The sequence below is a fragment of the Engelhardtia mirabilis genome (genome assembly GCF_007748095.1).
GTDB lineage: Bacteria > Planctomycetota > UBA1135 > UBA1135.
Map to the genome: position 1 here is coordinate 5,708,137 of NZ_CP036287.1, position 57,671 is coordinate 5,765,807.

General features: G+C 71.4%; 45 protein-coding genes and 2 tRNA genes (2 of these 47 only partly in view). 21 read left to right on the plus strand and 26 right to left on the minus strand.

The window, feature by feature from the left end; translation table 11 throughout:
* On the minus strand, positions 1-159 hold the beginning of the coding sequence (locus Pla133_RS21000; protein ID WP_145068914.1) for a hypothetical protein. 651 nt of this gene lie to the left of the window's left edge; only the first 159 of its 810 coding nucleotides appear in the window; the start codon lies at positions 157-159; its stop codon lies beyond the left edge, outside the window.
* Between the two features lie 129 nt (positions 160-288).
* Between Pla133_RS21000 and queG the strand changes: the two genes are divergently transcribed.
* From queG to Pla133_RS21015, 3 genes are all read left to right on the plus strand, one after another.
* On the plus strand, positions 289-1,419 hold the full coding sequence (gene queG, locus Pla133_RS21005) for a tRNA epoxyqueuosine(34) reductase QueG (protein WP_145068916.1): 1,131 nt from the start codon (positions 289-291) through the stop codon (positions 1,417-1,419).
* Between the two features lie 433 nt (positions 1,420-1,852).
* Positions 1,853-2,071, plus strand: coding sequence for a hypothetical protein (locus tag Pla133_RS21010; protein WP_145068918.1), 219 nt, complete (start codon positions 1,853-1,855; stop codon positions 2,069-2,071).
* Positions 2,072-2,465: 394 nt separating this feature from the next.
* Positions 2,466-3,431 carry a class I SAM-dependent methyltransferase gene (locus Pla133_RS21015; RefSeq protein ID WP_145068920.1) on the plus strand — a complete coding sequence of 322 codons (966 nt, stop codon included), beginning with the start codon at positions 2,466-2,468 and terminating at the stop codon, positions 3,429-3,431.
* Between the two features lie 144 nt (positions 3,432-3,575).
* On the opposite strand, the gene Pla133_RS21020 is transcribed toward Pla133_RS21015, so the two are convergent.
* The 3 genes from Pla133_RS21020 to Pla133_RS21030 all read right to left on the minus strand — a co-directional run bounded on the left by Pla133_RS21020 (position 3,576) and on the right by Pla133_RS21030 (position 8,660).
* A complete protein-coding gene (locus Pla133_RS21020; RefSeq protein WP_145068922.1) occupies positions 3,576-4,790 on the minus strand; it encodes a tetratricopeptide repeat protein in 1,215 nt (404 codons plus the stop codon).
* On the minus strand, positions 4,787-6,511 hold the full coding sequence (locus tag Pla133_RS21025) for a CRTAC1 family protein (protein ID WP_145068924.1): 1,725 nt from the start codon (positions 6,509-6,511) through the stop codon (positions 4,787-4,789). Before Pla133_RS21025 ends, Pla133_RS21020 begins: the two co-directional genes overlap by 4 nt.
* A 193-nt stretch (positions 6,512-6,704) precedes the next feature.
* The gene (locus tag Pla133_RS21030) at positions 6,705-8,660 is read right to left on the minus strand and encodes an FG-GAP repeat domain-containing protein (RefSeq protein WP_419191803.1); all 1,956 of its coding nucleotides are present in this window, start codon (positions 8,658-8,660) and stop codon (positions 6,705-6,707) included.
* Positions 8,661-9,034: 374 nt separating this feature from the next.
* Between Pla133_RS21030 and Pla133_RS21035 the strand changes: the two genes are divergently transcribed.
* Complete coding sequence (locus Pla133_RS21035) at positions 9,035-9,661, plus strand: thiamine phosphate synthase (RefSeq protein ID WP_419191804.1); 627 nt, start codon at positions 9,035-9,037, stop codon at positions 9,659-9,661.
* A gap of 13 nt (positions 9,662-9,674) precedes the next feature.
* On the opposite strand, the gene queA is transcribed toward Pla133_RS21035, so the two are convergent.
* From queA to Pla133_RS21050, 3 genes are all read right to left on the minus strand, one after another.
* A complete protein-coding gene (queA, locus tag Pla133_RS21040; RefSeq protein ID WP_145068930.1) occupies positions 9,675-10,733 on the minus strand; it encodes a tRNA preQ1(34) S-adenosylmethionine ribosyltransferase-isomerase QueA in 1,059 nt (352 codons plus the stop codon).
* The gene (locus Pla133_RS21045) at positions 10,730-12,031 is read right to left on the minus strand and encodes an MptA/MptB family glycosyltransferase (protein WP_145068932.1); all 1,302 of its coding nucleotides are present in this window, start codon (positions 12,029-12,031) and stop codon (positions 10,730-10,732) included. The genes queA and Pla133_RS21045 overlap by 4 nt, the downstream gene beginning before the upstream one ends.
* Before the next feature lie 448 nt (positions 12,032-12,479).
* Positions 12,480-15,095: a hypothetical protein gene (locus tag Pla133_RS21050; RefSeq protein WP_145068934.1), complete on the minus strand. Its 2,616-nt coding sequence runs from the start codon at positions 15,093-15,095 to the stop codon at positions 12,480-12,482.
* A gap of 209 nt (positions 15,096-15,304) precedes the next feature.
* Between Pla133_RS21050 and Pla133_RS21055 the strand changes: the two genes are divergently transcribed.
* Complete coding sequence (locus tag Pla133_RS21055) at positions 15,305-16,078, plus strand: enoyl-ACP reductase FabI (protein WP_145068935.1); 774 nt, start codon at positions 15,305-15,307, stop codon at positions 16,076-16,078.
* Between the two features lie 69 nt (positions 16,079-16,147).
* Here Pla133_RS21055 and Pla133_RS21060 read toward each other — a convergent pair whose 3' ends face one another.
* The 4 genes from Pla133_RS21060 to Pla133_RS21075 form a co-directional block, all read right to left on the minus strand.
* Positions 16,148-18,142 (minus strand): SO_0444 family Cu/Zn efflux transporter, encoded by a 1,995-nt coding sequence (locus Pla133_RS21060; RefSeq protein ID WP_145068937.1) that lies wholly within the window; start codon positions 18,140-18,142, stop codon positions 16,148-16,150.
* A 172-nt stretch (positions 18,143-18,314) separates the two neighbouring features.
* Positions 18,315-19,124: a DUF481 domain-containing protein gene (locus tag Pla133_RS21065; RefSeq protein WP_145068939.1), complete on the minus strand. Its 810-nt coding sequence runs from the start codon at positions 19,122-19,124 to the stop codon at positions 18,315-18,317.
* Positions 19,125-19,352: 228 nt separating this feature from the next.
* On the minus strand, positions 19,353-19,946 hold the full coding sequence (locus Pla133_RS21070; protein WP_145068941.1) for a DNA-3-methyladenine glycosylase: 594 nt from the start codon (positions 19,944-19,946) through the stop codon (positions 19,353-19,355).
* Between the two features lie 62 nt (positions 19,947-20,008).
* Entirely contained in the window at positions 20,009-20,404 is a 396-nt protein-coding gene (locus Pla133_RS21075) for a hypothetical protein (protein ID WP_145068943.1), read from the minus strand.
* A gap of 77 nt (positions 20,405-20,481) precedes the next feature.
* On the opposite strand from Pla133_RS21075, the gene Pla133_RS21080 reads away from it, so the two are divergent.
* Positions 20,482-21,570: a hypothetical protein gene (locus Pla133_RS21080; protein WP_145068945.1), complete on the plus strand. Its 1,089-nt coding sequence runs from the start codon at positions 20,482-20,484 to the stop codon at positions 21,568-21,570.
* Positions 21,571-21,610: 40 nt separating this feature from the next.
* Here the strand turns inward: Pla133_RS21080 and Pla133_RS21085 are convergent, their stop codons facing one another.
* Both Pla133_RS21085 and Pla133_RS21090 read right to left on the minus strand, forming a co-directional pair.
* Positions 21,611-22,303, minus strand: coding sequence for a TRM11 family SAM-dependent methyltransferase (locus tag Pla133_RS21085; RefSeq protein ID WP_145068947.1), 693 nt, complete (start codon positions 22,301-22,303; stop codon positions 21,611-21,613).
* Between the two features lie 93 nt (positions 22,304-22,396).
* Complete coding sequence (locus Pla133_RS21090; protein WP_145068949.1) at positions 22,397-23,473, minus strand: hypothetical protein; 1,077 nt, start codon at positions 23,471-23,473, stop codon at positions 22,397-22,399.
* Here Pla133_RS21090 and Pla133_RS21095 point away from each other — a divergent pair.
* The gene (locus Pla133_RS21095; protein WP_145068952.1) at positions 23,468-23,713 is read left to right on the plus strand and encodes a hypothetical protein; all 246 of its coding nucleotides are present in this window, start codon (positions 23,468-23,470) and stop codon (positions 23,711-23,713) included. The two genes, Pla133_RS21090 and Pla133_RS21095, sit on opposite strands and share 6 nt — an antisense overlap.
* A gap of 127 nt (positions 23,714-23,840) precedes the next feature.
* Here Pla133_RS21095 and Pla133_RS21100 read toward each other — a convergent pair whose 3' ends face one another.
* The 8 genes from Pla133_RS21100 to Pla133_RS21130 form a co-directional block, all read right to left on the minus strand.
* Positions 23,841-25,760 carry a M3 family metallopeptidase gene (locus tag Pla133_RS21100; RefSeq protein ID WP_145068954.1) on the minus strand — a complete coding sequence of 640 codons (1,920 nt, stop codon included), beginning with the start codon at positions 25,758-25,760 and terminating at the stop codon, positions 23,841-23,843.
* A gap of 37 nt (positions 25,761-25,797) precedes the next feature.
* The gene (locus Pla133_RS21105; RefSeq protein ID WP_145068956.1) at positions 25,798-27,048 is read right to left on the minus strand and encodes an inositol-3-phosphate synthase; all 1,251 of its coding nucleotides are present in this window, start codon (positions 27,046-27,048) and stop codon (positions 25,798-25,800) included.
* Positions 27,049-27,131: 83 nt separating this feature from the next.
* Positions 27,132-28,202, minus strand: coding sequence for a hypothetical protein (locus Pla133_RS21110; protein WP_145068958.1), 1,071 nt, complete (start codon positions 28,200-28,202; stop codon positions 27,132-27,134).
* A 33-nt stretch (positions 28,203-28,235) separates the two neighbouring features.
* On the minus strand, positions 28,236-29,171 hold the full coding sequence (locus Pla133_RS21115; protein ID WP_145068960.1) for a YdjY domain-containing protein: 936 nt from the start codon (positions 29,169-29,171) through the stop codon (positions 28,236-28,238).
* A gap of 80 nt (positions 29,172-29,251) precedes the next feature.
* Entirely contained in the window at positions 29,252-30,049 is a 798-nt protein-coding gene (thyX, locus tag Pla133_RS21120; RefSeq protein WP_419191805.1) for an FAD-dependent thymidylate synthase, read from the minus strand.
* A 55-nt stretch (positions 30,050-30,104) separates the two neighbouring features.
* Positions 30,105-32,912 carry a hypothetical protein gene (locus Pla133_RS26630; protein WP_419191806.1) on the minus strand — a complete coding sequence of 936 codons (2,808 nt, stop codon included), beginning with the start codon at positions 32,910-32,912 and terminating at the stop codon, positions 30,105-30,107.
* Positions 32,909-33,823, minus strand: a complete 915-nt coding sequence (locus tag Pla133_RS21125; RefSeq protein WP_145068964.1) for an NAD(P)H-hydrate dehydratase — start codon at positions 33,821-33,823, stop codon at positions 32,909-32,911. Before Pla133_RS21125 ends, Pla133_RS26630 begins: the two co-directional genes overlap by 4 nt.
* Positions 33,824-33,843: 20 nt before the next feature.
* Positions 33,844-34,890: an asparaginase gene (locus Pla133_RS21130; RefSeq protein ID WP_145068966.1), complete on the minus strand. Its 1,047-nt coding sequence runs from the start codon at positions 34,888-34,890 to the stop codon at positions 33,844-33,846.
* Positions 34,891-34,953: 63 nt separating this feature from the next.
* On the opposite strand from Pla133_RS21130, the gene Pla133_RS21135 reads away from it, so the two are divergent.
* The 3 genes from Pla133_RS21135 to Pla133_RS21145 all read left to right on the plus strand — a co-directional run bounded on the left by Pla133_RS21135 (position 34,954) and on the right by Pla133_RS21145 (position 39,169).
* Positions 34,954-35,394 (plus strand): bifunctional nuclease family protein, encoded by a 441-nt coding sequence (locus Pla133_RS21135; protein ID WP_145068968.1) that lies wholly within the window; start codon positions 34,954-34,956, stop codon positions 35,392-35,394.
* A 614-nt stretch (positions 35,395-36,008) separates the two neighbouring features.
* The gene (locus Pla133_RS21140; RefSeq protein WP_145068970.1) at positions 36,009-38,732 is read left to right on the plus strand and encodes a hypothetical protein; all 2,724 of its coding nucleotides are present in this window, start codon (positions 36,009-36,011) and stop codon (positions 38,730-38,732) included.
* Between the two features lie 349 nt (positions 38,733-39,081).
* Positions 39,082-39,169: transfer RNA gene (locus Pla133_RS21145), tRNA-Ser, on the plus strand.
* A gap of 105 nt (positions 39,170-39,274) precedes the next feature.
* Here the strand turns inward: Pla133_RS21145 and Pla133_RS21150 are convergent.
* From Pla133_RS21150 to Pla133_RS21165, 4 genes are all read right to left on the minus strand, one after another.
* Positions 39,275-39,946 (minus strand): hypothetical protein, encoded by a 672-nt coding sequence (locus tag Pla133_RS21150; RefSeq protein WP_145068972.1) that lies wholly within the window; start codon positions 39,944-39,946, stop codon positions 39,275-39,277.
* Positions 39,947-39,949: 3 nt separating this feature from the next.
* Positions 39,950-40,609 (minus strand): potassium channel family protein, encoded by a 660-nt coding sequence (locus Pla133_RS21155; RefSeq protein WP_145068974.1) that lies wholly within the window; start codon positions 40,607-40,609, stop codon positions 39,950-39,952.
* A 15-nt stretch (positions 40,610-40,624) separates the two neighbouring features.
* Positions 40,625-42,667 (minus strand): TrkH family potassium uptake protein, encoded by a 2,043-nt coding sequence (locus tag Pla133_RS21160; RefSeq protein ID WP_145068976.1) that lies wholly within the window; start codon positions 42,665-42,667, stop codon positions 40,625-40,627.
* A gap of 151 nt (positions 42,668-42,818) precedes the next feature.
* Entirely contained in the window at positions 42,819-43,022 is a 204-nt protein-coding gene (locus Pla133_RS21165) for a hypothetical protein (protein ID WP_145068978.1), read from the minus strand.
* A 526-nt stretch (positions 43,023-43,548) separates the two neighbouring features.
* Between Pla133_RS21165 and Pla133_RS21170 the strand changes: the two genes are divergently transcribed.
* The 9 genes from Pla133_RS21170 (at position 43,549) to Pla133_RS21210 (ending at position 53,756) form a co-directional block, all read left to right on the plus strand.
* A complete protein-coding gene (locus Pla133_RS21170) occupies positions 43,549-44,319 on the plus strand; it encodes a DUF3050 domain-containing protein (protein ID WP_419191807.1) in 771 nt (256 codons plus the stop codon).
* 190 nt (positions 44,320-44,509) lie between these two features.
* Positions 44,510-44,603: transfer RNA gene (locus Pla133_RS21175), tRNA-Ser, on the plus strand.
* Positions 44,604-44,810: 207 nt separating this feature from the next.
* Complete coding sequence (locus Pla133_RS21180) at positions 44,811-45,314, plus strand: PEGA domain-containing protein (RefSeq protein ID WP_419191808.1); 504 nt, start codon at positions 44,811-44,813, stop codon at positions 45,312-45,314.
* Positions 45,311-46,684, plus strand: coding sequence for a UDP-N-acetylmuramoyl-L-alanine--D-glutamate ligase (gene murD, locus Pla133_RS21185; protein WP_419191809.1), 1,374 nt, complete (start codon positions 45,311-45,313; stop codon positions 46,682-46,684). The genes Pla133_RS21180 and murD overlap by 4 nt, the downstream gene beginning before the upstream one ends.
* 83 nt (positions 46,685-46,767) lie before the next feature.
* Positions 46,768-47,586, plus strand: a complete 819-nt coding sequence (locus Pla133_RS21190; RefSeq protein ID WP_145068982.1) for a UvrB/UvrC motif-containing protein — start codon at positions 46,768-46,770, stop codon at positions 47,584-47,586.
* 301 nt (positions 47,587-47,887) lie between these two features.
* A complete protein-coding gene (locus Pla133_RS21195) occupies positions 47,888-50,425 on the plus strand; it encodes an ATP-dependent Clp protease ATP-binding subunit (RefSeq protein ID WP_145068984.1) in 2,538 nt (845 codons plus the stop codon).
* A gap of 393 nt (positions 50,426-50,818) precedes the next feature.
* Positions 50,819-51,517 (plus strand): hypothetical protein, encoded by a 699-nt coding sequence (locus Pla133_RS21200; RefSeq protein ID WP_145068986.1) that lies wholly within the window; start codon positions 50,819-50,821, stop codon positions 51,515-51,517.
* 829 nt (positions 51,518-52,346) lie between these two features.
* A complete protein-coding gene (locus Pla133_RS21205) occupies positions 52,347-53,279 on the plus strand; it encodes a hypothetical protein (RefSeq protein ID WP_145068989.1) in 933 nt (310 codons plus the stop codon).
* A 75-nt stretch (positions 53,280-53,354) separates the two neighbouring features.
* On the plus strand, positions 53,355-53,756 hold the full coding sequence (locus Pla133_RS21210; RefSeq protein WP_145068991.1) for a hypothetical protein: 402 nt from the start codon (positions 53,355-53,357) through the stop codon (positions 53,754-53,756).
* A gap of 150 nt (positions 53,757-53,906) precedes the next feature.
* Here Pla133_RS21210 and Pla133_RS21215 read toward each other — a convergent pair whose 3' ends face one another.
* A complete protein-coding gene (locus Pla133_RS21215; protein WP_145068993.1) occupies positions 53,907-55,556 on the minus strand; it encodes an FG-GAP repeat protein in 1,650 nt (549 codons plus the stop codon).
* A 403-nt stretch (positions 55,557-55,959) separates the two neighbouring features.
* Here Pla133_RS21215 and Pla133_RS21225 point away from each other — a divergent pair, with 403 nt between their 5' ends.
* Positions 55,960-56,712 (plus strand): HEAT repeat domain-containing protein, encoded by a 753-nt coding sequence (locus Pla133_RS21225; RefSeq protein ID WP_145068998.1) that lies wholly within the window; start codon positions 55,960-55,962, stop codon positions 56,710-56,712.
* Between the two features lie 352 nt (positions 56,713-57,064).
* Positions 57,065-57,671: the 5' portion of a sulfatase gene (locus Pla133_RS21230; RefSeq protein ID WP_419191810.1), read on the plus strand. 704 nt of this gene lie beyond the right edge of the window; the window shows 607 of its 1,311 coding nt (coding positions 1-607); the start codon lies at positions 57,065-57,067; its stop codon lies beyond the right edge, outside the window.

Sequence of the window (57,671 nt, forward strand, 5' to 3'; positions counted from 1 at the left end):
GACCCGCTCCTGACCTCCGTGGGCCTGCAGGAGCAGGGTCACCAGGGGCGAGCGCTGGAGGGCCGCGGACGCGGCCGGCGCCGTCGTCGTCGGAGTCTCCCCCTGGAGCGAGACCGGGTCGGCGGCGAGCAGGGACGCGATGAGCAGGGGAAGCAGCATGTCTCGGGGCGGTTCGGGGGATCTGGGGGCGGATCGCGCGAGCAGCTTAGCGCGACCACGCCCGCGTAGACCCTACGGCCGCCGACGCCCGGTGTTGTCAGCAGCCCACGCGAGACGGATGATCCGCGGGTGAATCGCGCCGCGGAGGCCCTCGAACTGTGCTTCGAGCTGGGTTTCGACCTGGCCGGCGTGGCCCCCCTGCGCCCGCCCAGGGCAGCCGGTCACTTCGCCGCCTGGCTCGAGGCCGGCCACAACGCGGACATGGACTGGCTCGAGCGCAACGCCGAGCGCATCGCGGACCCGCGCCGGGTCCTGCCCGCCGGGCGCAGCATCCTGGCCGTCGGCTTGGGTCACGGGCGGGGCGCCGTGGGCCTGGAAGGTGGGGGCCGGGTGGCGCGCTACGCCGCTGGCCGCGACTACCACAACCTCGTCGGCAAGCGCCTCCGCAAGCTGGCCCGGACCCTGAAGGAGCGGGGCCTCGTCGGCCACGCCCGCTCGATCGTCGACGCCGGACCGCTCTTGGAGCGCTCCCACGCCGCCGAGGCCGGCCTGGGCTTCGAATCCAAGGCCGCCAACCTCCTGCACCGCGACCTCGGGCCCTGGTTCTTCCTGGGGGAGCTGCTCCTGGAAGAGGAGCTCGAGCCGACGACCGCGCCCGCCCTGGGCTCCTGCGGCACCTGCACTGCCTGCATCGATGCCTGCCCCACCGCGGCGATCCTCGAGCCGGGGGTGGTCGACGCCCGCCGCTGCATCAGCTACCAGACGATCGAGAACCGCGGCGCGGTGCCGGCCGAGCTGCGCCCGCAGATGGGGTCGTGGGTCTTCGGCTGCGACGTGTGCTCGGAGATCTGCCCCTGGGGTCACCGGGCGCCGGACCGCTCGGCCCTGTTCGGCACCCACCGGGAAGTCGAGGGCGGCTCGGTGATCGAGTGGCTGCGGATCCCCGAGGGGGCTTTCGCCGAACGCTTCGAGGGCTCGCCCCTGCGGCGACCGGGGCGAGAGGGCCTGGCCCGCAACGCCGCCACCGTCCTGGGCAATGCTCCGAGCGACGCCGGGCGCGAGGCCCTCACCGCGGCCCTGGAGCACGACTCTTCTCTAGTGCGTGAGGCAGCGGGCTGGAGCCTGGCCCGGGCCCACGGCGACGAGGCCGGGGTGGCCGCCCGCCTGGAGGCTGCGGCGCGGCGAGAGACCGATCCGGACGCCGCCAGGGGCCTCGGGCGCTGGGCCGGGGGCGAGGCCGGCCGGCCCGACGAGCGCTAAGTTCCTTCCCAGGAACAAGTTGCCGAGCTGCGCCCGGGCTTCACAGGCCATTGTCCATTCCCTTGGACGGGATTGTCGGCTGTCCATCTGAATCGACAACGCTCTCAGCTCGTCCGATCCTTTGGACAACGACCGATGCAAGTCTTTCGGCGACAGACACTTCGGGTTCCTGTGGGCCCGGACCGCTCGAGGCGCGGGAGTCGCTCCCACGCGCCCCGGACCGCTCCACCCCCCTTGGAACGCACCCCCAACGTCCAATCCGCCGAACATCGCCGCCCTGCCCAACGACGGTCGAACCTGCCCCTACTGAGTGCAACAAGTCCATTCCTGTCAATGACTTCGGGCCAAGCCAAGCAGCCGGGGGCGCGCTTGGCCACGGCCTTGCAACTCCGTCTCCCGTCAACGCGGGTAAGCAACGGAGGAGATGAGCGCCATGGATCAAACGGACTTCTACAACGACCTCAAGTGGTGTGACGACTGCGGCCAGTACATGCGCTACCTGATGAGCATGGAACACAGCTACTGCGTCACCTGCGGCAGCAAGGTGCGCCTCTTCAACGAGCAGGACTGGGAGGTCTTCAACGAGACCATCAAGGCCGGACGCCCCAAGGGTGGCCGCCCCCGCAAGGACCGCTCGGCCGAGTCCGCTTGATCGACGCCACGGCTACCCGCTAGCCTTCTGAGCACAGCTTCCGCGGCACCTCTGGCCCGCGAAAGTCCCTCTGGATTGGAGGCCCTTCGGGGCCAACCCGGACCTGCCCCTGCGACCGACCGGCACATCGGTCGCAGCCGCCGGCAGCCCGGGCGACCTCGGGGTCGTCGCGCGAGCGGCGACCCCGAGTCGCATTCGGGGGCACCGGTCGGCCGCGGGGAGTGGTCGCGCCGCCCGAGGCAGGTCGGGCGCGAGCCCCTGTCGGCTACCGCAGTCCGCGGGCGGCACGCCCGAGCCGCGTTCGCGCGCCGACGAGTTGGGCGCACTGGCCACGAATCCTCGCGACCGAACCGGGCTAGGATCTGCCCCGCCGGTCCGCCCCGCGCGCTCGACGATGCCCCCCCCCCGACACTCCAGTCCCGCGGAACTGTGGGAGTCTGCGCTCGGGAAGCTGCGCCGGTTCGTTTCGCCGCAAGCGGCGCAGCTGCTGGCGATCCGCGACGGGCGCGCGCCCCGGGCGCCCCTGGCCCGCGCCGCCGACCAACGCGACGGCGAGAGCTGGCTGCAGCTACCCGAGGGCTTGCCCCTCGAGCGCCTGGACGAGTTCGTCGACCGCGACCCGTGGCCGCTCCCGCACCCCGACGACCGCGAGGGCTACCACGGCGAACGGCACTTCGACTACTGGCTGAGCGGCCTGACCGACTGGTGGTCGATCGGTCGGACCCTCGCCCGCCACGGCGCGGACCTCGCACCGGGGGCCGCGGTGCTCGACCTGGGCTGCGCGTCGGGGCGCGTGCTGCGCCACTTCCTGGCCCAGGGCGACCGACTCGACCTCTTCGGCGCCGACATCAACCATCGCCACGTGGAGTGGGTCCGCCGGCACCTCGCCTCGGCTTCCTGCAAGCCCCTTCCGACGACGATCCTGCCGACCCTGCCGCTGCCCGACCACGCCCTCGACCTGGTCTACGCCTTCTCGGTGCTGACCCACATCGACGAGTTCGAGTTGGGCTGGCTGGCGGAGCTGCGCCGCGTGCTCGCGCCCGGTGGCATTGCCTACCTCACGATTCACAGCGAGCACACCTGGTCGGCCCTGAACCCCGATTGGGCCCTGTGGCACGGGCTGATCGGCCACTGCCGCGACGAAGACGATCGGCCGGTGACCGCCCGGACGTTCGAGGAGCCGATGGGCCGCGAGCGTGCGGTGTTCCGCTGGAAGCGTTCGGGCAACTACATCTGCAACGTCTTCCACCGCTCCGACTACATCCAGGGCACCTGGGGCCGCTTCTTCGACGTGTTGGAGATCGTCGAGGAGGGTGCCGACTACCAGGACGTCGTCGTGTTGCGCCGACCTCGCCGCTGAACTGGCGTCAGAGCCTTCAGCGGTCAGAGCCTTCAGCAGTCAGAGCCTTCAGCGGTCAGAGCATTCAGCGGTCAGAGCCTTCAGCAGTCAGAGCCTTCAGCAGTCAGAGCCTTCAGCAGTCAGAGCCTTCAGCAGTCAGAGCCTTCAGCGGTCGGCGCCGCCCATGCGGCGGTACAGCTCGCCCGCCTCGATCTGGCGCTTGCGATCGCGCCGCATGGCGTAGTAGGTCTCGAGGCGGCGCCAGGTGTCGACCTCGTCGGCGCAGTCGGTGGCCAGGGCCTCGGCGGCCACGTCCGCGGCCGCGTGGTCGCCGATCTCCTGCAGGCAGTCCAGGGCGAAGATGTAGACGTCCACCTGCCGGATGTCGTTCGGTCGGTTGTGGACCATGCGGTCCAAGCCCTCGCGTACGCCGGCGCGGTCGCCGGACTGGCGGCACAGCTCCACCAGCTCCACCGCCAAGGCGTAGCTGTCCGGCTGGAACATCAACATCGATCGCACGCGGCGAGTGCCCTGGGCCAGGGAGTCGAGCTCGCGCCAGCGTTCTTCCGTGGCCTCGGCCTGCTCGTCGAGCCCCAGGTCGTAGAGCACGTTGGTCAGGATGTACCAGGGCCGCGGCTCGTGGGGCGCGAGGGCGCGGGCGGCCTCGGCGGCGGTGCGCGCCAGATCCACCTCACCGCGGTCGAAGCGCACCTGGGCGATCCAAGCCTGGGCCTCCCAGTTGCTCGGATCCAGCTCCAGGACCCGATCGAACAGCTCGAGGGCGCGGTCCTCCTCGCCCAGACGCAGGTTTGCCAGGGCCAGGCCGCGCACCGCTTCGGAGCTGGGCTCGGGCTGGGCGGCGAGCACCGCGTCGTAGTGGTCCCGAGCGCGCTCGTACTCGCCCAAGCTGTAGTAGGCGTGGCCCAGGGCCTGGGTGCGCCAGACTTGGCTCGGTGAGACCTCGAGCAGGCGCTCGTAGGCCACGACCGCGTCGCCGTAGCGCCGCAGGCGGAAGTAGGTCGTGCCCAGGATCACCAGTGCCGGCGGCAGGTCCGGCTGGGCTTCGAGCAGCACGTAGAGGCCCTCGAGGGTCGCCGGAAAGTCGGAGGCGCGGTAGGCCAGCTCGATCTCGCCCAGGGCGCGCACCGTCTCCTCTCCCAGGTGCTCGGCGATGGCCTGGTCCGAACCCAGCTCGAACAGACCGGCCCAGGGCTCGCCGCTCGCGCGCGGCAACTCGTCGGGCGTGCGCTTGAGGATCTCGGGGTGCTGCTCGAAGCCGATCCCGACGCCGTCGTCACTGTCCTCCTGGGCCTCGCCGCTCGGCGCGGCGGCCGCGACCACCGCGGCCACGGCCAGACTCCTGATCCACGCGACACTCATCGGGAGCCCTCCGCCTCGGCTTCCTCGGCCGGCTCCTCGATCACCAACACGCGATCGAGGGCCACGTCCTCGAGCACGGTGACTTCGCCCGACGGCCAGGTCACGCGCAGCTCGCCGCAAACCTCCGTTGCGCCGAAGCCGAAGTGCGCCTCGGCCGGCACCGCGGCCTGAAAGCCCCCGGCGGTGCGGATCTCGGCCCGTTGCTTCGTCTCGCCCGCGGTCGCCTCGACCGTCGCGCCCAGGGCCTGGGTGTTACCGCCCTGCCCGCGGAGCTGAACGCGCAGCCAGTGCCCGGCCGCGCCGCGGTTCTCGAACAGGCGCACCGGCCCGTCCATCTCGATCCCGACGATATCCAGATCGCCGTCGCCGTCGAAGTCCGCCGCCGCGCCCGAGCGCATCACCGTCGGACCGCCGTCGTGGAGGACCTCCAGACTGAACGAATCGCCACCCTCGTTGACGTAGAGGTGGTCCTCCTGGGCGTAGGCGCTGTCGGTGCCGGCTTGGTCCGCCTGGGGGTAGACGTGGCCGTTGAGCACGAACAGGTCCAGATCCGCGTCGTTGTCGGCGTCGAAGAAGGCCGTGCCCCAACCCAGCCAACGGCGGCTCGGCCCACCGAGCTTCATCGGCGCCGAACGCTCCACGTAGCGCAGCTGCCCCCCCGCCCGCTTGGACGGGCTCGACAGATACAGGGAGTTGCTCTCGCCCGAGAAGTTGGTCACGAACAGGTCCGCGAAGCCGTCGGCGTTGACGTCGCCCACGGCGATGCCCATGCCCGCCTGCTCCTTGCCGCCGCTGTCGAAGGCCACCTGGCGCCGGGCGCCGACCTCGGAGAAGGTCCCGTCACCGGCGTTCTCCCACAGGTGGTTGGGCGTGGAGTCGTTGGTCACGTAGAGGTCCGTGTCCCCGTCGGCGTCGTAGTCGAGGGTCGTCACGCCCAAGCCGAAGCCCGCGTTCAGGGGCCGGAAGCCGGAGGCCACGGACACGTCGGCGAAGGTCCCGTCGCCGGCTCCGCGGTAGAGCTTGTCGTGCATCGGATTCAGCCCCTCGGGCCCGCACATGACCGGATAGCCCTTCCAGCGACAGGCGCCGCTCTCGCGGCTCGCAATCTCGCCCGAGGTGATGTCATCGAGGGTCGAGCGCAGGTAGTTGATCACCACCAGGTCCAGGGCGCCGTCGCGATCGACGTCGGTGAAGGCCGCGCTGGTGCCCCAGGCACGCCCGCGCAGACCGGACTTCTCCGTCGTCTCCGTAAACCCGGCCCCGCCGTCGTTCAGGAACAGGCGGTCGGGCCCCCACTCCGTGATCATCAGGTCCAGGTCCCCATCGCCGTCCACGTCGCCGGCGGCGCCGCCCATGCCCCAGATCGCGCCAGCCATGGCCCAGTCGCCGCCGGGCTCGCTGAAGCCACCGGCGCCGTCGCCGAGGAACAGCCGCGGGGGCAGCCCCGGCTCGCCCTTCTTCGCCCGCTCGATGGTCGAGCCGTCCACCACCACCAGGTCGTGCCGCCCGTCCGCGTCGAAGTCGCCGAGCACGAGGCCTCCGCCGTTGACCTCGAGGATGTAGTTCTTCTCCACGGCGCCGCTGGTCGTCCCGATCGTCCGCGCGCCCTCGGCGGAGGCGATCGTGAGTGGCTTGGAGACGAAGCGCGGCGCGGGCGCGGCTTCGGATTCGCCGTCCTGGGGACAGGCGGCGAGGAGAGCGATCAGAAGGATGGAGTGCATCGGTGGGTCTCGTACGGGCCAGGAACTGTACCGATGGCGGAGAGTCGAGGCGTGTCCGGGCAGTGAACGAGTTGCGGCGGTCGGCGCAGGCGTCCCGAACGAGAACGGCCGGCCTGGAGGATCCGGGCCGGCCGTCCATGGAGTCAGCGAGAGGCGCGACCGCGAGCGGCCAGCGCGCCCCGCGCGGCTCGGATCACGGGCAGATCGTCATCTTCACGCCGTTGCTCATGGCGATACCCGCCGACTGAGCTGCGTCCACTTCGAAGGACTGGAAGTGCAGCGCGACGCCGCCCAGGACCGGGTCGTTCGGCAGGGGCGTCGAGAAGCTCGCCGTGCTGCCGACGGCGCCGACGAAGAAGGTGGTGACCTGCGTACCCGGGTCGACCAGCACCGTGCCGCCGAGGATCGGCAGCGAGGCGTCGAAGATCGCCAGGCTCAGGAAGGCCGTGCCGCTGACCATGCCGGTGGTGTCCAGGCTGGCGGAACCACCCACTGCGGGGGTGCCGACGCCGGCCAGGCCGAGGACGTTGGCGCCGCCGGCGCCGACGCCGTAGTTCGTGTAACCACAGACCGGACCGGGCAGGGCCACGCAGACCTGGCTGGTGGTGGTCTGGTTGCCCGCGTAGTCGGTGAAGGTCAGCGAGTAGCACAGTTGCGTGCCCGCTCCGCCCGAGGTGTCGCTCATGGCGAAGCGGAACATGCCACCGCTCATGTCGAGAGCTGCGACCGAGCCGCCGATCGAACCCGAGGCGGTGTCGACCGAGTAGTTGGCCACGGCCGAGACGTAAGTCTCGCCGTCTTCCATGACCTGGTCACGGATCTGCGCGCGCACGACCCAGGGGCCGCTCTGCGTGGGGGCCACCAGGGCCTCCTCGCGGGCGACGATCGGCGCGAGCGAGTCGACCGGACCGCCGTTGTAGTAGACCTTGTTCTCCCAGGTGCCCGAGCTCGATTCGCCCTGGCCGGTGATCACGTCGTAGGCGCCGTCGTTGTCGAGGTCCGCCACTTCGGCGTCGAGGGTCGAGTCGCTGATGTTCTCGAACACGCCGTTGACCAGCGCGAAGTTGCCGCTGTTGTTGCGGACCATCTTCTCGCTCGACTGACCCAGGGCCGCGACGATCGCGTCGAGGTCGCCGTCCATGTCGTAGTCGAGCAGCGAGATCTCGTTGTCGTCGCCGGTGCCGAGGGTGCCGCCGGCGGTGAAGCTCAGCGTGCCGCCGTTCTCGACGAAGTTGTTGCGGACCGCGCCCTCGGAAAAGCTACCGAGGCTGACGAAGAACATGTCCATGTCCGTGTCGCCGTCGAGATCACCGACCTCGGCCTCGTACACGTTGCTGGAGGTGTTCGGCAGCAGGCTCGAGGCGTTGGTGAAGTTGCCCGCCCCGTCGTTCAGCATCAGGTAGTGGTTGCCACCCGAGTTGCTCGCGCGGTTCGGACCGAAGAAGTCCAGGTCCCAGTCGTTGTCGATGTCGACGAACTGGACGTCCATGTGCGCGGCCTTGATCGGCGCGTTCAGCGCGGCGGCGTTCTCGGTGAAGTTGCCCGCGCCGTCGTTGAAGAACAGGTGCGGACGGTCGCCGGCGCCACCCAGGAAGCTGTTGCCCGAGTCGCAGATGATCAGGTCCAGGTCGCCGTCGTTGTCCAGGTCACCGAAGTTGGCGCTGGCGGACGAGTAGGCGGTGGTCAGGCCGCGCGTGCTGCCTTCCTCGTCGTAGAAGCCCGGCTGGGCCGCGCCGCGGTTGATGTAGAGGAAGGGCAGGTCGGTGTTGAACGCGTTGGCGAACAGGCAGTCGACCCAGCCGTCCGCATCGACGTCGGCCGCGACCGCCATCTTGGCGTTGCTGGTCCCGCCCAGACGCATGTTCGACTGGTCGTTGAACTGGCCGGCGGCGATCTCGAGCTGGTTGATCACCAGGCGGTTGAGGCGCTGGGTGCTGGCGCTGGAGAAGCCGTCGCCGTCGGCGAAGAAGAGGTCGAGGTCGCCGTCGTTGTCGACGTCGGCCGCCTCGACGCCCTCCGTCCAGCGGGGGGTGCCGGGGATCGTCCCCGCGGTCCACTGGAACTGCTGGGCCAGGCCCGGCGAGGCGAAGGCCGCGAGGGCCGAAACGGTGGTGAGAGCGCGCAGGGCGCTGTAGTTCGATCGACGCATGGGTCGGGGCGTTCTGTGGGAGTGGACGGGACGTGAATGGACGCGGACGGGGGGGCGCGGTGGCCGGACGGCCCTGGGGACGTCGACGGCGGGCAGGGCCCGGACCGCTGCGAGCCTCGGGGGGTCGTGTCTCGGCCTGACACGGCCACCCCGGCCCATGCGCGTCCGGTGGGGTCGGATTCCCAGACCCGGGCCTGAGAGCGACCCCCAAGCGTAGTCCGGGCTGGGCGAACCGGCAATTCGACCTGGCCCGAGGTGCGCCGGTTCCATCCAATCCGCCGATGCGATCGCGACCCCGACCCGACCCCGGCGGCCAGCCATGCCCGGGGGCACCCGAGGGGCCCCGAACGGCCCTCCTGGGGTCGCGCACGCTGTTGATCTTCACCCCGGAGGCCCTGGCGGCACCCGATCCGGAGGCCGCCCTGGCCCGGGCCCTGCCCTGGGTGGACCTGGTCCAGGTGCGGGTCAAACTCCCAGGAAATCGCATCGGTCCCTCGCCCGCCCGGCCCCTGGTGGATTGGACCCGGCGGGTCCTGGCCCTGGCGGCCGAGTTGCCCGAGGGGTCGCGCCCCCTGGTCACCGTGGACGACCGGGTCGACGTGGCGGCCGCCTTGGCCGCCGAGGGCGTGGCCGGGGTGCACCTGGGCCAGGCGGACTGTCCGCCCGATGTGGCCCGCGGGTTGCTCGGCCCGACGGCACTGATCGGCTGGTCCACCGGTTCCCTGGCCGAGGTCGACAGCGCCGCTTCGATGACCGTCGACTACCTGGGATTCGGCCCGGTGGCTCCCACGGTCACGAAGGGACTCGATCGGGGCTTGGGGCCGCAGCTCGCGCGCGAAGCGGCCGCTCGCAGCCGCTGGCCGCTGTTCGCCATCGGCGGCATCGACGCGGAGCTCGCGCGCGCACTGGCCCCGGGCGCGCGGGTCGCGGTGGGCGCCGCGATCCTCGACGCCCCCGACCCGGCCGCCGCGGCCCGCGAGCTGCGCGCGGCCCTGGGTTGACGGCTCGCGTCCGTCAGCGCGTCAGGAACATCGCGTCGCCGTAGCTGTAGAAGCGATAGCGCTCGTCCACGGCCTCGCGGTACAGGCGCAGCACCCGCTCGGTACCGGCGAAGGCCGCGACCAGCATCAAGAGCGTGCTGCGCGGTAGGTGGAAGTTGGTCAGGATCGCGTCCACCGCGCGCAGCTCGCGCCCGGGCCGCAGGAACAGGTCGGTGGAGCCCGAGCCGGGCTCCACGCCGCCGGCGGACGTGGCACGCGACTCGAGCACGCGTACCGTCGTCGTGCCGACCGCGACCACGCGCCCGCCGCGCGCGCGGGCCTCGTCGATCGCGCGGGCGGTGGCGACTGGCAGCTCGAAGCGCTCCGCGTGCATCGGATGGCGCTCGACGTCCTCCACCTCGACCGGGCGGAAGGTCCCCGGGCCCACGTGCAGGGTCACCGTCGCTCGCCGCACGCCGGACGCTTCCATGCTCGCGAGCAGCGCCTCGGTCAGGTGCAGGCCCGCCGTCGGCGCGGCCACCGCACCCAGGCTGCGCGCGTAGACGGTCTGGTAGCGCCGCTCGTCCTGCTCGTCGGCCGCGCGCTCGACGTAGGGCGGCAGGGGCATGGATCCGGCGCGTTCGATGGCCGCCTCCTCGTCCTCGCCGTCGGCCACGAGCTCCAGGAGCCACTCGGGGGCCAACTCACCCCCGTGGTCGCGGGCGCGCTCCACCGCGACCAAACGCAGGCCGTGGCCCTCGACGGTCAGCTCCATCCCCGGTCGCAGCCGCGCCGCCGGTCGTACAAGCGCGCGCCAGATCGCTCGCGCGCCCGCCTCGCGCTCGATCAGCAGCACCTCGGCCCGCCCGCCCCCCGGCCGCCGCGCGGCCAGGCGCGCTCGCCGCACGCGGGTGTCGTTGACCACCAGCAGATCGCCGGACTCGAGCAACTGCGGCAGGTCCGCCACGGTGCGGTGCGAGGTCGCGTCGCGCCCGACGTCGTGCACCAAGAGGCGCGCAGCCTCCCGCTCGGCCGTCGGCCGCTGGGCGATCAGCTCGGCGGGCAGGTCGTAGTCGAAGTCGGAGGCCTTCACCGGATCGGTCGCAGCCAGGATGGGAGCCTGGGCTCGACGAGGGCGAAGAGCATGCACGGCAGGAGCACCGCGGGCCACAGCCAGCCGGGTTCGCTCCACTCCCCCGCCCGATGCCAGCCCTCGAGGGGCCAGTACAAGAGCGGCGCCACGGCGACCAACAACGCCGCCGCCGTGCGCGGCGCGAGCCCGAGGGTCACGGCGATCCAGGTCAGGTACCAGGGATGCAGGGTCGGTGTGAGCAGGGCGAAGGCGAACAGGAGCCGCGCCGTCGCGTCGGTCGGCCCCAGGCGCCGGCGCAGACCATCGAGGGCGAGGCCGGCGAAGGCCAGGCCCACGGCCATGCGACCCAGCCGGCGCGGATCGCGCGGCGCGCCGTCGTAGTCGCCACCCAAGGGCAGGAGGCCGCCACGCCCGAGCGGGCCCTCGGGTTCGAACAGCGGCTCGACCAGGCGGTAGGCGACGTTGGTCGACTCCCAGCGCAGGCCGTACTCGCGCAGTCCGGCGGTCAGGCCCTGTGATCCGCCCTCGAGCAACAGGGGCGCCGCACTGCCCAGGGCCACGAGCCCCGCGACCACGGTCCAGCGCCCCACGGCGATGCGCCGCTTCGTCCACGACACCAGGGCCACGATCGGCAAGTACTTCACGAGCACCGCGGCCGCGAGCAGCAGACGACCGGCAGCCTCGAGCCGCGCGTTGACCCGCTCGCGATCGAACAACGCCAGGGCGCCGACCAGGAGTACGATGCCGAGGGCATCGAAATGGCCCGTGCCCGCGAAGGCGAGGACCACCTGCGGACACCAGCCCCAGGCGACCCAGGCCGCGGCCACGGGCCGGCCCCGGCGTCGCGCCAGAACGGCGAGGGGTGCCAGGGCCGCAAGGTCCACGCACGCGTAGAACAGTCGCAGAGCCCAGAGGGCCCGCTCCGGGGGTTCGGGGCCGCCGGCCGCGACGACCACGGCGGCGGCGGAGAGCTGCATCAGGGGCGGGTAGGCCGCGCTCACCTCCGGGTGCCCGATCCCCGCCGCGAGCTCGGGCCAAGACTCGCGATACGGGGCGCAGGCGGGATCGGCCGGCGCGGCCGCATAGGGACTCACACCCTGCGCTACCAAGGCGCCTTCGAAGACGTAGCGGTACTGGTCGTCGGAGAGCTGGGCGTCGCCGGTGAGCGCGATCAGTCGCAGGGCCACGGCCCCCGAGAGGATCAGGGGCAGGGACAGGCTCCGCCCGCGCAGTGCCAGGGCCAAGGCCACGATCCAAGCCGCGCCGGCCGCCATCAGCCCTGACTGCAGCGCAGCCATGTGCCGGTGCAGCGGTCCCGCCCAGGAGACCGCGGCGACGGCCGCAAGGATCGACGCCAGGGCCAACAACGCCAAAAGTGCGCCCGACTTCCGGGCACCGGCCCCCGCTTGCGGGCGTTCTGATCGCGGCGGCTGGGCCATGGCGCGAATGATCCGAAATCGCACCTTTAGATGCGCCCCTGCTTGGCCCTCATTAGCCCGGGGCACCTGCCCCTCGATCGCACCGGACCCGGGGGGGCCCCGGACGATCGGATCTCCTTGATGGGAGATGGACACTCTGGAGCGCCAGCTGGGGACACCGCTGGCGCTCCCTTCATGTCCGCGGCCCTATTTCATGTCCGCGGCCCTAATTGTCAGGAGCGCCCGCCTCCGGGGGGACCGTTCGCCCTTGCCCTGCGTCGAGCCGCCATCGCTGAGGCGCCGCATCCGACGCAGCGTCTCGAGCCGGTCACGACCGCAGCGTGCGTTCCGAGGGTCGGCGTCGCACGGAGGAGCGCACGACATGCGAGTCGTCGTCCTTACCGGCAGCGAACTCCGCGAGACGGCGGGCGAGGGTGCCCACGTCCCAGCCCAGCAGCCGCGCGGCCGCGCGCTTGTTGATTCGCCCCCCCGCGGTGCGGGTGGCGCACAACGCGGCGCGCACCATGGTCGGATCGGGCGCGAGGGAAGCCACGCGGTCGGACCAGACGAGGCCGACGCGCTCCGCAGCCCGACGCGCATCGTCGCGCCCTGGCGCCGACGTCTCACACTCGTCGAGCAGCGCTTCGACCAAGCGCCGCAGCTCGGGCGGTGGCGACTTCGCGGCAACTCGCCAGAGTGCCGCGAGGAGCGGCGCAGCGATGCGCGGCTCGCTGCGACCGCGGTCGCGGCAAACGGCGAGCAGGGTGCCGGCGAGGCGACGCTGGAAGCGCTCGGGACGCAGGCTGGCGGGTGGCGGCGATCGATCCGGTGCGCGGTCATCCGCGCCGCGCTCCAACTCCGCCAGGGGCACCCCCCCCATGGCCGTTCCGATCAACGGCGTCGCGCCTGCCTCGCAGCGACCCAACTCGGCCAGCTCGGCGGCGGCCAGGGCCGCACTGGCGCGAGCCAAGCGCTGGCAGAGCTCGCCCGCTAGACGCTTCGCTGCGGCCACCGACCTGGCCTCGACCAACCAGGCGCCGCGACTGCACCCGTCCCGCGCCAGGCTGGCCACCGCGGCCGGGCCGACGCGGGTGACTCCCGGCGCCCGCGCGTCGAGGGCTGATTCGAGTGCTCGGTCCAGGCTTGCAGAGATCCGCAGCGGCGGGGCGCGATGGGTCGCCGCCGCGACGACGATCGTTCCGCGTCCCGAGCGCACGAGGATCCACTGACGCGCCGGGCCAGCGAGTGAGTGGATCAGCCGATCCGCCACGCGTTCGGGCATCCCGCGGGGGTCGAAGCCGGCTCCGGCGACGGGCTCCGGCGCTTCTCCGACCGTCGTCGAGAAGAACCCCGTCCGCCGAGCGAGAACTCCCGCCCAGTCGTCGGCCGCCTGGCGCAGGACCGCGGGCTCGGGCACCACGCGGTGCTCGAACTCCAGGTGCAGGTGGCCGAGTGCCGCACCGTGGATTCCGTGAAGAGGCAGCAACAACAGGGTTCGCGCCTCGGGGGACAGGGCGCCTTGGGGCGCGCCGCCATCCACCCCGTCGCGGCGCGAGAGCCACGGCGAGCCCGCCGGTAGGGGCGACCAGCCGCCGCGTGGGTGCCGGGGTCGATCGCGGGGGCAGTCGAGTTCCACCAGCGCGCCGTCGGTCCCCACGCAGGCCAGGAGCGCCGCGCCCAGGCCGGCCGCGTCGACGGGCGCGTGCGACGGGACCGCTGCGCTGTCGCGCTGCGAGACAGCGGCATTGTCGACTGGTTCCAGAGCCCGACGCAGGGGCGGCGGCAGGCACGGGACATCGATCAACGTGACGCCCGGTTCGCCCCGCGCCCAGCGCGCCCAAGCGTCGAGCCGGCTCAACCGCCGGCTGCCCGCGACCGCGGCCGGTTGGGCGCCGAGGGCCGCGAGGGCGCCGCGTACATCGCCGACCTCGAGCAGCAGCTCGACGCGCTCGCAGAGCAGCGACCGTCGCTCGAGCGCCGTCGCCGTCCGCGCCGGGGCCCCCAGCGCCTCGAGGGCTCGGCGCGGCCCGTGCTGGGCGGCCAGGACTCGGCTGCGCCACAGGTCGTTGGCCAAGCTACGCGGTGCGAGGGCGGCCCGCGCCGCGATCAGCCGCTGCGCGACCGCGAGCGCGGGCTCGCGAGTTCCGGGCGGGTTCGGACCATCGTCGAGCGCCAGGGCCAACTTGCGCCAACTCCCGCGGCAGCGGCGCCTGCGCCAAGAAGCGAAGCTCTCCTCCCCGCCGACGCGGGCCAGGGTCTCGGCCAGCAGCCCGTCGATCTGCGCCAGGGCCAGTTGTCGGCGACGCTCGATCAGCTGCGCCCGGGCTGCGCCAGCGTCGAGGGGCGAGGGCTTCGCGAGGCGACGGCGGGCCTCGCACAGGGCACCGGCGACGCGCTCGCGGCGCGCGCTCCAGCGCGCCTCGGGCATCAGGCCAGCGACCCGCGACAGGGTTGGCCGGTCGGTCGCGCGCTCGAAGCCCGCCGGCGGGTCCCAGCTCGACAGGGCTGACCGCAGGTCCGCCACCAGGCGCACCAGGGGCTGGCGAGCCCGGCGCGACAGTGGGTCCAATGGCACGCCCTGCACCAGCGCCGCCAATCGCAGGGCCCGAACGCTGCGAGGTCCACTCGCGAGGGGGCCGAGGGTCGCGCGCAGCTCGGGCAGCAGGCACCGCAGGGCCCGGCGGGCGGCGGCCGCCGCGAACCGCGCCGGATCGCCCTGGCCCTGCTCGAGGCGCCAGCCCAGGACCAACTCGACGGCGGTAGCCTCGGCCAGCCGGGCGGAACAGGCGGCCAGGGCCGCGCGCCGACACAGGGTCCACGCCCGCGGTGCCAGTTTCAGGGGATCCCCCACGACCAGGCGCCCGAGCGCCACCTGGGGCTCGGCCCAGGCCAGGTGCTCCGCGAGTCGGCGGGGGTCCAGGTCGCCGAAAGTCTCCGCGAACATGGGCCCAGCCTGGCGATCGGGCGAGCCGCTCTCGCAATGGGACTTCGTACAGAATCGAGTCGAGGCCCGCCGCTCCACCGACGTTGCATCCGAGCGAATCCGCCAGCGGACGGGCCGGTCGCTGGGCCCAGGGGTTCCAGGCGCTAACATCCCCGCGCCGACCCGTCGGGTCGTCACCCCTCCGCCCTCCACCGTCAGCCCAGAGCAGCGTGACCGGATTCCTCGAAGGCAAGACCGGCGTCGTCCTCGGCGTCGCCAACAAGCGTTCCCTGGCCTGGGGCTGCGCCAAGGCCCTCTCCGCCCAGGGCATGCGCCTGGCATTCACCTACGTCGGCGAACGGCTCGAGAAGGGCGTGCGCGCCCTGGCGAGCGAGCTCCCCGGCTCGATCGTCGTGCCCTGCGACGTGACCGTCGACGCCGACATCGACGCTGCCATGAAGGCCATCAAGGACGAGTTCGGCCACCTCGACACGGTGGTGCACGCGGTGGCCTTCGCCAAGCGCGAGGAGCTCGGCGGCAACTTCTTCGACACCTCGCGCGAGGGCTACCAGGTCGCCCACGAGGTCTCGGCCTACTCGCTGACTGCCGTGGCCAAGCGCGCCCTGCCCCTGATGGAGGGCCGCAACGGATCGATCGTGACCCTGACCTACATCGGGTCCGAACGCGTGATCGAGAACTACAACGTGATGGGTATCGCCAAGGCCGCGCTCGAAGCCAGCGTGCGCTACCTGGCCCACGACGTCGGTCCGCGCGGCATCCGCGTCAACGCCATCTCCGCCGGCCCGATCCGCACCCTGTCGGCCTCGGGCATCACCGGCTTCAACGAGATCCTCGACCACATCGCCAGCCGCGCGCCCCTGCGCCGCAACATCACCGCCGACGAGGTCGGCGACGTGTGCGCCTTCCTGGCCAGCGACATGAGCCGCGGTATCACCGGCTCGACGATCTACGTCGACGCCGGCTACAACATCATGGGCGTCTGAGCGTCCGGCGGCGGCGCTTCGGCACGAGCCGGCGCGCGGCCGCTCGCGCTCGAAGTCTGCGGCGTCCCGTCAGGATCCGACGACGACAGCGCTCGCCGAGCGGCGCGGCACGAGGGCGCGCCAGGCGGCGGCCACGAGCAGCAGGGCGAGAATCGGCGCCGCGACCATGTGGACGCTGTGCGGCAAGAGGTGCTCGGCGGTCGCGATCTGCGGCACGATCGAGATCCCCAGTTGCCCGAACAAGAGGTCGAGGCCCGCGCCGAACAGCAGGGTGACGATCGAGAGCACCGCGAGGTGCACCAGGAGCGGCCGCGAGCCCAGCAATTGGCGGACGACCAGCAGGGACCCGAGGTTGGTCGCGGGTGAGGCCAGGAGGAAGACCAGCGCTGCGCCCGGCGAGAGGCCCTTGGCGATCATCATCGCGGCCACGGGCGTCGAGGCCGAGGCGCAGACGTAGATCGGCAGGCCGATGGCGAGCATCACCAGGTAGCCCAGGGGTCCACGCAGCAGCGGATCGGCGAAGAACTCGGCCGGGATCAGCGCGCCGAGCACACCGGATGCGACCACCCCGAGGACCAGGGACCAGGCCAGGTCGTCGACCATGTCGACGTAGCCGTGACGCAGGATGCGGCCCAGGCGCGAGCGAGGCTCGGAGTGCGAGCCGTGGTCGTGGCCGTCCGACGGCGCAGATTCTGCGGGCTCGGCGTGGCAGCAGGATGCGGCCGGCGGTTCCGGTTCGGGTTCCGGTTCGGGGTGGCAGCAGCCGCCGACTTCGACCTGCGTGACAGGCGTCGCCGGCCCGGAACCAGGCGCCGCCTGGGCGAGACCGGCCCGATCCTCACGGCGCGCGAACAGGGCCACGATCTGACCGGTGACGAGGGCCGAACCCACGGCTGCAACCGGACGCACGAGGGCCATCGGGCCGCCGAGCAGACCGTAGGTCGCAGCGATCGAATCGACCCCGGTCTCCGGGGTCGCGATCAGGAAGGCCGAGGTCGCGCCGCGGCCTGCTCCGGCCTTGCGGAGTGTGGCCGCGACCGGCACCACCGAGCAGGAGCACAGGGGCAGGGGCGCGCCCAGCACCGAAGCCCAGGCCACCGAACCCGTGCCCTCACCGGCGAGCCAGCGCTCCAGACGCTTGGGGTCCAGGAACTCCGAGATCACGCCGGCGACCAGGAAACCGAACAGCAGGTAGGGCGCCATCTCCACGAAAACGCCCCAGGCCAGACCCGGCACCTGGGCCAGGCCGCTCAGGTCGCCGCCCGGAAGTAGCACTCCGAGCACCGCGCCGAACAGCAACAGCGCCGCCGCTCGCAGCCGGTTGTCCGCCTCGTGGAAGGCTTCCGGCAGCAGGTCGATCAGGCCCACGTAGAGGAACGTGCCCCCGGCGATGCCCGCCGCCCAGGAGGCCGAGCCCAGGGACGTCAGCCAGGCCTCGCGGGCCAGGAGGAAGGCGCCCGGGGTGAACAGACTGAAGAGCGCCACCAGGGCGATCGCGCGGGCGGTCGGCACCTTCGCCAGGCGCATCAGCGTCGCCAGGGAGAAGACCTCGACGGCCTTGTGTCCGAGCAGCGCTCCCAACAGACCCCAGGGCAGGTCGCTGCCGGCCTCCCCCATCAGAGGCGCCAGGCCGACCCCGGCCAGGGTCGCGTGGGCCGCGAGGCCGACGAAGGCCACACGCCAGGCGAGGGCGTGGGGATCGCCGCGGTGGGCCGCGGCCAGGCGCCGCCCGGGCGCCGTGTAGCGCAGCAGGAGCGGCAGTAGGAACCCGGCCACGAAGCCGATCCACAGGCCCACGTCGTCGAAGCTGCCCGCCCCGTGGGCATGGCCGTGGCTGGCGTGGGCGTGGCCAGCGTGGCCGTGCCCCGCGTGGTCCAACCCCTCGCCCCCGGCCATCACCAGGTCGGCCAGCACGTGCAGCACGCTGCCGAGGAAGGCCCCGGCGCTGACCGCGACCAGGGAGTGCAGCGCGCGCGGAGACCAGGACCGCACCAGCGGCAGGCCTCCGCCCAGCAGCCCGGCGACGAAGATGGCCAGGGCGGCGATGACGGTCGAGCGGTCCATGGGGGGCCGTAGTTGTAGCCCGGACCCGCGGACCTTTCACCGCTCGAGGGCCGCGATCCAAGCTGGGCTCCGAACGCCACCAGGGGCGGATCCGCGCGGGATCCGCCCCTGGTATCTCAACCTCTCGAACGCGTCGAGGGGCTCGGGCTGGCCTCAGCCGGCCCGCTGGGGCCTAGAAGGTCCAGCCGATCGAGAGCACGACGCGGTGGTCCAGGCGGTCGTTGCCGGGCACCGGGGTGTTGTCGTAATCCATGACCCACTGGATCTGACCGAACATGGTCTCGCTCAGGTTCGTGCGCACCCGCGTGTCGAGCATGCCGATCGTGTCGTTGGCGTTGTCGAGGCTGACCAGCAGCTCACCGTTCTGCTCGAAGGTGGTCTCTTCGTTCAGTTGGTTGCGGTAGTTGAACGCGAAGCGACCGGCGGCGTAGTCGACGTCCTGGGAGTCGACCTTGTAGTTCTCGTCCACGTAGGACACACCGATCTCCGTCGAGAAGGCCTTGTCTTCGTCCTCGAACCACTGCTGACCGATACCGGCGCCGACGGTCAGGCGCAGGTCGAGGGCCTTCTTCGCGTCGGAGAGGCCGGACACGTTGCCGTAGGCGTAGGTCTCTTCGCTGAAGAAGTAGTCGTACTGGGCCTTGGCGTAGACCTGGCGCTGGGTCAGCGAGCGCACGTTGGTCGTCGAGTCCTTCTCGTCGGCGTAGGTCCAGTAGGCCTCGAGCGAGGTGCGGTCGTCCTCGCGCCGGTACTCGGCGTTGGCGTCGGCGTTGGCCTGGCGCAGGTCGGTGTTGCCCGAGGTGATCGTGGCGCCGATGGTCACCGCGCCGGTCCAGACGTTGTGGGGCACCTCGTCCTGGACCGTGTTGGTCAGGATCGGAGCGGGCAGCGGCGCGCCGTAGGCCGGCAGGTACTCGGTCGGCTGGGGTTGGGCGGAGCCGAGCAGGGCCGCCGCGCTGGCGACCGAGAGGATCAAGGACATGGGATTGCGGTGTCGTGGGTTTCGACGGGCGTGCGCGCCCCGTCGAGGGGGGAGGGAGTTGAGTCGTCCGCCGGGCCGCTGGGTTCGCGGGCCGGAGCAGCCCGAGTCGGGCCGGCTGGCGTCGTGCGCGTGCGACGGGGCCGCCTTTGACGGCGCGACATCCTAGAGGCGCGAGCGCGGCGGTCGAGACGCCCGACTCGCCGAAACAGGATCGAACCTGCGGCCGAGCTATCCCGGCCGCGAGAGCCACGGCGAGCCTCGCAGGCAGAAGCGCAGGGCCATGTCCTCCCCGCGTCCCAGGCCGATCCGGCGCCCGACCGTCAGACGCTGGAGCGGCAGCGGCTCGCCGAGTTGGACCCGCAGGGGCCCGCCGGTCAGGGGCGCACCATCGTGCTCCGGACCGAGGCCCAGTGCCTGGACGATCCGCCCGGGGCCTGAGCACAGCAGCCGCTCGACGTGGCCGCCGCGGTCGCGCGCCATGGCCTCCAGGCCAGTGAGCGGCTCGAGGGCGCGCACCAGCACCGCCTGGCCGCTGCCGCCGGGCCCGCTGACCACGTTGAAGCAGTGGTGCAAGCCGTAGATGCGGTAGACGTAGGCGACGCCACCGCGCGCGAACATCGAGGCGTTGCGCGGGGTCTGTCCGCGCCAGGAGTGGCTGCCGGGGTCACCGCTCGCGAGGTAGGCCTCGGTCTCGACGATGCGCCCCGCGCGGGGCTCGGCCTCGCCGGGGACCTGGTGCACCAGGAGCGCACCGATCAAGCGCCGCGCCAGGTCGGGCGCAGGTCGGCTGAAGGCTGCGTGTACGCGCTCGTGGTCGGACATGGGGTCGCGCGGTCGGCGTTCGTACGGTGCCAGGCACAAGACCGCCGCCTCCGGCCGCCCGCTCAGTGCGTTGGACCGAACGCCAGGCTCAGGTTCATCCAGAAGAACGGCGCCGAGGCCAAGAGGCCCAGTCCGATCGAAGTCCAGACCAACGATCGCAACTGACCGTCCGCCGGATCGCCCTCGGGCAGTACGCGCCGGAAGCGCAGGTGGAACGTGTACCGCAGTTGGACGGCGGTGGCGACCGCGATCAGAGCGACCACCCAGCGCCAACCCAGGGCCAGCTCGGGGCTGCGCACCCCTTGCACGTAAAACAGCATTCCGGCCACCCCCAGGGCGTTGGCGACCGTAGAGAGACCGGCCTTCCAACGCGGCGCCTCGAAGCGCACGTCCTCGCGGATGCTCTGCAGCGCCGCGGCGGCGTAGATGCCGATGTAGAAGTAAATCAGGAGCCGCATGGCTGTCACCCGAGCCGGGGAGCGAGTGTAGTGACGACCGGCGCCAGCTACCATTCGCGCCCGTTCCGGAGCCGACCATGATGAACCAGACCCTCCTCGTGTCCTCGATCGCCCGCCTTCCCCTGCTCATTCCGGCCCTGGCTCTGTTGGGCCTGCCCTCGGGGTTGAGCCTGCCCTCGGGCGTACCGGCGGGGCCCACCGGGCTGGTCGACGATGCGCCGGTCCTGGCGCCCGTCGAGGGTCATCGCGTGCGGCGCAGCTTCGAGCAATCGGTGGAGCTCGAGGCGACCACGATCGAGCTGTTCCAGAACGACGAGACGCGCGAGATGGAGGGCTCCCTGGTCCAGACCATGGACGAGAAGATCGTGGTCGAGGACGAGTTCGTCTCCGTCGACGGCGGCCGCGTCCTGGCCTTGCGGCGGCACTTCATCGAGCTGCCCCGCGAGCTGGTCAACACCGCCGACGACGTCGAGATGGAGGACACCGAAGAGTCCGAGCTCGAGGGCGAGGCGGTGCTGTTCGAGTGGGACGAGGAGGATGGAGAGTGGCAGCGCAGCTATGCCGAGGACTCCGAGGCCGACGAGGACCTGCTCGACGGACTGGTCTTCGACATGGACATGACCGAGCTGCTGCCGGACGGCGAGGTCGACGTGAACGATTCTTGGACCTTCGAGGGCGAGGGACTGCGCTGGCTGCTGTCCCCGGGCGGCGAGCTCGGCCGGGAGTCGACCACGCGTGAGAAGTCCGAGATCGACGAGCTGATCGACGAGGCCGGCGACGAGATGTGGGCCGACATGGACGGCGGCTTCACCGTGACCTACACCGGCGCCGAGGAGTCCGACGGGGTCAACGTCGCGGTCTTCACGCTGGAGGCCGACTTCGAGGGCATGGGCGAAGCGCGCGAGGACTTGGAAGAAGTCGACGGCGAGCGCTTCGTGAAGGACCACTTCCACTTCGAGGGCGAGGGCGAGCTGCGCTGGGATCTGGACGCGAAGTGCCTGGCCAGCAGCAGCCTCGAGGGGACCATCTCGGTCTCACGCACGGTCGGCTTCGAGACCGAGGGGCCCGACGGTGAGCCCTTCGTCGCCGGTCAGACGATCGCGCTGGAAGGGCCCCTGAGCCAATCCATGACCGTGGAGACGGTCGGCGCTTCGGACGACGAGTAGCGCTGCGAACTGACCCGGTTGCCGCGCGCGGCGCGTGCGGTCAGTCCACTTCCTTCTTGAACAGCAGGAGGTGGTTGAAGCCGCGCAGGAAGAAGTTCCCCTCGGCCGCCGCCCGGTGGAAGTTGGGCTTCTCGAGGTTGCGGTTGCCGCGCACCACCGCCACGTGGTCCACGGGACGGAAACGTCGGCGCAAGAGCACGTAGAGCTCCGCGCCGATGCTGACGAAGCCACGCTTCTTGACGAAGGTGTCCTGGACGTAGACCGCCAGGAAACGCCGGTCACGCAGGACCCGCCAGGCCTCGGCGAAGACCCCGTCCAGGGCCTCGAAATAGGCGTCCTCGAAGGCGTCCAGCTTGCCGATGCAGCGCCCGTCCTCGGAGTAGTCCACGTGGGTCGAGTAGGGCGGGTCCATGAAGACGAAGTCCACCGAATCGCTCACCAGCGGCAGATGGCGCGCGTCGGCTCGCGGCAGACCGGCTGAGGTCTCCGCCAGGTCGAATCCGAGGCCGACCCGCTCCATCGACCGCGCCACGTCGACCGCGGTCCCCCCACCGGCGAAGGGGTCCAGGACCCGATCCCCCGGGCGCGTGTAACGCTCGAGTACGTTCCAGACCACGTAGGCCGGCGTGCGGCCGGTGTAGCGCGGATCACCGAACTGCTCGTCGCCGTACTGCTGGGACGGGTGGTGCCACAGGGTGGTTGTCTGGAGCCGAGGCTGGGCGTGGCGTCGCATGGACGGGACCTTACAGGCGCTAGCAGGGACTGAGGAGCGACCGTATGCAGGTCCACTCCCGCACGGCCCGTCCAGCGACTACCATGCGCGGCCCTACACGACCGGAGCAAACCGATGCGAACCCTGATCACGACCGCAGCCCTGGCCCTCAGCCTCGCCCTCCCGATCGACGCCGCCCAGCGTGGCCAGACCCAGGAGCGCCCCGCCGCCGGCAACACCGGACAAACCCAACGCCCGGCTCCCGCCCCGGCTCCCGCTCCGACGCCCCAGACCCGCGACGCGGGGACCCAGCGAGGCTCCGGTCCTGTCGGCGCCCGCACCCAGCGCGGAGGCGAGCAGCAAACCGGCGACGCCCAGACCCAGCGTGGCGGCAACGGCCCCGCGGCCCAGCGCGGCGACACTCCCGCGGCCCAGCGCGGTGACACTCCCGCGGCCCAGCGCGGTGACACTCCCGCGGCCCAGCGCGGTGACACTCCCGCGGCCCAGCGCGGTGACACTCCCGCCCCCCAGCGTGGCGATGCTCAGCGCGGTGACACCCCCGCCCCCCAGCGTGGCGATGCTCAGCGCGGCGACACCCCCGCCCCCCAGCGTGGCGATGCCCAGCGCGGTGACACCCCCGCTCCCCAGCGTGGCGATGCCCAGCGAGGGGGCGAGCGCGAGCGACTGACCCGCGAGGTCTCCGACGCCAAGGCGCTCCAGATCATGTCGCAGGAGGAGAAGCTCCACCGCGAGCGCCTCGGCCGCGCCGCAGCCCTGCGCCGGGTCGCCCAAGCGGCGAACGACAGCGAGCGCCTGGCCCAGCTCGACCGCCTCGAGCAAATGGAGAAGTCGCGCCACGAGAAGATGCTGAACGACGGCCGAGGCATCCTCGGTCGCGAGCGCTTCGAGCGGATCCGCGCACAGATGCTGGAGGCAGCCCGCAAGCAGGAGCAGCGCGGCGGCGATCAGCAGCGCGGTGGCGATCAACAGCGCGGCGGCGATCAACAGCGCGGCGGCGACCAGCAACGCGGCGGCGACCAGCAACGCGGCGGCGACCAGCAACGCGGCGGCGACCAGCAACGCGGTGGCGGCGAGCAGCAGCGCGGCGGCGGCGAACAACAACGCGGCGGCGGCGGCAACTGAGCCCGACTCCCGAATCCCCCCCCACACGAAGAGGTCCGAGACATGCAACGAATCCTGATCACGGCCAGCTTGGCCCTGATGGCCGCTGGCTGTAGCACCGAGGCGGCTCCGAGCGGCGGCAGTGCTGGCGCGAACGGCGCCGGCGGCGCAGCCTCGCCCGCGGAACTGCCCGAAGTCGACGTCCCTACGATCGAAGAGGCTGCCGACGCCTCGGGCATCAACGCATCGAACGCCGACGCCGAATTCGACGAGCTCATGAAGGAGATCGAAGGCGACAGCGGCAACTGACCGCGCTCGACCTTCGACCCGAGACACCATCGAGGCCGATGCGACAGGGCCCGGAGCGCGCGAGCGCTCCGGGCCCTGTTGCGTGACCACCCGCTGCGCGGGCGATCCTCCACCGGCGTCGCGCCGATCAGCTCGCCGTGAGCCAGCGCTCGAAGGGCTCGAACTCGTAGGGCCGCCCGAGGAAGTCGCAGACCATGTCCGCCGCATCGCGGCTGGAGCCCGGCTCGAGCAGCTTGGCCGCATACTCCCGCATCCGCGCGCCGTCGAGCAGGTTGCCCTCGAACAGCCCGAACAGGTCCTTGGCGATCACCAGCGACCACAGGTAGGTGTAGTAGGCCGCTGAGTAGCCCTCGAGGTGCCCGAACGACAGGTGGAAGTAGTTCCCCTCGGTGTGGGGGATCGGCAGCAGCCGCTGCTTGAGTTCGATCGCCACGCGCACGGGATCCAGGGTCGCCGGATCGGCCGTGTAGTAGGCCAGGGAGAGGCGCGAGTAGTAGACCTGAACCATAGCCTGCAACGCCCGGCAGGTGCGCGCGGCGACGGACATGCGCTCGACCATCGCCGCCGGGATCGGTTCGTCGGTGCGGTGGTGGCGGGCGAAGCGCTGCAGCACCTCCGCGTCCCAGGCCCACTCCTCGAAGAGCTGGCTCGGGACCTCGACGAAGTCCCACTCCACGCGCTCGCCCCCGGCGAAGCCGTAGTGCGGCTGGTCGCCACCCAGGAGGAAGTGCATCAGGTGGCCGAACTCGTGGAACAGCGTGGTCACCTGGTCGTGCATCAACAGCGCGGGGTCGTCGGCGCTGGGCTGGGGCAGGTTGCAGACCACCGCTCCGCGCGGCAGCAGGCCGTCGGGACCGCCCGGATGCATGTTGAACATCGCCGCGTGCTTGAACTTGCCGGGGCGCGGGAACATGTCGAAGTAGAAGCGCGCCACCGTCCTGCCGTCGCGCTCGATGTCGTAGACCTCGACCGACTCGTGCCAGGCCGGCTCCTGCGGCCGCGCCACGATCTCGACCCCGTAGAGCTGCGAGGAGAGGCTCAAGAGGCCGTCGCGCACGGCGGCGTAGCCGAAGTAGGGCCGCGCCTCGCGCGCGTCGAATCCCGACCGCCGCTGGCGCAGCTTCTCGATCCAGTACACCCGCGACCACTCGGTGATCGCCTGCCGCTCGGGCTCGGTCTCGCGCGCCAGCTCGAGCAGCGCTTCGACGTCGCGATCGGCCGCGCGACGGATCAGGGGCTCGAGCCGATCGAGGAACTGCGCGACGCTCGCCCCGTCACCGGTCATCATGTCCTCGGTCGCGAAGTCGGCCCAGTCGGCGTAGCCCAGCAAGCTCGACAGCTCCCGTCGCTTGGTCAAGAGCGCCTTCAGAACGTCAGCGTTGGACGGCACCGCGCGTTGCATCGCGCGCAGGAAGAACTCCCGCCGCAGGTCGTCGCCATCCGCGAAGGACATCACCGGCACGTAGTCGGCGGGGTCGGTGTTCAGGACCACGCTGCCGTCGGGCCGCTCCGGATGGGCCGCCAGGAAGTCCTCGGGCAAACCCGCCAGGGCCGCGTGGCCGCCGGCGACCACGTACTCGGCGGTGCCTTCGACGATGTTGCGCGAGAACTGTTGACCGATCCGCACCAACTCCTCGCGCAGGGCGCCGATGCGCTCGCGCGTGGCCTCGTCGCGATCGACGCCCGAACGACGGTAGTCGCGCAGGGACCGCTCCAAGAGGCGCCGCTCCAGGTCGTCGGCCAGGGCCGCGGGGTCCACGGCGGCGAGCACCTCGAAGGCGCCGCGGTCCAGGGACAGCTCGACCCCGAAGCGCGAGAGCTGACGCCGCAGGTCCTCGCACTCCCCGCGCATGGCCTCGTCCGGGTGCACCGCCTCGAACAGGTCGACCCAGCCGCGCGGCTCCTCGATGCCCGCCGCCAGGCGATCGAAGGCTGTCACCGTGCGCGATGCATCGGCGGGGTCTGCCTGGCGGAACTCCGCCAAACGCTCGCGCGCGGTGGCCAGGGCGCCAAGGGTCCTGTCCCGCAGCTCAGCTTGGTCGATCATGGTCGCTCTCGTCGGGTCAGCGCCCGCGCCCCTCGGGTCAAGAACGCACGCGGCACTCGGCCGCGTAGGTCAAGAGCCGGTGGTACTGCAGGTGGAAGTCGTGGCTGCCGCCGCCCAGGGGCGACTTGAAGTAGCCGGCCGTGTGCTCCATCACGCCGCTTTCGCCGCGGGACGCGGCCAGGTCCGCCAGTCGCACCAAGTCGAGCACCAACGGCGCGGCCAGGGCCGAGTCACATCCGGCCCAGGTGAACTGCAGCGTCATGCGCGTGCCGAGGAAGCCCTCGAAGTGCACCAGGTCCCAGGCCGTCTTCCAGTCGGACAGGGACGGCACGTAGTCGATGCCGACGTGGGTGTGCAGCTCGGGATGCCCGATCAGCTGGCGCAGCACCTCGTCCTTGTTGGCGATCTTGGCCCGGCGGTGCAGCGGGTCGGAGAGCACCTCGCCGTCGCGGTTGCCGAGCATGTTGTAGCCCTGCCAGGCGAGCACCTTCAGGGCGCGGTGCGCGAACATCGGCGCGAGGGCCGTCTTGACCAGGGTCTCCCCGGTCTTGCCGTCGTTGCCGCAGTGCGGCTGCCCGTGCTCCAGGGCGAGTTGACGCAGGGCCGGAGTCGACGCGCCGATGGACGGCGTGAAGTTGACGTAGGGGCAACCGGCCTCGAAGGCGGCGATGGCGTAGACCATCGAAGCCGGCTGGGCCTCGCCGGCGTCGAGCGCCCGCTGCAGGGCCGGCAGGTCCGCCCAGGCGGGGTCGGGGTCGCGCCAGGCCTCGGTGCTGGCCAGGTTGACCACGACCACGCGGTCGAGCTGCTGCTGCGCCCGGAAGGCCTCGAGCTGGGACACGATCGCGGCGATCTGCTCGCGCGGCGCCGCCCCGCCCAGGCGGGCCGACTCCGGGTCCAGGTCGGCCATGCCCACGTCGGGCCCGTCCAGGAGGCCGGGGGCCAGGCGCGCGTCGTAGGCGGCGGCTTCGGTGGCGGTGGCTGCCACCAGGGACGGGTCGAGGATCCGCTGGCGCACCAGCTCCCGCGCGGCGCGGTCCAGGGTCCCGCGGCGCACCTCGCAGCCCCCGAGCACCAGGTTCCCGAACTCGGCCAGGTCGAGGCCTTCGAACGGGGCCGTCGAGGTGGCCAGGCCGGTGGGCTCGAGCAGCCCATCGACCAGGCCGCGCAGGCCGTAGACGAGGCAGGTGGAGATGGCTCCGCGGCCCCCGATCAGCCACAGGCCGACCCGGCGGCCGGGCGGAAGGCCTGTGTGTGAGGACTCGGATTCGCTGTCTGCGGCGGTCATGGGGCACCAAGGAAAGGACGCGATCGGGCTGGGGGCAAGGGGCGCCGGGCCCTTTCGCTCCACACGGCGAGACTTGGAGCCAATCAGTCGCGGACGCGGCGGCTCTCGAGCCAGGCGCTGACCAGGGCCGCGTCGGCGGGCGAGAGGTCCGGAGGCAGGGCTCCGGCGATGGTCGCGCCGACTCGCGCGTCAGCCGCCGACGGTGCTCCAGCGGGCAGCGGAGCCAGCTCGGACGCGCCGGGTTCAGCGCCGTTGGATGCCGGCCCGGCGGCCTGGGCGTCCCCGTCGCCCTCCGCCACGCCGGGCTCGCCATCCTCGCTCAGACCCTTGGCCCCGAGCGCGTGGGCCGCCACCCGCGCGGAGTCGACGGCGTCGCGCCAGGGGGCGTCGACCGGTGTCTCGCGCGCCAAGCGTTCGAGTTCGCCGATCAGCTTGCGGGTGCGTTCCTCGTCGCCGCTGCTGTCGTCCGGACGACGTGCAGCTCGCTCGGCCAAGTCGGCCGCCTCGCTCGCTGCCTCCCGCAGGGCGGTGACGAGTTCGGCCGAGGGTCGGTCGGGACTGTCACCGGGGGCCGCCAGGGCGGCCTGGGCCAAGTCCTCGGCCATGGCTGCCGTGAGCGCCGAGACCCGGGGGCCGGCCGGAGGCCTGTCCCGCGACTCCAGTGCCAGGGCCAGGATCGCGGCGGCCACCAGGGGAGCCGCGCCGGCGAAGGTCGAGTCCGGCACCGCGCGCCGCAGGACCTCCCCGCGGGGCAGCTCGGCGAGGGCGCGCGTGGAGAGGGCCACGACCACGGCTCCGCCGCGGGGCTCGACCTCGAAGGCCGTGGCCAGGGCACCCCCGCGACCGAACTGGACGTCGATCCGGCCAGCCACCGCAGCCGCGCGCACGGGCAGGCCGGCGAACCAGGCCGCGCCGCAGAAGCAGGCGGCGAGGCCCGCGACGACCCACGCCTCGAGGCCGAAGGGCGTGCCGCCGTCGGCCACGATCGCGACTTGCACCGAGCAACCGGCCGCCACGGCCACGAGCAGCGCCTGGCCCGCGCGCACCGCTCGCGAGGCCCCCACCGCCCGCCCCACCAACTCGCGCACGGGAGCCTCGGCGGCGGGAGTGTTGCCCGCGGTGCTCGACGGTGCGTTCGAATGGGCTGCGTTCAAGGACACCTCGTGTTCAGCGGCGACGGGCGCGGGTCACCGCGCCGTGATCGGCAGGCGCGCCTCGAGCTCGGCCGGCACGCTGGTCAGCGGGTCGCGGCTGAAGAAGATCCGCACCTGGGTGTCGGGCTCGGGCACCAGCCAGGGATTGCCGACCCAAATGTCCTGGCGCTCGCACTCGGGTCGCGCAGACGTCAGCAGGGTGTTGCCCTCGGAGAACCAGGCGATGTTGACGTAGTTCTGCTCCATGGCGGCGACGAACACCTCGCCGTCGTTGGAGTCGACCATGCGCGAGCCGAGGAAGACCCAGCGGTGACGCTGCAGGGGCTGCTGGCGCTCGAGGTCGGCGATCAGATCCTCGGCGCGGAAGAAGTAGGTCTCGTCGCCCACGCGCCAGCCGACGTAGATCAACAGCCCGGGCCCTTCCGGCGGCAGCACGTCGTAGCCCTCCGGCCGCGCTCCCAACTCGCCCGGCCCGGCCTCTTGCTCCGCGCTCGCAGGGGCCGGCGCGTCCTCGCGCAGGACCCAGCGCGCGTTCTGGCCGGGCTCCATGCCCAGCGCCAGGAAGGCCGCGTTGAGGATCGTGGCGTCGGCCTCGGTGCTGAACAGCGACTCGTAGCCGGAGCCCGACGGGCCCGTCAGGAAGAACTCGAGCAGGTCGTCGCGGGTCGCCACCCGGGCTTCGATCGAGGCGTGGCCGCCGACCGGGTCGAAGTCGACGCCCCCCGCCGCGAGGGCTTCGACGAGCTGCGCCATGCCCGCGTCCTGGGCCGCGGCAACGCCGCTGTTCGCCCCGGGTTCCGCTGGCCCGGCGATCGCCCCCGCCTCGACGAGCTCGCCCGCAGGCGCCCCCCCCGAGTTGGCCGCGCCCCCAGACGGAGAATGCGCCGCGAGGGAATGGACCCCCAGGGAGAGGGCGGCGATCGGGAGTGCGGCCAGGGAAGCGGCGGCGATTCGTTGGATGGACTGCATCGCGGAGGACAACGGCCGGGGAGCGCGGGGGTTCAGCGGAGAAGGGGCCGCGGCGGTCGTGGGCCCCGGCCTGCGGCGGCTCAGTGTCCCTCGGCCAGCCCCTCGCGCGTCATCCCGAGCAGCTCGAGCTCCTCGCGCAACAGGTCCCAGATCCCCTCGGCGAAGCGCCGGATCTCGAACTGGGCGTCGGGTTTCAGGCGCTGCTCGAGGAAGTGCATCACGCCCTGCAGGCTGACCGTCCAGTAGGCCTGGGTGTAGAGGTTCTGGGGCAGGCACATGCGCGCGATCTCCTTGGCCACGCCGCGCTCGATGCGCTCGCGGTAGAGGCGGAAGGCGTCCTCGCACTGCGCCGTCATCAGCGCCCGCTCGGCCTCGTGGTCGAAGGACTCGCCCAGGTCGTCCGAGGCCTGCTTGTTGCCGTGGGGCGGATTCCCGCGCATGCGCGAGGGGATGTAGAACTCCGGCTCCCACTCCACGTAGCGGCCGGAGATCTCGTTCCAAGAGCAGCCCTTGTCGGTGTCGAACAGCACGTCGAACACGTCCACGCCGACCGAGTGCCCGTCGACCTCGTACTCGCGCCAGGTGGAGCCGACCTGGTACTTGAAGGCCTGGCGGAAGACGAACAGCGGCGCCTTCCAGTGGAAGGTGAAGAAGGAGTGGCGGTAGGGGCTGGTGTGGCCGTGCTCCCACAGGAACTTGGCCAGCTTGGCGTCCTTGGGCCCGAAGCCCTCCTTCTGCTTCGCGTAGGAGATGCGCGCCGCGTTGACGACCTTCATCGCCGGATCGGTCTGCATGCGGTCCACGAGGGCGACGAAACCGATGTCGTCGTCGAGCACGAGCGCAGCGCCCTCGGGCACGTCCAGAGCCTTGGCCTTCATGGCGGGCAGTATCGCCGATCGACGAGCTCGGACGAAGCCGCGCGCGGCGCGAGGTTCAGCCTTTGAGCCGATCTTCGATCCGGGCCTGGAGTTCCGCCGCCGCGGACGAGCGCGGGGCCAGGGGCGCGGCACGGTCCGCCGCCGCGCGAGCGGCGTCCATTTCGCCGCGATCGAGGGCCGCCATGGCCCGGGCCTGGTGACGCAGGCACTGGAGCCAGACCAAGGGATCACGTCCATCGGCCGGAAGGGGACCGCCCAGGGCCGCCTGCCAGGCGCGGTCGGAGAGCTGGCCCAGGACCCGCCCGCGCAACAGTTGCCCCGCGCGGCCGGCGATGGCCTCCCACTGCCCGCCGTCGACCTCGAGCGCGAAGGCCACCAGGCGCGCTCGATCCGTGCTCGTACCCACCGGGCCTGATTCGCCCAGGAGCGCCACGACCGCGGCGCGGGCCAGGTCCAGGCGCGCCCCGTCCTCGCCCTCCGCCGCGCGGGCCAGGAGCAGGAGCAGTCGACCGTCCGCGTGCCACCAGGCGTCGCTGGCGGCGAGGCCTTCGCCGAGCCGACCGGCGCGGGCCAGGGCCAGGGCCGCGGCGATCTCGACCCGCCACAGGAACTCCACCGACGGACCCGACTCCCGCGCGAAGCGCGCGACCACGCCGCGCGGCGCATCATCGACCACGGCGCAGAGGAAGCCCCCCTCTCCGTCGAGCACCGGTGCGGCGAGTCCGGCGAGCTCGATCCGCAGCTCCTCGTCGAGCAGCACGCGACCTTCTTCGACGGCCGGCTCGACGAAGCCGGGCTGCTGCCTGTCGCCGCCGAGTTCCTGTCGCAAGCGCTCCAGGCCGCGGATGCCCTGCTCCCCGCCGATGTCGCCCAGCACCCGCACACAGGCCGCGCGCACCTCGAAGTCGCGCTCGAGGCGGAAGACGTCGACCACCAGATCCACCGCGCGCGGGCCGATCGCGGTCAGGGCGTCGATCGCCCGCAGCCGCAGGGTCAACCTCGCCGTGGAATCGGCGGCCAGGGCCGCGACGGCCGCCGCCGAAACCTCCGCCCCGCGCAGGCGCAATGACGTGAATGCACGGGCCTGGCGCTCGTCGGGCATGGCGGGCAGCCGCTCCACCAGGAGCTCCAGGTCGCCGCTCGCCGTTGCTCCCGCGGCCGCGATCGCGATCAGAGCCTCGTCGATCACGGCCGTGGGCCAGGGGCCCGGCACGGCAGCATCGCGGCCCAGCATCGCGGCCAGGTGGGCCCGGCCGCTGGCGGATTCCCCCAGTCGACGGGCCAGAGCGGCGGCGACGTCGGGGGCGGGACCGGCCGCGCTCGCCACGGCGCCGGCGACCACCGCCGCCGAGGTCGCGCCGCCCGCGTGCAAGAGGGCGGAGGCCAGGGCCTCCGCGCCTTGACCAGACGCCTGCACGCCCAGCTCCACGTCGCTCAGCTCCTCGTCGAGCCAACCGGTCAGGAGTTCGATCACCACGGGGTCGCCGTCGAAGGCGCCCAGGGGCGCCGCCACCCGCGCGCGCAGGCCGCGGTCGGCGCCGAACTCGAGCAGGGCCAGGCGGAAGGCCGCCGCGGGCACACCTCGCGGGAGCCGATCGATCCAGTCCAGGGGCCGGCCGGTGGCCTCCCATGCGGCGAAGATCGCGTCGGAGTGCTCCGCGATGGCGGCGGGCGAGAGCAGGCGCAGGGCGCGCTCGCGGGGACCGGGCGGCAAGCCCACGAGTGCGGCCGCCAGGCAGGCGCTGGCGCCGGGGTCCCCTTCGAGGGCGGCGGCTCCGAGGGCGTCGACCACCGCGCCGACCGGGGCCTCGCTGGCCAAGAGCGCCTCCGCGTCGGCGGCCTCCCAGCGGGTCACGGACTCGCCCAGGGCCTCGAGCAGGGGCAGGGCGTCCACGCCCGGCAGGACCGGCGCGAGCTCGACCAGGGGTCCCGTTCCAAGGGCGTAGGTGACCGCCCGTGCCAGGTCGCCATCGCCCCGCTCGATCGCTACCTCGAGCCAGGGCGTCGCCTCGCCGCTGGCGTGCACCGCGCGCCACAAGAGCGGCTCGAGCCGCGCGCGGTCGCCGAAACGCGGCGGCCAGTGGGTCGCGATCTCGAGCGGATCGGCCTCACCCCCGGCGACCAGCACGAGGGCCCGCGCCACGGCGAGCAGCTCGCCCTCGAGACCGGCGGCGAAGCGTTCGAGGCCCGCGACCGGCGGCACGGCGGCCTCGAGTGCCACGATCAAGTCGAGGGTCGGGTGGTGCTCCCCCGCGGACCAGAGTTGGGTGACCAGGTCCGCGAGCCGTTGCGGCGAGCGCTCCAACTCACCGCTGGCCAGCGCGGCGACGAGGGCGTGCCCCGCCGTGCGGCGCACCTCGACGTCCTCGTCGGCCGCGAGGTCGATCAAGAGGTCGATCGCGGGGGCAGGGTCGAGGCCCCCCTCGAATGCGGCCACGTGGGCCGCGGCCAGGGCCGCGCGCGTCTCCGGCAAGAGGTCGCGGGCCAGGGCCTGACACAGCTCGCGCCGCGCCAACAGCGACGCCGCCCAACGGGGCTCGAGGCCGGCCGCGACCAGGGCCGCGGCGCGCACGTTCGGGTGGGCGTCGGACGCGGCGGCGAGCAGCGCGGCGGGCAGGGCCAGACGCGGGGTGCCGGGGTCGAACTCGAGGGCCCGGGCCAGGGCGTCGAGCCGCGCGCAGCGCTCGTTCCAGCGTGCCGCGCCCGAGGCTTCGACCGCGGCCAGGGCCGAGTCCAGGTCGCGAGCCAGGTCGCGGGCGTCGAGCTCGAAGCGCACCTCGTCGACCCAGCGGGCCGGCGGGCCCTCGCCCTGGGGGGCCCACGCCCCCACCAGCAGCGCCACGACCAGACCGACGGGCGTCAAGGGCGCGCCTCCGGGTCCACCTCGATCCGGCGCTGGGCGTCGGGCAGCTCGCCGATCAGGTCCGAGGCCACCGTGCCCAGCTCGCCGCGGTTGGCGGCCGAGAGGTCGCCGGCTCGCCCGTGGACCCAAACGGCGGCACGCAGGCAGTCGTAGGCGGACCAGGCGGGCGAGCGGCGAGCAAGGTAGCTGGCGGCCAAGCCGGTCAGGACGTCGCCGGAACCGCCGGTGGCCAGGGCCGGGTTGCCGGTGGTGTTGAGCTCCGCGTTCTCGCCGTCCGTGACCACGGTGCGCGCGCCCTTGAGCGCGACCACCGCGCCGGTCAACGTCGCCAGCTCGCGTGCGGCCCGGGTGCGCCCCTCGTCGTCCGCGGGGACCTCGCGGCCGAGCAGGCGCGCGGCCTCGCCCGGATGGGGCGTGATCAGCACCGGCGCGCCCTCGCGCCGCAGGCTCTGGGGCGAACCGGCGAAGACGCCGAGGGCGTCGGCGTCGAGCAAGAGCGGTCCGTCGAAGTGCTCCAACAACAGCTCCACTGCGGCGCGGGTGCGCTTGTTGACGCCCAGGCCGGGACCGGCGGCGCAGGCGTCGTCGCGGCGGCCTTCGAGCGCGTTGCGCAGCGCGGCGACGAGCGCCGACGTCTCGCGTGCGCCCTTGGCCAACGCGCGCAAGTCGAGCAGCAGCGCTTCGGGCACCAGCGCCGGCAGGCTGTCGAGGGGCCGGCGATCGAAGCTGGCCAGGGTCAACAGGCCGGCTCCGCCGCGCGAGGCCGCGCGGGCGCAGAGTAGGGCGGCGCCGGGCATCGACGCGCTGCCGGCGAGAATCAACACGCGCCCGGCGTGCCCCTTGTGGGCGTCCTCGTGCAAGCGGGGCAGGCTCGGCACGCGCGAGGGGTGCGGAACCGAGAGCTCCCGCATGGGGCGACTCTCACCGCCACTCACGCGACCACCTCCACGTGGCCGACTCGCAGGCCGGCCCAGTTCGTCAGCACGCCCGGACGCCAGGCTTCGAGGGCCTCGAGCTCCGCGGTCGAGAGCCAGCCCAAGCGTTCGAGCAAGCCGAGGACCAGCGCATGCAAGCCGCGCGCCTGGCCGTCGTCGAGCTTCAGAGCCAGGCCGCGGTCGGCGCCGACCTCGCCGATGCAATAGACACCCTCGGCGCCGATCTTCGGGAACAGCCGTCCGCCGGTGACCCGCGCCAGGTCGCTGCACAGTCGCTTGTGGTGACCGGCGATCAGCTCCGGATGGGCCGCCACGGCGGCGGTCATGCGGCGGCAGGCGGCGGCGCGCTCGGGCGCCAGGCCGTCGGGGTTGGCGACCCGCGCGAAGCCCGTCGCGAGCTCGCGCAGGGAGAGGTGGTAGGTCGGCGCGCTGCAACCGTCGGTGGCGTGGTCGAGCTGCCGCCCGCGGTCGGCGCACATGTCGGCGATGGCCTCGCGCACGAGCGTCTGGGTGGGGCCGGCCGGGTCCAGGTAGCTCGCCGGATCGGCGCCCAGGTGCCGGGTCAAGGTCAGGAAGCCCGCGTGCTTGCCCGAGCAGTTGTTGTGGAGCGCGGTCGGCGACGCGCCCGAGCCCAGAAGGTCGCGGCGCGTGCGCGGGTCGCCGGGGACCTGAGCCCCACAGCGCAGATCGCTGGCCGAGAGCTCCAGCTTGGCCAAGAGCGCCGCCACCGGCTCGGTGTGGCAGGGCTCGGCGTTGTGCGAGGCCAGGGCCAGGGCCAGCTCGCGCTGCCCCAGACCGAAGCGATCGGCCGCCCCCGTTTCGACCAGGGGCAGGGCCTGGAGCGACTTGATCGTGCTGCGGGCGAAGACCCGCGCCTCGGGCTCGCCGTCCCCGGCCAGGGCCCGGCCGCCAGCGTCCACCACGACCCAGGCCCCGCGGTGCACGGATTCGACCCGGTCGCCGCGCCAGACCCGCACCTGAACGGGGTTCAGCGGCCAATCGGCGGCCAGGGGGCTGGCGGTCTCGGACTGGAGCTCGGTCATCGGGGAGGGGGTCGGACAGCGCAGGTGGGAAAAGTCGGGAACAGAGACTAGAACGTGAGGGCCGTGAGCGACCCGTCCGAACAGCCTGACATCCCCTCCCCGGAGATGGTCGACGTGAATCTGTCGCGGGTCGTGCTCTACGAGGGGGCCAACCGCCAGTACATCTACCTGCGCGAGGCCGAGGGCGAGCGATCCTTCGCGATCGTGATCGGCACCACCGAGGCCTACGAGATCGCCCGGGTGATCCGCTCGGACCCGCCCAAGCGCCCCCTGACCCACGAACTCCTGTATCGCACGATCCAGGCCGTGGGCTCCGAGGTGATCGGCGTCGACATCGTGCGCCTCGAGCGCGACACCTACTACGCCTCCCTGCGCGTGCGCCCCGACGGCGGCGAGCCGGTGGAGATCGACGCCCGCCCGTCCGACGCGATCGCCATCGCCCTGCGCGCCCGCTGCCCCCTGCGGGTGGCGCGCGCGGTGATCGACGCTGCGGCGACGGACTAGGAGTCTGCGCAACGGAATGCGGACTCGCCGGTGCTCGACCCGGGCTCGAGCGCAAGGCGCGTCGACTTCGCCGTAGCCTCTGCGCTACGGGGTGGTTGGCGCAACGCCGCGATCGAGTTCGGGGCGAGTGGCGGCGGATTCGCATTCTGTGGCGTGGGGTCCTAGGGCGGGGAGCAGGGCCTTCGAGCCGGCGATCCGGGAGCGCGTGCGAGGTTGCCCGGCCGGTACCCGGGCGATGGGGTTCCAGCTTCGGTCCGGGTGACTCGCGACCACGCCCAGCGCCTCGCAGGGCGCGGTCCCTTTCGGCGCCGCCACGCCACCGGCCGCGCAGGAGCCGCTCCCGCTGCGCTGGACGACGGTCCAGGGTGGACGTGCCCGACCTCTGCGCCGGGCTTCCCACGGGCGCGTGCGGTGAGCCGATTCGCGGACCCGCCGTCCACGATCTGGATCGACGCCGCCAGCGGACCCGGTCGGAGGAGCCAGAGGGGCGATTCGTCACTGGCACAGAACTTGCGCCGGTGCCGGCTGGCGCCCCTCACCAGGTCGGCCGCTTCGAGCTGTTGATCGCTCGCGGTCGCCGAGCCGACCATGCACCCCACATCCCCGAATCCCCCATGCATCGACGCACAATCGGCGCGCTCGCCGCCCTCTTCCTCGCAGCTCTCCCCTTCGCCCGAGCCCAGGACCTCGGCCCGGAGCTGAACTTCCCCGGTGACGAAGCTCAGGACGCGAGCAGCGCCGATCAGCTGAACGCGACGATCGCGCCGGGTGGACCGGGCTTCCTCGTGGTCTGGCAGGACGAACGCACCGACACGACGAGCTCCACGCTCGCGCTGGGGCAGGCCTACTCGGGCAACCTCATCGACATCTACGCCGCGCGCTACGACCAGGACGGCAAGCGCCTGGACGAGGCGCCGCTGGTCATCGCCAACCAGGGCATGGATCAAGTTCGCCCCACGGCCTCGTGGAACGGCAGCGAGTGGCTGGTCGTCTTCGAGACGCAGCAGCCCGATTGGTACTTCAACCGCAACATCGTCGGCGTGCGCGTGTCGGGTGACGGCACCGTGCTCGACGCGGACCCGATCCTGATTCGCCAGGAGAAGTCCTCTCCGGCGAACGACTACGGCAAGGAACCCGCCGTCTCCAGCGACGGCACGAACTGGTTCGTCGTGTGGACGGGCTTCGACTTCGCCCTGAACAAGCAGATGATGGAGGGAACGCGGATCGACGCGAGCGGCACGCTCCTCGATCCGAACTACAAGCGCCTCTACACCTGGACCGACCCCGTGTTCGGTCCGGAGAACCCGCAGATCGGGTTCCTCGGGGGCGAGTACCTCTTGGTCTGGAACGACCTGCACGTCGTTCGCACGCTCCGACTCGACACCGCGCTGAATGCCCTCGGGCCGGTCAAGACCGTGCCGAACCTGTGGGATGACGTGCGGCTCGCGACCGGTCCGCCGGGGCACCTGTTGATGATCGCGGACTGGGCGGTGCGCCTGGCCCCGGATGGGACGCTGCTCGACACGATTCCGATCGTGTTCCCGAAGATCACGACGACCGGCGGACAGATCGTGCCTCCGGACACCTACGACGCGGTTTGGAACGGCAGCTCCTGGTCGCTCGGCTACTCCGCCAGGCCGGACGGGCAGTTCTCCATCGGCGACCACAACGTGTACCTCACGCGCATCGGCGCGAACGGCTCCATCCTGGACCCGACACCGATCGCCGTCACCTCAGGCCCGGCCGACGACGAAGCGGTCCGACTGGCCGGCCTCGGCGACGGTAGGACCCTGTTCGCCTACGACTCGCACCCGGACGGCTTCGGCAGTCTGGAGGACGTCGTGACGACCACCGTCGACGCGAGCGGCAACCCGCAAGCGGCTGAGGTGGCCTCCGCCGGGCTTAACCGCCAGGAGCACCTGACCTGGGCCGAGAACGGCGATGTGCGCCTCGCCGTGTGGGTCAGCCGCAGCGCTGGGCAGAGCCGGATCCTCGCGCAGCGCTTCGACCAGAACGGCAGTCCGATCGACTCGGATGCGACGCTGGTCAACCAGGACTCCGAGCTCGTCAACTCGAAGCCCAGCGTCGTCTGGAACGGCAGCCACTACCTGATCGTCTGGCTCGACGGGGGCCGCACCGTCCGGGGCAAGCGCCTTGATGCGGGGCTGCAGCCGGTCGACGCCACGCCCGTCGCCCTGATGACCCAGATGGACGGAGCGCCGTCGGTCGGTTCGCACAATGGCGACTACTTGGTCGCCGCCAGTCGCATCACGTCGCTCGACATCAGCACGCTCTACGGCCTTCGCATCGACGGACAGGCTTGGACCCCACTGGACCCGACGCCATTCGTCATCGCACCCAACTACTCGACCAACCCCGTGGTCGCCGCGCTCGGCGGCAAGTACCTCGTTGCGTACGACAACGTCGGCTGCCACAACTGCTCGAACCACCACGTCTTCGCGCGGCAGGTCAGTCCAGCGGGCGTGGTGGGTGGACCGATTCAGATCGACGGACCGGGCAAGGCGGGCGGAGCGGATATCGCAGTGGCCGATGATCGCGCGCTGATCACCTACTCCGACCCGGTCGTGTTCAACCACATCGCCCTCGAAGGGCGCATCGTGATGGCCGACGGCAGCCTGCCTTCGGGTGAGATCCTGATCGCGAACGAGAACAACGCGCAGGTCGGCGGCTCGTGTGTTTGGGATGGCGATCAGTTCGTCGTCGCCTGGACCGACTACCGTCAGAATCACGGCATCGAGCAGCGACGCGGCGACATCTACATGAGCCGCCTGGCCCTGGATGGCACGCTGATCGACCCTCCTGGCGGCGTTCAAGTCACCAATGGTGAGCTGCCGGAAGATCGGGCCGCGGTCACGGGCGGCGGCGGCACGGCGATCATCGGCTACGCGAAGCTCGGCAAGGTCGGTGGCTCCCCGGAGGTCCAGCGCAACACCTACCGCGTATTGAACGGGGAAGTCTGCCAACCGGATCTCGGGTTCGGCGGCCCCGGCGCGTCGCACCTCGAGCTGTGCGGCGATCCGCTCGCGAGTGGCCTCAGCGCGACCCTGCGCCTGTCCGGAGCACCCACGGCGGCGCCGGTTGGGCTGCTGGTCGGGCTGAGCTCGAACCCGAGCCCGCTCTTGGGTGGCACCGTCGTCCCCAGTCCTCTCCAGCTCCTGCCCTGGGGCTCGACGGACTTCGAGGGCAAGGTCGAGATCGGCCCGATCCAAGGTGGCGGAGGCCCCTTCAGTCTCTTCGTTCAGGCCGCGTTGCTGGACCTGTCGCAACCTGGCCTGGTCGGCTTCAGCAACGCGATCGAGGCTCAGTTCCTGCCGTGACCCCCGGTTGGTGACCTGGATCCGCGACCGGCGCGCCCAGCTCGTCCGATGGCGGTGACCCGTGGACCGAATCCCCGTGGGCAGTGCTGCGCGCCTGGCCAAGGACGAGGTGGTTCGCAGGGTGCCGCCAGCGGGCGAGAGGTGCCCGAACGCCGCCGCCCTGGCGTCTCGGGCGTGAAGCCTGCCCGCGGTATCCAACCCACCCGCCATGCGACGGCCGTGCTCAGGCGCGGCCTGTCGTCGATCGCGGGGCACTGATCAGCCACAGGCGGTGAATCGACCGCCAGACCACTCACAGCGCCACCCGGGATGGCCTCCCACGTCAGCTCGGCGCTAAGCTGGCGGCGACGGAGGCGTGGCAGAGCGGCCGAATGCACCGGTTTTGAAAACCGGCGTCCTTCACGGGACCGGGGGTTCGAATCCCTCCGCCTCCGCCATCGGCGTTCGTGCCGGCGGGCGTTCGCGCCGACGGGATCTGGACGGCGGGATCTGGCCAGCCCCGGGGTCGGGCCTGCCCCCGGATCGGCGCGCGGGCGGCCCGGCTACCGTGGGTGCTCGAGGCCCTGTTGGCGCTCGTCGAGCAGTTGGTTGACCGCCTGTCCCACCTGGACCAGCTCCAGCGGGCCGGAGAGGGTGTGGCAGCGCCTGAAGGGGTCGCCCGCGAGGGCACCGGACAGGACCTGGTGGATGCTGGCCAGGGGAATCGCGAAGCGCCGTCGCAGGCGCGTCACGATCAGCAGCGTCAACAGGAACGAGACGATCCCGGCCAAGACGGCGGCCCAGGCGCCGGCCGAGCCGAGACGTTCGGCCTCCGCCTCGATGCGCTCCATGGCCTCGCGGTTGATGTCGATCAACTCGCGCACGCTCGCCAACAGTTGACGCTTGGCCTGCTGCTCGCCGGCGAAGGCACCGGGTAGGCTCGCCTCGATCGAGTCCAGGACGGCCACTTCGCCGACCTCGGTCACGTTCTGTCGTGCCCGCGCGAAGGCCTCGAGCGCGGGGCCCGAGCCGCGCTCGCCGGCCGGGTACAGATCCGCCGCGGAGAGCTCGATCAGGATCTCCTCGGCGGCGTCGATCGAGTAGACGTTGTCTTGCATGATCAGCTCGATCGCGGGCCCCATGCGCGTCAGGAGTCCCACAGCGCCGAAGGCCAAGCCGAGGTTGAGCAGGGCCAAGACGCCCATGCTGAGGGTGAATTCCTGTCGGAGTGCCACGGGTCAGCTCCCTTCGATCATGCGCGGGACCGCGCCGGGCTTGGCGACCACGACGAGGATGTCACCCTGCTCGAGCTGCGACTCGGGACCGGGCGAGGTGATCTGCCCCGATCCGCTGCGGCGGATCGCGACCACGGTCACGCCAAAGCGCACCGGCAGGCGCAGCTCGCCCAGGGTCTGGCCCGCGAAGTCGTCCGGCAGGTCGATCTCGGTCACGATCAGGCCCTCGCCCAGGGCCATCTCGCCGCGGATGTCCTGGTAGACGATCCGGTTGGCGAAGCGTTCGCCGTACTCACGCTCGGGGTTCACGACGACGCTGGCGCCGACGAGCGTGAGGATCCGGGCGTGCACGTCGTCGTTGGCGCGGGCGATCACCCGCTTGGCACCCATCTGGCGCAGGAGCGCGGTGCAGATGATCGATGCCTCTCGGGCCTCGTGCCCGATCGCGCACAGGCAGACGTTGCGCTGGGCCGGTGAGGTGGTGGCCAGGGCCTCCTCGTCGGTCGCGTCGAGGCGTACCGCCTCGGCCGCGAAGGTCGAGGCCAGGCGCACGAGGTTATCGTCCACGTCGACCGCCAGGACCTTCACACCACCCGCTGACAGGGCCCGCGCCGCAGCCATCCCGAACTGCCCCAGACCGACCACGAGTACTTGCTGTTTCATACTTCACACCTCCCGCTAACCGACATCGATCTCCTCCTGAGGCCAGCGGTTGGGCGCGCTCGAGACTCTACTGCTCAAGAACATCAAGAGCGCCAGACCACCGACGCGGCCGACGAACATGCAACCAATAATGATCGTCTTGCCGATCCCGTCCAGCTTTGCCGTCCCTCCGATCGAGAGTCCGACGGTGCCCAGAGCCGAGACCACTTCGAACAGTGCCTCCTGCGTCGTCAACCTCTGGGTCAACTGAAGGGCGACCAGCGCGACCAACACGGTCGACGCCGCCAACAGAACCACGGTTGTCGCCTTGGTGCAGGAGCGCGGATCGATCCGCCGCTTGAACACGTCGACGCCCGACCGCCCGCGGATCGACTGCACCACGGTCAGCAGCAGCAGCGCAACGGTAGTCGTCTTGACCCCGCCGGCGGTGCTGCCCGGGTTGCCGCCGATGAACATCCAGACCAGCATCAGCGTTACGGTCGGGGACCGCAGCGGCTCGAGGCCGACCGAGTTGAAGCCGGCCGTCCTCAGGGTCGCCGACTGGAACCACGCGTTCTGTAGCTTGTCCGCCGTCGAGAGCCCGGCGAGACAGTTGTCCCATTCGAACGCCGCGAAGAACAGGAACCCGCCCACAAGGAGCACTGCGGTCGCCGAAAGGCACAAGCGCACTTGGGCGCTGACAGGTTCCACCCCGCGACGCACCAGACCCGGCAGGGCGATGATCGCAAGGGGCGAGAGGGCGCCCAGGACGATCAACAGGGCGGTGATCTGTAGCACCGCCGGCGAGTCCTGATAGCCCACGAGGCTGTCGCTCTGCAGCGCGAATCCGGCGTTGCAGAATGCCGAGACCGAAGTGAACAGGCCGCGCCACAGCGATCCGATGACCGAATCGCCGTGTTGACGGAACGCCACCGCGAGGGCCAGGAAGCCGACACCCTCCACGGCCACCGCGACGCCGATCACGCGCCTGACCGCGCGCGCCACGTCGCCGCTGCGCCCAGGGCCGATGAGGCCCGCGATCGCCGCCTCTTGACGCAGGCTCATGCGTCGGTTGAGAGCCCAGATCGCGAAGGTGTAGAAGGTCATGACCCCCAGGCCGCCGAGCTGGATCAGGGCCAGGATCGCGAGCTGCCCGAATGGGCTGAATGCCACGGGCGTGTCCAGGACCACCAATCCGGTCACGCACACCGCGCTGGTCGAGGTGAAGGCGGCATCTAGCACGGGGATCGCGATGCCGTTCGACGAGCTGATCGGCAGGGCGAGGAGCAGGGTTCCGAACAGACAGAGGGCCGCGAAGGTGCCGACGAAGGCGCGCTCCGGATGGCCCAGGATCACATCCCAGCCCGAACTCCGCCCCCTCGACTGGAGGCCGAGTCGCGTCGACGCGAGCACCGCGAGAGCATTGACCCCCATTGGCGCAAGGAGCCACGGTTGGTCCGGAGCTGCCCACAGTGTCAGCAGGCCACAGGTTGCGGTCACGACCACAAGGCCCCGCGCCGGCCAACTTCGGAGGCGATCGTGGAACAGGGCCCAGGCCAGGCCGGCCAGTGCCGCGACGCAGAGCGCCCAACCGTAGGCCAGCAGCCCCATGGCGGCGGGGCCCGCGCCGATGTCGGGTCCGAGTAGCCAGAATGCGGTTGCCACGAGCGCGGCACCGCTGGCCCGGGCCGCCCCCACTGGTCGGTTCCGCAGTCGAGCATCGCCGGGCAGGGCCGGCAGACCGCCCCAGAGCAGCGCGATGGCCGTGATCGTGGCCACGGCTACGGCCAGTGCGGCGGCGGGCGCGTCGCGCAGCAGGTCGAACGACGCACAGGGCAGACCGAGCAGGCCAAGGGTCGCCAGGCTGCGCCCGAGCTGCGTGCGACGCTCGACCAACAGTGCGGCCAAGAGCAGGCATGAGGCCAGCGCAAGGGCGCCGAGTTGAGACCACGAAGCGGTGTCCTGCTGCGTGGCGGAAACGACCGCGAAGGGAGCCGACGACAGGGCGAGCAGCGCTCCGCTGGTCCTGCCGTGGCGACCGAGTTTCTCAAGCCTTCGCTGGTTGGCGACGGCTGGCACGATCTACTCCGAGCTCTTGCACTGGTGGCCCCGGGTCCGGACGCTGGGGAGGCCCGGCGGGCGCGAGATCCTAGCCCGATCCTCCGAGATCCGTGTACCGCTAGGGCGGCCCGCCTGGCCCGGTTGATTCGAGGCCCGGCCAACTCGATCGCTACTCGCTGACCCGCGGGTCGAGCAGCTCGCCGTCCTCCGGACGCAGGGGGCGGGCGACGGCGTAGCGACGGAAGCTCCACAGGGAACCGACGAAGGTCAGGCCCGCCACGACGGCCAAGAGCGTCGCGATGCCGCTGCCGCCGAGGGCGAAGGGCAGGCAGATCAGGAAGAGGACGAGGGAGATTCCGAGCAGAGCTGTCATGGGGAGGTCCTGGGTTGTGGAGTGAACGGTCGGCGGAGAGTCTGGACGCGGCACGGTCCGAGCACTGGCGATCGCGTGTGCGAGCGGTCGCTCACCCCGCGCGAGGCGTCAAGGACGCTCGCAGGCCAGGAGGCCGGCGGCGGCGTGCGTACCGAGTGTGCGATGCGTCGTTCGATGCACGCGGTGGCGCCGTTCGCGTTGACGTGGCCTGCTTCGAGACCGTCCCGCGAGCGAGCGACTCTGACCTTGGGCGCGCGGGGGCTTCGGGCGCGTCCGGAACTCAGGATTCGGGCCCGGGCCGGCGATAGTTCGACCGGTCGATCGACGACGAAGTGGTGGGCCCGCCGCGGGCCACTCTCTTGGTCCAACCTGGACGAGCCTTCAAGCTCCCCACGCCTGCCCGTGAGTCCTGGACCGTCGACCGTGAATCGCGCCGGGACTTGAAACACGCTTGAAGATCCGAAGCGAGGCGCCATTCTCTCGCTCGATCCCTCCTCGCCCGATCATGACGAACCAGGCCAGTCCGATGATGGAGACCGAAATGCTCGCTACGGGCCCGACGATCGAGCAGTTGCGGGCGCGATTGAGCGCGCATCGGATGTACGGCTTGCTCGACTCGCCTGCGGCGTTGCGCGTGTTCACCGAGCACCACGTCGTCTGCGTGCTCGACTTCATGTCGCTGCTCAAGAGCTTGCAGCGCGGGCTCACCTGCGTCGACGTGCCGTGGTCGCCGTCGGCGGATCCGGAGTCGGCGCGCTTGATCAACGCGATCGTGATCGACGAGGAGACGGACGTACGCGCCGACTCGCGCGTGCAGAGCCACTTCGCCTGGTACCTCGAGGCGATGGACGAGGTCGGTGCGGACACGGCGCCGGTGCGGGGGCTGGTCGAGGCCCTCGGTCGCGGCGACGGTTGGGAGCGCGCCCTGGCGCAGTGCAAGATGCCGCGAGCCTCGTGCGAGTTCGGCGCGACCACGGCGAGCTTCCTGCCCGCGCCGTTGCACGTGCGCGCGGCGGTCTTCTTCCACGGCCGCGAGGACGTGATCCCGCGCATGTTCCTGCCCCTCGTCGAAGGTCTGCGGTCCCAGGGGCTCGAGTGCGAGTCGCTCGTCGGCTACCTGACGCGACACATCGAGATCGACGGCGGGACCCACGGTCCCCAGGCGGAGCAGATGCTCGCGCGGCTGTACGGCGACGACGCGGGGAGGCGCGAGCAGGCCGAGGAGGCCGCGCTGGTCTCGCTGCTCGCCCGCGAGCGACTGTGGGACGCGGTGGCCGAGGCGCTCGAGCGGCTCTGAGCGGTCGGCCGACGGCGGGTCGGCTCCGCGCAGCTCCGCGAGCCTGGGGCTCGAGCCGCTCGATGCCTCGGCTCCTCCCGGCCGCGACGTGACGCGAAGAAGGCCTCGGGGCGCCCGCTTGCCGGCCCGTCGGGGGCTCGCTACCGTGTCCGGCCATACGGCCAGGGGCAGCGCCCCATGGGTCCGCCGCGGAGAGGTGGCAGAGTGGCCGAATGCGCCTGATTGCTAATCAGGTGAGTCGTAAATACGCGGCTCCGAGGGTTCAAATCCCTCCCTCTCCGCCACTCCACCCGGGGCAGCCCCAGGACGCGCCGTTCCCGGACGATCCGATCGGCATCGGCTTCGGGCAGGCCGATTCGGGCCGCGGCGATCGGACCGGCCCGCGGCTGGTCGCCCAGGCCCAATCCGCGCCGGCCCAAGCCGGGCCGGCCCGCCCCGTCCCGGCCCGCCGACCATTGGTGCCGGTGCGGCGGACCGCTACCGTGACCCGCGTGCAGCGCCTCCGCCCCCTCCAACTCGCCTGCGCCGTCGCCGGACTGGCCCTGCTGGCGGGTTGCCGCGTCCAGCGCACGTTGACGATCACCTCCGAGCCGCCCGGCGCCGAGGTACGCATCGACGACGAGCTCGTGGGCAATACGCCGATGGTGCTGCCGTTCGTGCACTACGGCACCCGTCGCTTCACCTTCTACCTCGACGGCTACCTGACCCTGTCGACGGTGGAGAAGATCGAGCCGCCCTGGTACGGCCGCTTCCCGATCGACCTCTTCACCGAGGTCCTGCCCCCCCTGGGCATCGACGACGACCACCCGATCCATGCGCGGCTGGTCTCCGGCGAGGAGTCGCGCACCCTGCCCGCCCTGCGCTCGGTGCTCGAGCGGGCCGAGATCCTGCGCCGCGCGGGCCCGGCCGGTCCGCGCCGCCTGCCGCCCCCCGATCCCCAGGACGAACCGCCGCCCGGGTCCGAGTCGAGTCCGGTCGGCGGCGTCGGTCGGTGAAGCACCGCCGGGCCCTGGTGGTCGGCCTGGGCCGCTTCGGCGGAGGGCTCGGCGCGACCCGCTGGTTGGCGGCCCAGGGGGCGCGGGTCACCGTCACCGACCCGGCTTCCGCCGAAGACCTGGCCGAATCGGTCGCGGCCCTGGCACCGTTGGTGCGGTCCGGCGCGGTCGAGCTGGCCCTCGGGGGCCATCGCGAGGCGGACTTCGAACAGGCGGAGCTGGTGGTGGCCAACCCCGCCGTGCGCCCGGACTCGCCCTGGCTCGAGCGGGCGCGGGCGGCGGGCGCGCGGGTCACCAGCGAGATCGGCCTGTTCCTCGAGCGCTGCCCGGCGCGGGTCGTGGGCATCACGGGGACCCAGGGCAAGAGCAGCACGACGACCTTCCTGACCCAACTGCTGGCGGGCAACGGGTTCGAGGCGCGCTCCGGCGGCAACCTCGGCGGCTCGGTGCTCGAAGGTTTGGAGCAACTCCACGCGGGCCAGGTGATCGTGCTCGAGCTGTCCTCCTATCAACTCGAGGCCCTGGAGCACCCCCCGCGCCTGGCGCAGCGGGCCAGCGCGGTGGCCGTGACCAACCTGCTGCCCGACCACCTGGAGCGGCACGGGACCCTGGAGGCCTACGGAGCGGCCAAGGCTCGGGTGTTGGAGTTGCTCGGGGACGATCCCGAGGGCCTGGCCTGGCTGCCAGAATCCGGCCCTTGTGCCGAGTGGAGCCCGGTGGGTCCCCGCGTCCGCCGGCACGGACCCGGCTCTTCGAGTGGACTCCACGGCGCTCGCTTGGTCGCGGCTGGTCAGGATTTCGGTGCCTTGGACGACTTGGGCCTGGCTCCTTTCCAGGGTCACAACGTAGCCCTGGCCCTGGCCCTGGCCCTCGACCTGGGCGCCGATCCGGAGCGCCTCGCAGCGGGCCTTCCGCACCTGACCGCCCCCGCCCACCGGCGCGAGGACCTGGGCGGCATCGCCGGCCGTCACGTCTACGACAACGGCGTCTCGACCACCCCGGACTCGACCCTGGCGGCCCTCGAGGGCCTGCCGCGGGGCGCGACAGCCCTGATCGGCGGGCGCTCCAAGGGCCTGGACTGGCTGCCCTTGGGGCAGGCCCTGGCCTCCCGGGGCGACCGTGTGGTGGCCTTCGGCGCCGACGGGGGCGAGGTCGCGGCGGGCCTGGGCGCGGCGGGGGTCCCCGTCGAGACGGTGGCCACGGTGGGCGAGGCGGTCGCCCGCGCCCTGGCCCTGACGCCCCAGGGCGCGACGATCCTCTTCTCGCCCGCCTGCGCCAGCTTCGACGCCTACGCCAACTTCGCCCAGCGCGCAGCGGACTTTCGGAACCACCTGGATCGCCTCGGGCGAGACGACTGCACGCGAGACTGAACGCCGGGACCCGACCGAGGTGGTCGCCGCGCCCGCGATGGCCTAGTAGAGTCCTAGCCGGGGCCCACGCCCCACCTCCCGCCGTGAAGTGCCACGTCTGCAAGACCAACGACGCCCACGTCCACGTGATCGACGTGAAGGGTCCCGACGAGTCCAGCGACTCGGGCTACGTCTTCGAGGAGCGCGACGTCTGCGACGAGTGTGCCGCGCGCATGGACCTGCCCTCGGTGCCGACCGAGCCGATCATCAGCCAAGAGGTCCTGAACCTGCTGCACTCGGCCAAACGGCCCCAGGGGTGGAGCGGGCTGACCTGCCCCCACTGCGGCATGACGCTGCAGGAATTTCGCTCGAAGGGTCGCCTGGGCTGCCCCCACGACTACGAGGTCTTCCGCGAGCACCTCGACCCGCTGCTGCAGCGGATCCACAACGCCGACCACCACGTGGGCCGGATTCCGGGCGGTGAGGCCGCGCCGCCGGTCGACGAGCCGGAGACGGCTGAGTCGAGTGCGGCGGAATCGAGTGCGGCGGAATCGAGTGCGGCCGAGTCGGGCACGGCCGGCCCCGTTGGCGGCAAGCCTGCCAAGCCCAAGGGCCGCAAGCCCGCCGGCAAGCCGAAGATCGACGTCGCCGACCCCGAGATCGACGCGGCCGAGCTAGCTGCGGCGCTCGAGGAGGCCGGCGAGGGCGAGTTGGCCGAACGCTATCGCAGCGCGGAGCTGCGCCCGAGTCCGGAGCTGACCGAGGCCATGCTGCGACGCCAGGCCCTCAAGGCCCAACTGCAGACCGCCGTGGGCGCAGAAGACTACGAGCGCGCCGCCGTCCTGCGCGATTCGCTCACCAACCTCGCCGACGAGATCCGGACCATCGTCCGCTCGGTGGCGGAACCTCCGACGGGCGCCTGACGGGGGCGGGGTCGGGACCTCGCAGCCGCGAGTCGTCCAGAGACCTCCGCCGATGCGCCGGCCCCAAGAATCGATCAAGGGTCTCGTTCCCTACACTGGGACCCGGGCCTAGACCTAGAAACCGCCCGCAGCCTGCCGTAAACCCACCGCACGACCCACGGGGCGGGTCGGCGGTGCAGACGGCCGAAGTCGCGGGTAAACCTCGCGCCTCGTATTGTCCGACACGTGGAGGGGCCACGGTCCGCCACTCCCCCATCGCCCGACCCTCCACCTCACCTGCTCACCTCCTCCCGAGGATCCGATGTTCGATCGTTTCACTGACCGCGCCAAGAAGGTCATGAACCTCGCTCGCCAAGAGGCGCAGCGGTTCAACCACGAGTACCTGGGGACCGAGCACATCCTGCTCGGCCTGGTCCAGGAAGGGAGCGGGGTCGCTGCCAATGTGCTGCGGCAGATGAACATCGACCTCACCAAGATCCGGGCCGAGGTCGAGAAGCTGGTCAAGACCGGCCCCTCGATGGTGACCATGGGTCAGCTGCCCTTCACGCCGCGGGCCAAGAAGGTCCTCGAGCTCTCGATGGAGGAGGCCTCGAACCTGGGGCACAACTACATCGGGACCGAGCACCTGCTCCTGGGCCTGATCAAGGAGAACGAGGGCATCGCGGCCAAGGTCCTGACGAACCTGGGCGTGAAGCTCGAGGACGTGCGGGAGGAAGTGCTCGAGTTCCTGGGCGCCGACGCGCCCGAGGACGAGGACGACGAGGGTCCCAGCGACACCCCGGTCGGCGGCGGTGGCGGCGGCAAGAGCAAGACGCCGGCCCTGGACGCCTTCGGTCGCGACCTGACCGAGCTGGCCAAGGAGGGCAAGCTCGACGCGGTCATCGGTCGCGCCCACGAGATCGAGCGCGTGATCCAGATCCTCTCGCGCCGCACCAAGAACAACCCCGTCCTGCTCGGCGAGCCGGGCGTGGGCAAGACGGCGATCGTCGAGGGCCTGGCCCAGAAGATCATCGCCAACGAGATCCCGGACCTCTTGCGCGGCAAGCGCATCGTCGTGCTCGACCTCGCGCTGATGGTGGCGGGTACCAAGTACCGCGGTCAGTTCGAGGAGCGCATCAAGGCCGTCATGACCGAGGTGCGCCGCGTCAAGGACGTGGTGCTGTTCATCGACGAGCTGCACACCCTGGTCGGTGCCGGTGGCGCCGAGGGCGCGATCGACGCCTCCAACGTGCTCAAGCCTGCGCTCAGCCGCGGCGAGATCCAGTGCATCGGTGCGACGACTCTCGACGAGTACCGCAAGCACATCGAGAAGGACGGGGCCCTGGAACGCCGTTTCCAAGCCGTCAACGTCGAGCCGCCGAGCCCGGACGAGGCCTACGCGATCCTCTTGGGTCTGCGTGACCGCTACGAGGCCCACCACCGCGTCCAGTACACCGACGAGGCGCTTCGCAACGCGGTCGACCTGGCCACGCGCTACATCAACAACCGCTTCCTGCCGGACAAGGCCATCGACGTGATGGACGAGGCCGGCGCCCGGGTGCGGCTCAAGAACACCGTCGCCCCGCCGGACCTGCACGAGCTGACCGCGCAGATCGACGAGCTGGACCGCGCCAAGGAGAAGGCGGTCTCGAGCCAGGAGTTCGAGAAGGCCGCCAAGCTCCGCGACGAGGCCTACCAGCTGCGTAAGAAGCGCGAGCAGATCCAGAACGATTGGCGCGAGGAGCAGGCCGAGAAGGAGTCGATGGGCGAGGTCGACGTCGAGGTGATCGCGGAGACGGTCTCCAAGATGACCGGCATCCCGCTCACGCGCCTCGAGAAGGCCGAGGCCGAGCGCCTGTTGCAGATGGAGGAGGAACTCGGTCGCTCGGTGATCCACCAGGACGACGCGATCCACGCCATCGCGCGCTCGGTGCGCCGCTCGCGCTCGGGTCTCAAGGACCCGCGCCGTCCGATGGGTTCGTTCCTCTTCCTGGGCCCCTCGGGCGTGGGCAAGACGTACCTCTGCAAGCAGCTCGCCAAGTTCATGTTCGGTGACGAGGACGCCGTCATCACCATGGACATGAGCGAGTACATGGAGAAGCACAACGCCTCTCGCCTGGTCGGCGCGCCCCCCGGGTACGTCGGCTACGAAGAGGGCGGCCAGTTGACCGAGAAGGTCCGCCGCCGGCCCTACTCGGTGGTGCTGCTCGACGAGATCGAGAAGGCCCACCCGGACGTCTTCAACATGCTGCTGCAAATCATGGAGGAGGGTCGCCTGACCGACTCCTTCGGGCGGCACGTGGACTTCCGCAACGTGATCATGATCCTGACCAGCAACCTCGGGTCGCACCTGATGAAGGCCGGCGCGAGCCTGGGCTTCGGCACGGCTGCGCCCAACGTCACGGACGAGGATCGCGGCAAGAAGCTGAAGACCGACATCATGTTCGAGGTCGAACGGCACTTCCGCCCGGAGTTCCTGAACCGCCTCGACGAGACGATCATCTTCAACCCGCTGACCAAGGACGACATCAAGCGCATCGTCCACCTGCAGCTGGCCGAGGTGCTCGCCCGCGTCGCCGAGCAGGGTCTGAACTTGGACGTGGACGAACAGGCCCTCGAGTTCCTGATCGAGCACGGCTTCCACGAGGACTACGGCGCGCGCCCGATGCGCCGCGCAATCGAGCGCTACATCGAGGACCCCATGGCCGAGAAGCTGCTGCGCGGCCAGTTCGACATGGAGCGCCCGGTGGCCGTGTCGGTCGAGGGCGAGGTCTCCGAGGCCGAAGCCCTGTCCTTCGACCAGGCCGAGGAGCCCACCCCGCCGGAGCCCGTCGAGGCCGCGGCGGAGTCGGGCGACTGATCGCGCCGGGCTTAGTGAGCCTCGAGCGCCCAAGACCGGGGCCGCTCCGCCACAGGCGGGGCGGCCCCGGTCGCGTGTCAGGGGCCCGGTCGCGTGTCAGGGGCCCGGTCGCGTGTCAGGGCCCCGGTCGCGTTCGGCGAGGCCCCGTCGCTTCGGGAGAGTGACCCGAGACGAATGCGAGCGCAGCGGGGCCGCCTTCCAGACGGAGGCGGCGACACCGCTCCACTCGAGGTGCTGGCGCCGCGCGAGCATCGGCGGCCGCGACGACGGGTCGAGGTTCAAGATGCTAGCCTCTGGTCGTCGCTCGAAGTTCGATCGCCGTCGATCGCCCCACGCAGAGGCTGCCGGCTGCGAAGTCCTACCGGCAGTTGCCACATTAGGAAGAAGCCCGCGATGAAGACCTATTCGACTACTGCGATCGCGCTGATTGCGACGATCGCCCCCATCGCTGCCCAGGACTTGGTGCTCTCCAGCGGTGAGATCAGCACTTCGATTCAAGTCGACTCGATCATGATCCCATTGGGTGCGGAAGTCGTGCTGTTGAAGGGAGCGAGTCTTCGAGCATCTGAGAGAATCACGATCGATGGTTACCTTCGTGGCACTTCGATCGCATCGAGTGCGCCGGACCTCGATCAGGTCCATCCGCGCGACGTCGAAACCGATGCTCCCGCCATAGAGCTGATCGCCGGAGAGTCGATCCAGATCGGACCAACTGGTAGGGTCGTCGGCGGAGTTGGCGCGTCACTCGACCAATGGGATTCGAGGAGCTTCGATAAGCTAATCGGCGGGCAAGGCGGCGACATCTTCCTTTCCGCGCCAGTCGTCTGGATCGACGGAGCCGTCGAAGGTGGGCAAGGTGGCGATGGCGCTCGAGGAGGATCCGGCGGTTCGGGCGGGTCCATCTGGCTCGAAGGTGAAGGACTGAAGACAGGCCTCGGCACCGCGAATGCGGGGCTAATCGGCGGGCCCGGCGGCCAGGGCGGTCTGGGCAGACAATTCGGCGATGGTCGGCCTCGAGACCGTCCCCGCACTCTCACCCGGCGAGGGCGGTCGTGGTGGCGATGTACTCCTGCTCGAACATCCGTCGCTTGAAGTCGGTGGCCAATCGGCCAAGCTGATGGGCGGATCGGCGGCGACCTGGCCGACCTACTCTCTGCCCCGCACTGCTCCTGAGCAATGCGGCGAGACGGGAGCCCTGGGGCCAGACGGAGGAGACGCGACCGGAGGCCCTGGCGGAACGGGTGCCGACGGCCTGGGGGGGTCCTCCTCGAGTCCGAACGGCCAACCGGGGGCAAATGGCGGCGGAGGGGGGAACGTGTTTGCACCTTCAGGCCGGGGAGGTGGGCCTGGCGAGACTTGCTGCAGTCCGCCTGCACCGGGTGGGACGGGAGGTAACGGCGGAGACGGTGGACTTGGTGCCGGCGGCAACGGGGGCAAAGGCGGAGACGGCGGATCGGCCTACAAGGACCCCCAGACGCTCCAGTTTCTCGGGCAAGGCGGGAACGGTGGCGACGGAGGAATCGGTGGCAACGGAACGGGAGGCAATGGTGGCGACGGTGGCGCGGGCGGGGGCGGTAGCACGCCGGGCGGAGGGGGGACAGGTGGTGATCCAGCAGTGGGCGCCGGTGGCGCCGGCGGAGCGGGCGGCTCCAAGGGCGCCGGGATTCAGCACCCGGGCTCCCCGATCGACGGCTCCGGAGGAGCGTCCGGTGGCGAGACGAGCGGCACAGGTGGACTCGATGGGCCGATCGGCGCTCAGTGCTCCGAGATTTGATTTCGCTCCGACCACATGGTGAGCCACGAGCAACTCGAGTCAGGGCTCGGCGGAGAGCGCAGGCGATACGGAAGCCATCAAGGGTTGGCGTGCCGCCCAGGTTGGCTCATCGATCGGTCATCGCCAGCCCGCGCAGTCGCACTCGCCATGGCATTCGTCATGGCATTCGTCATGGCATTCGTCATGGCATTCGTCACGGCGAGTTGTACTACTCCCGCCGACCCGAATTGGATCGGCGACGTCTCCTCGACCGACGGAACGAACCCCACTTCGTCGGAGAACCTGTTCGACACACGCGCTTCGACCCTCGAAGAGCTCGATCCCATTGATCTCGGGTGGTTCATGCCAGCGAGGAGTTTGACTCTACCGAGTGGCCGATACCAGGCCGAGGGGATCTTCGTCGGCGAGGCGACGAGCTTGCGGGTGGAAGCTCCCTCGGAGTTTCACGTCCTCGGACCGGTGGAGATCGCGGGACAGATTCTCGTTTTCGAGGGCTCCCGGCCGCGAGAGTCATCGGGTCCGTCCTTCGTCAGCATCCGATCGACGAGCACGATCCGTATCGACGGGCTCATCGAATGCGAAGACCTGCCGGCCTCAGCGCAACATTGCTCGGAGCCCGACCACCATTGCCGGGTGCCGGGGCGTCCGGGGATCGACCTGCTCCTCGAAGCGGATCTGACGGTCGTGATCGGTTCGGCCGAGGCGGGTCCGGGTGGCGACGGGCTTTTTGGCGGACGAGGGGGTGCCGGAGGGAGCCTTTACATCTATGGGCCTTGTGTCACCCTCCCGGGCACCGAGCCGAGCCTGCGAGGCGGAAGAGGCGGTAGGGGTGGCGTTGGATCGAGAGAGAGCCGACTCGGAGGGGTGTTGATCCCCGGAATCCCGGGCGGAGAAGGCGGCGACGGCGGTGATGTCAGCAGCAGGGCGTCCAGTTCCTGGCAGTCTCGGTGGTTCGTCGCCAAGGAGGAAGACGGGACTCTTGGGCTCCGTGAACTCGACTCCATACGCCCTTTCACCGGGATGGAGGCGATCGCGCCGAGCAGTTTCGTCGTATTCAGGGACTGGCCGGATCGGCCCTAGACGACCCGGCCCGGAGGCCCGCCGTCATTCGAATGCTCGCAGGACTGAGCACCCGTCGAGGTCGTCGCCAGTGCCATGACCGCTCTCGCCCGTTCGGGTCTCCACGGCGATGCGACCGACCACAACCCGCTGACCAAGGACGACATCAAGCGCATCGTCCACCTGCAGCTGGCCGAGGTGCTCGCCCGCGTCGCGGAGCAGGGCCTCAACCTGGACGTGGACGACCAGGCCCTCGAGTTCCTGATCGAGCACGGCTTCCACGAGGACTACGGCGCGCGCCCGATGCGTCGGGCGATCGAGCGCTACATCGAGGACCCGATGGCCGAGAAGCTGCTGCGCGGCCAGTTCGACATGGAGCGCCCGGTGGCCGTGTCGGTCGAGGGCGAGGTCGCCGAGGCGGAAGCCCTGTCCTTCGACCAGGCCGAGGAGCCCACCCCGCCGGAGCCCGTCGAGGCCGCGGTGGACTCGGGGGAGTAACCCCGCCGGCCACCTGAGCGAAAGACCGGGGCCGCTCCGCCGAAGGCGGGGCGGCCCCGGTCGCGTTCGGGGAGGCCGCGACGCGGCCGGCGAGGCCCGGCCTCGGCTCCGCAGCTCGCCGCGCGGCCGGCCCGGCGCGCCGCGAGCCGGTCAGGGGTTCAGCTGCAGCGCCAGCGCGTTGCTGACGAAGGTCGCCTGCGCGGTCAGGGGATCGATCGCGACGAACGCGTGGTGCAGGGTCAAGCCGGCCAGCGAGGCGGGCGCGTTCGGAGGGATCACGACCGCGGCGTCGGCAGTTCCGCCGGCGTCGAGGACCCCGAGCGGGTTGACGATCGGCGCCGCGGCGGGGCTGGTCAGCGTCAGCAGCAGGTAGGCGTCGACGACCAGCGGCAGCTCGAGGCCACCGGCGATCGGGGTGGCCGGCGCCGTGCCGGAGAGGCTGCCGAGCACCAGGTGGAGGTCGCCCGCGCGGGCGTAGCCGGCGTCGAGTTCGAGGGCCTGGGTGCCGCCGGCGGCCAGCGACAGGGCCTCGACGTCGCCGCTCAAGGGCTCGAGGTCGAACTCGTACACGCGGCCGACCCAGCCCATGGTGGGTAGCAGGTCCGTGCCGTAGGCACCGACCACGACGCGGTCCCCGGCGAAGGCGACCGCCTGCCCGAACCGATCACCGGTGGTGAGGCCGGCCGCTTCGAACCGATGGGCGACCTGCCAGTCACCGGCTCCATCGCGCGTGTAGAGGTAGACCGCCCCGGCCATGAAGACGCCCGAGGCCGAGTCGGCCTGGCTGGCCCCGACCAACAACTGGCCCGGACGGTGCTCGAGCGAGCCGCCGAAGTCGGTGAACTGGTTGTCGCCGTCGGGGTAGGCGAGGAGCTGGTCTGTGACCCAGGTGCCGTCCGGCTGCTGCTCCCAGAAGGCGATCGTCCCGCCGTCGCCGGGTGCCGAGATGGCGACCCAGTCGTCGTCCATCGCGAACGCCGCGCCCACGAAGTCGTCTGCAGTCCCCGCCGGAGGGACGAAGATGTGCTCGAGCGTCCAGGAAGGGGCCGCGCCGCCCGCGCCCGGCTGCAGCTCGTAGAGGTAGGCGCGTCCGGCCGCGAGGAAGCCGGCCGGGCTGCCATCGGCCGCCCCGACCATCAGCCGGTCGCCATCGAGGGCGAGGTCGGCACCGAAGTTCCAGGTGAAGGTCGAGATACCGCCGAGGGTCGCCGTCTCGCTCCAGTTCCCGCCCGCGTCGCGCTCGAAGACGTAGACCTTCCCGTAGTAATCGGGGAAGTCGATGTACCAGCGAGGGGTGCCGACCACGACCCGGTCCCCGTCGAGGGCGATCGCCTGTCCGAAGAAGGCCCCGGCCTTGGCGTCGGAGGCCCGCAGCTTCGCCTCCTGGGTCCAGGTCCCATCGACGCCGCGCCGGAACAGGTAGACCGCGCCCTGCTCGGGCCCCACCACGCCGTCGTCGTAGGGGGCGCTGACCGCGAGCAGGTCCCCCGACAGCGCCAGCACGTCGCCGAAGTTCTGCTCGGGCTCGGGGTCGTCCGGCACGAGCTCCGCCGTCAGGGCCCAGTCGCCGTCGGCGCCCCGCTCGTAGATCCACACGCGCCCCGCGGACGACCCGGGAGCGTCCTCCGGCTGGGCGACGGCCATCAGCTCGCCCTCGACCACCAGGTCGACGCCGAAATGGGCGCCGCCGCTCGGCACGGGCGACTCGATCGGCGTGCGTTCGACGATCGGACCGATCTGCTGCGGGACGGTGAGCGAAGCCAGGGGAGCGAGAAGGAGCGAGCAGAGCGTCAGGGACATGGGTGGAGGATTCACGAGGAGACAATGGGAGTTCCCAGGCCGGCCCGGTGGGCCGACCGGGTGGCGCCGAGCCGGGCGGGAGCCGCGGCGCCCACCCGCGGAGGCTGGTCGCCGCGACCGCCTGCGTTACGGGGTGGTTGGCGCAACGCCGCGATCGAGCTCGGGGCGAGTGGCGGCGGATTCGCATTCTGTGGCGCAGGCTCCTAGCACGGTCGATTGGATCGCGAGTTGCCTGGACCCGAGCACTGGCGCGGGCCCCGGAACCCCACCACGGGCCGCCGGTTGAACGACCCGCGGACGGGGGTGCCCCTGTTGCGACTCCGAAGGGCCCCGATGCCCCGCCCTCGATCAGCGATCGACCCGCCAACGCCCCCTCAGTCCTGCCCAGAACCGGAGATCTGCCGTGCTCACCGCCCTGACCCTCGCCCTCCTCGTCTCGCTCGCGCCCGCCCAGGAGGAAACTCCGCCCCCGACGCCCGAACAGGTCGAGCTCGCCGTGTCCGCCATCGAGTCGGGCCTCGAGGAGCACGACCTCGAGGCCACCCTCGCGGCGATCGAGGCGGCGAAGACCGTGCCCCACGAGGACGTGACCGAAGCCCTCGGCGAGGCCGCGCGGACGCCCGAGCTCGAGATCGGCGTGGCGGCCCTCGACGCCCTCGGGCGCATCGAGCACGACTCGGCCGTGGCGGAGCTCAAGAAAGTCCGCAAGAAGGCCAAGAAGCTGCTCGACGAAGAGGCCTGGGCCATCGAGCTGTGGCGCGCCATGGGCCGCCGCGGCGACGCGGAGCTGATCGACGAGCTGGCCGACGGCTCGGTCACCGCCCAGCACTTCAAGGTCGACCGCGCCCGCATCCTGGCCCTGGGCAAGATCCGCTCGCCCAAGTCGGTCGAGGCGCTGATGGACCTGATGAAGCGCATCGCGATCAAGGAGGTGAACGGCTTCATGGATCCCTTCCGGGCCTCCCTGGGCGCCCTCACCGGACAGGACGCGGGACACAACCGGCCCCTGTGGCAGGCCTGGTGGAACGACAACAAGCGCAGCCTCGCCCTGCCCGAGGAGGAGGCCGTGATCGAGAACAAGAAGATCCGCGTGGTCTGGGAGGGCTTCTGGAAGGACCGCAAGCAGAAGGACGACGAGGGCGACGGCGGTCGCTGATGTCCGTGCATCGCCGATGCGCGGTGACGGTTCCGCGATGGCGGGTCAGCGGGCGCGTCCGGTCGAACAAGATGCCCGCGGCCAGCCTGGGACCGCACCTCTCAAGCGGTGGCTCTGGGTCGGGTCCGGACCCGGTCGGCGCCAGCTTGTAGCTCCGCCGATCACGGTCGCCCCTGCGGGCAGACGCTCCGTCCTGCGACCGTCATCGGCGTGAGACCGCGGCCTGGCGATCGGGTGGAGCCGGCGCTGGGGCACTCTCGAGCTGCTCGAAACCCTGGGTCAACGTCGCGCTCGAGAAGCGGCTCGAACCGGGCACCGCGGGTATCCTGCTTCGCTCGCGGAGCGGCCCACCTTGAGCAACCCGATCCAAAGCCCCCGACGCGCGCCCTTGGCCCTCGGCCTGGTCGCCTTGATCTGGACCGCCGGCTGCGGACGCGGGGTCCCCGCGGGCCCCAACGTCCTGCTGATCACGGTCGACACCCTGCGTGCCGACTACCTGGAGCCCTACGGCAGTGCCCCGCCCAGCTCGCCGGCCCTGGCCGAGTTCGCGGCCGGGGCGACGGTGTTCGACGAGGCCTGGTCCACCTGTTCCTGGACCCTGCCCTCCCTGGCCTCGCTCCACACCGGGCTGCACAGCTCGGCCCACGGCTGCTGGCAGTTCGACTCGCGCCTTGACTGGCGCGCGGACACCCTGGCCGAGCGCTTCGCCGCCGGCGGCTGGGACACCGCGGGGATCGTCAACCACGTGTTCCTGGGTCGCAAGCACGGCCTCAACCAGGGCTTCGTCAACTACGACGACGAGCTGGTCAAGGACTTCGGGCCCTCGCACCAGGCGGTGACCTCCGAGACGGTCAGCGACCGCGGGGTGGAGTTCATCGAGGCCAAGGCGACAGCCGACGACGGGCGCCCGTGGTTCCTGTGGCTGCACTACTTCGACCCCCACGCGGCTTTCAAGTTCC

Bases quoted from the DNA above. Each gene is read 5' to 3' on its own strand.
- Pla133_RS21195 (WP_145068984.1), top strand. From the start codon at position 47,888: ATGTTCGATCGTTTCACTGACCGCGCCAAGAAGGTCATGAACCTCGCT.
- Pla133_RS21200 (WP_145068986.1), top strand. From the start codon at position 50,819: ATGAAGACCTATTCGACTACTGCGATCGCGCTGATTGCGACGATCGCC.
- Pla133_RS21095 (WP_145068952.1), top strand. From the start codon at position 23,468: ATGCAACGAATCCTGATCACGGCCAGCTTGGCCCTGATGGCCGCTGGC.
- Pla133_RS21215 (WP_145068993.1), bottom strand. From the start codon at position 55,556: ATGTCCCTGACGCTCTGCTCGCTCCTTCTCGCTCCCCTGGCTTCGCTC.
- Pla133_RS21080 (WP_145068945.1), top strand. From the start codon at position 20,482: ATGATGAACCAGACCCTCCTCGTGTCCTCGATCGCCCGCCTTCCCCTG.
- Pla133_RS21060 (WP_145068937.1), bottom strand. From the start codon at position 18,142: ATGGACCGCTCGACCGTCATCGCCGCCCTGGCCATCTTCGTCGCCGGG.
- Pla133_RS21050 (WP_145068934.1), bottom strand. From the start codon at position 15,095: ATGTTCGCGGAGACTTTCGGCGACCTGGACCCCCGCCGACTCGCGGAG.
- Pla133_RS21045 (WP_145068932.1), bottom strand. From the start codon at position 12,031: ATGGCTGCGCTGCAGTCAGGGCTGATGGCGGCCGGCGCGGCTTGGATC.
- Pla133_RS21070 (WP_145068941.1), bottom strand. From the start codon at position 19,946: ATGTCCGACCACGAGCGCGTACACGCAGCCTTCAGCCGACCTGCGCCC.
- Pla133_RS21140 (WP_145068970.1), top strand. From the start codon at position 36,009: ATGCATCGACGCACAATCGGCGCGCTCGCCGCCCTCTTCCTCGCAGCT.
- Pla133_RS21010 (WP_145068918.1), top strand. From the start codon at position 1,853: ATGGATCAAACGGACTTCTACAACGACCTCAAGTGGTGTGACGACTGC.
- Pla133_RS21115 (WP_145068960.1), bottom strand. From the start codon at position 29,171: ATGCAGTCCATCCAACGAATCGCCGCCGCTTCCCTGGCCGCACTCCCG.
- Pla133_RS21100 (WP_145068954.1), bottom strand. From the start codon at position 25,760: ATGATCGACCAAGCTGAGCTGCGGGACAGGACCCTTGGCGCCCTGGCC.
- Pla133_RS21130 (WP_145068966.1), bottom strand. From the start codon at position 34,890: ATGACCGAGCTCCAGTCCGAGACCGCCAGCCCCCTGGCCGCCGATTGG.
- Pla133_RS21025 (WP_145068924.1), bottom strand. From the start codon at position 6,511: ATGCACTCCATCCTTCTGATCGCTCTCCTCGCCGCCTGTCCCCAGGAC.
- Pla133_RS21155 (WP_145068974.1), bottom strand. From the start codon at position 40,609: ATGAAACAGCAAGTACTCGTGGTCGGTCTGGGGCAGTTCGGGATGGCT.
- Pla133_RS21015 (WP_145068920.1), top strand. From the start codon at position 2,466: ATGCCCCCCCCCCGACACTCCAGTCCCGCGGAACTGTGGGAGTCTGCG.
- Pla133_RS21020 (WP_145068922.1), bottom strand. From the start codon at position 4,790: ATGAGTGTCGCGTGGATCAGGAGTCTGGCCGTGGCCGCGGTGGTCGCG.
- Pla133_RS21075 (WP_145068943.1), bottom strand. From the start codon at position 20,404: ATGCGGCTCCTGATTTACTTCTACATCGGCATCTACGCCGCCGCGGCG.
- Pla133_RS21125 (WP_145068964.1), bottom strand. From the start codon at position 33,823: ATGCGGGAGCTCTCGGTTCCGCACCCCTCGCGCGTGCCGAGCCTGCCC.
- thyX (WP_419191805.1), bottom strand. From the start codon at position 30,049: ATGAAGGCCAAGGCTCTGGACGTGCCCGAGGGCGCTGCGCTCGTGCTC.
- Pla133_RS21205 (WP_145068989.1), top strand. From the start codon at position 52,347: ATGGCATTCGTCATGGCATTCGTCATGGCATTCGTCATGGCATTCGTC.
- Pla133_RS21030 (WP_419191803.1), bottom strand. From the start codon at position 8,660: ATGCGTCGATCGAACTACAGCGCCCTGCGCGCTCTCACCACCGTTTCG.
- Pla133_RS21210 (WP_145068991.1), top strand. From the start codon at position 53,355: ATGACCGCTCTCGCCCGTTCGGGTCTCCACGGCGATGCGACCGACCAC.
- Pla133_RS21165 (WP_145068978.1), bottom strand. From the start codon at position 43,022: ATGACAGCTCTGCTCGGAATCTCCCTCGTCCTCTTCCTGATCTGCCTG.
- Pla133_RS21065 (WP_145068939.1), bottom strand. From the start codon at position 19,124: ATGTCCTTGATCCTCTCGGTCGCCAGCGCGGCGGCCCTGCTCGGCTCC.
- Pla133_RS21170 (WP_419191807.1), top strand. From the start codon at position 43,549: ATGATGGAGACCGAAATGCTCGCTACGGGCCCGACGATCGAGCAGTTG.
- Pla133_RS21105 (WP_145068956.1), bottom strand. From the start codon at position 27,048: ATGACCGCCGCAGACAGCGAATCCGAGTCCTCACACACAGGCCTTCCG.
- Pla133_RS21085 (WP_145068947.1), bottom strand. From the start codon at position 22,303: ATGCGACGCCACGCCCAGCCTCGGCTCCAGACAACCACCCTGTGGCAC.